Genomic DNA, 56,092 nt, shown 5'->3' with positions numbered 1-56,092 from the left:
CCGAAAGCCCCGTTCCTCGATCTGGCCATCGGCCAGCAGGGCATCGAAGGCGGCGAAGGCCTCGGCCCGGCTGATCGGTGCGGCACTGCGGACCAACCGCAAGACCTGCCGCCGGGTGAACCCGGCGGCGTCCGCCGACCGGCCAACCCATTCGATTGCGGCCAGCACCACCGCCTCTGGTGTCGTGGCGCCGGTTCCGGCCAGAAATGCCGCGAACCCGGTCACGACATCGGCGGGATCGTTCACCCGCCGGGGCCGCACCGGCGCGAGCGGCGGGCCAGAGTGCTGGCCAGAGCGCGGGTCATGACCGCCCCGGTCCGGCGGGGACGCGGTGGATCCGGGCATGGCCTGCCCCGGCCGCGCGGTCCGGCCGGTGCGGACCGATGGGCGGCGGGGTCTCACCAGCTGATCGAGATCGTCGCGATAGGCCGCCTCGGCATCGGGCGCGGCCTGCCCGTCATCGGCGGAGGCGAGCGTTGCGGCGATGCGCTGTTGCAGCAGGTCGCCGGGGGAGGTGACGGTTTCGGCGGTGCTCATCCGGTTGTCCAGCCCGGACATCAGCCGGGCCATGTCAGCCTCGCGGCCCGACCCGGCCCCGACGGGCCCCACGACCAGCACCGGCGATCCGTCATCGTCGCGCAGCGTCACCCTGCGGCCACTGTCCTGGGCCAGAATCCTGACCAGCATCCCGGCCAGCGCGTGGCTGTCGGGAGGGGCCGGCTCCGCTCCGTGCCGCCCGGCGAGATCGCGCAGGTAACCCGCCAGACCGGCCAGGTCGGCCGGCGCGTCCCCGGTCCATTCCAGCCGGCACCCATACCCGCCGCAGGACAGCGAAATCACAACCGGCAGCATCGCCCCTGGCCTGTCGTCGCGCGTCATCCGATCCCCCTTGTCCAACTGCGGACAGATTGAGATCAATGGCTGAACAAGGCATTAAGGCGCCCATGCAACAGCCCATTCTTCAGTCGGAGCAACCCGTCACCCTGCTCGGGGGCGGTGCGCTATATCCGGGTGACCTGGACCTGGCCCTGTCCCATGCGCCGACGCTCGCCGCCGCCGATGGCGGGGCGCGGGCGGCGCTGCGGGCCGGGCATATGCCGGTGGCGGTGTTCGGCGATTTCGATTCGCTGGACGACCGCAGCCGCGCGGCCCTGCCGGCCGACCGACTGCACCGCATCACCGAACAGGACAGCACCGATTTCGACAAGGCGCTGCGGAACATTCAGGCGCCGGTTGTGGTTGCCGCCGGGTTCCTGGGCGCACGGATGGATCACCAGTTGGCCGCGCTCAGCACCTTGCTGCGCCATTGCGACCGGCGTTGCGTGCTGATCGGCGAACGCGAGGTGGTTTTCCACGCGCCGCCGCGCATCGTGGTCCCCGTCGCGTCCGGAGATGTGGTGTCGCTGTTTCCGCTGTGCCCGGCGACCGGGCGCTCGACGGGGCTGCGCTGGCCGATCGACGGGCTGGAGCTGGCGCCGGGTGGCCGGATCGGAACGTCGAACGTGGCGACGGGGCCGGTCGGGCTGGACACCGACGGGCCGGGGCTGCTGGTGATCCTGCCGCGGGTGCGGCTGGGCGACGTTATCCCGGCCCTTGCCGCTGCGCCGGTTCATCCGGCGCGCCAGTGATATGCACCGCGTCCGGCACCCCCGCCGAGCGGGCCAGCGCCCGTTCGCGCATCACCACATAGAGCCCCGCGCCGATGGTCACGCAGATACCCAGTGCGGCCAGACCGTCGGGCAGGTCGCGAAACACGATCCAGCCGATCAGCGTCGCCACCGGTATCTCGAGATACTGCATCGGCGCCAGCGTGGCCGAGGGCGCATAACGCAGCGACCAGGTCATCAGCAGATGCGCCAGGGTGCCGATCACCCCGATGGCCGCCACCAGCAGGGCTTCGGTGACGGTCGGCAGTTTCAGCGCCAGCGGTGCGAAGTCAAAGGCCTGGCCGAGCAGCAGCACCGGCACCAGCATCAGCGTGGCGATCACCCCGCTGACGGCCTGCAGCGCGATCGGGTCGGTTTCCTTGGCGATCCGGCGCGTGACCAGCATGAAGAGAGAAAACACCACCGCCACCCCCAATGGCAGCGTCGCGGGCCACCCGACCTCGGCAAAGCTGGGCTGGATCACCATCAGCGTGCCGGCGAACCCGACCGCGCAGGCGGCCAGCCGGCGCAGCCCGACCTCTTCGCCCAGCACATAATAGCCGAGCAGCAGCATCAGGAACGGCATCACGAAGGCAATCGCCACCGCGTCGGCCAGCGGCAGATAGCGCAGTGCGGTGAACATCGCTCCGATGCCCAGGATATGCAGCACGGTCCGCAGCACGGTCAGGCCCAGCACCCGCCTGCCAAAACGCCAGGTGCGCCCCGTGGCGCGGATGATCGGGATCAGCATCGCCGCCTGCAGCGCGAAACGCGCCAGCAGGAGCTGCCCGAGCGGAACCAGCGGGCCGAGGAGCTTGGCCAGCGCGTCGCCCAGCGGGGCGAGGATGCAGAAACCGAGCATGAGGAGGATGCCCAGAACCGGGCGATCATGAGGCATGGCGCGACGCTATCGCAAACCCTGTGCCGGTGGAAAGATGCAAGGCACCGGGGGCGACGCGACCGGCGCGATCCGGCCCCGCGGGCCGCGCGTGGCGCGGCCTAGCAGTTCGGCACGTTCACGGCGAGCCCGCCCAGCGAGGTTTCCTTGTATTTCGCCGACATGTCGATGCCGGTCTGGCGCATGGTTTCGATACAGGCATCGAGCGGCACCAGGTGCGTGCCATTGCCCCGCAGCGCCAGGCTGGCGGCCGACACGGCCTTGATCGCGCCCAGCCCGTTGCGTTCGATGCACGGCACCTGGACCAGCCCCCGGACCGGGTCGCAGGTCATGCCGAGATGATGCTCCAGCGCGATTTCGGCGGCGTTTTCCACCTGTTCCGGCGTGCCGCCCATCACCGCGCACAACCCGGCCGCCGCCATGGCGCTGGCGCTGCCGACCTCGGCCTGGCAGCCCGCTTCGGCGCCCGAGATCGAGGCGTTGAACTTGACCAGCCCGCCGATTGCGGCGGCGGTCAGCAGGAAATCCTCGACATGGGCCGCGGAGGCACCGGGTACATGGTCGAGATAATACCGGATCACCGCCGGAACCACGCCCGCGGCCCCGTTGGTGGGGGCCGTGACCACCTGTCCGCCGGCGGCGTTTTCCTCGTTCACCGCCATGGCATAGACGCTCATCCAGTCATTGATGGTATGCGGCGCGGTCAGGTTCAGCCCCTGTTCGGCGCGCAGCGCATCATGGATCGCCTTGGCGCGGCGGTGGACCATCAGCCCCCCCGGCAGGGTGCCTTCGGTGGCCAGGCCCCGGTCGATACAGGCGTTCATCACGTCCCAGATCCGCGCGGTGCCGCGTGCCAGGCTGGCCTCGTCGCCGCGGGACACCTCGTTGGCGCGTTTCATCGCGGCGATGGATTTGCCGGATTTGCGCGCCATTTCCAGCATTTCCGCCGCGCTCTTGAACGGGTAGGGGACCGGGGTGCCGTCATCGGTGGCCTTGCCCGCGGCCAGTTCCGCCCCGGTCAGCACGAAACCGCCGCCGATCGAGTAATACACCTCGCGCAGGATCACGTCGCCCTGCGCGTCGGTCGCCATCAGCGCCATGCCGTTGGCGTGGCCGGGCAGCGGTTCGTCATAGTCGAACACGAGATCCGCGGCCGGATTGAACTGCAACGCCCCGAGATCGTCATGGGCGATCCGGTGGCTGGCCTTGATCTCCGCCAGGGTCCTGTCCGCGGCTTCCGCGTCATAGGTGTCGGGGCTGAACCCGGCCAGCCCGAGGATGGTGGCGCGGTCGGTGGCGTGGCCCACCCCGGTAAAGGCGAGCGAGCCGTGCAGTGATGCCCGCAGCCCGGCGAACCGGAACGGCGAGGCGCGCATCAGGTCGAGAAACCGGGCGGCGGCCACCATCGGCCCCATCGTGTGCGACGAGGACGGGCCGACACCCACCTTGAACATGTCGAACACGGACAGGAACATGCGATCTCCTCGGGTCGGGGCCTTGCTGACCCGAGTGATAGGCCAACCGGACCCGGGACAACAGCCGGTTTGCGACCCTTGTCCGGGGAGAAGCGGACGGCCGTCCCCGCACGGGCGGGCGCCGCATGGCTGCCGGTCGCGGCGACCGGGGGCATTTGGCCCCTCGCACCCCCCCGGCAAACCGCCTATAAGGCGCCGAAATCGCTGTTTCGGAGAAGCCTGATGCCTGCTGACCTGTCGCCGTCGGATATCGCCAAACGCGCCACGGCCCGCCGCGCCGCGGACCTGGTCGAAACCGGGATGAAGGTGGGGCTGGGGACCGGATCGACCGCCGCGTTCCTGGTGTCCCGCCTGGGCGAACGCCTGCGTGACGAAGGGCTGCGGTTCACCGCCGTTCCGACCTCGACCCGGACCGCCGAACAGGCCCGCGGCGAGGGCATCGAGGTGGTGACGCTGAACGAGGCGGGCCGGCTCGACCTGACCATCGACGGGGCCGACGAGTTCGACGCCGACCTGACCCTGATCAAGGGCGGCGGCGGGGCACATCTGCAGGAAAAGATCGTCGCGGCGGCCTCGGATCGCATGGTCGTGATCGCCGACGCGGGCAAGGAGGTCGCCACGCTGGGCGCGTTCCCGCTGCCGGTCGAGGTGATCCCGTTCGGGTGGCGAACGACGCAGGCGCTGGTCGCGCGAACCCTTGAAAACATGGATGTGGACGGGGGTGAAACGGTGTTGCGGATGCGCGACGGGGCGGCCTTTGTCACCGACGAGGGCAACCATATCCTGGATCTTCACCTGGGGCGCATCGGCGATGCGCGCGCCTTGTCGGCGGCGCTGAATCATGTGCCTGGCGTAGTTGAAAACGGGTTGTTCATTGATATCTGTGACTCGGTCGTGATCGGCCATGAGGATGGCAGCGTATCGCTGCGCGGGCGACTGGCGGCGGAACAGGGGTAAAGCGAATGGCGTTCGACTACGATCTGTTCGTGATCGGCGGCGGTTCGGGCGGCGTGCGCGCGGCCCGTGTCGCGGCAGGTGAAACCGGGGCCCGTGTCGCGCTGGCCGAAGAAGACCGCTATGGCGGCACCTGCGTGATCCGTGGCTGCGTTCCCAAGAAGCTGATGGTGTTCGCCAGCGAGTTTGCCGACATGCCCGCCGCCGCGCAGAGCTTTGGCTGGGACATCCGCGCCGGCACCTTTGACTGGCTGGCGTTCCGGACCCGGCTGCACGCGGAACTGGACCGGCTGGAAGGGGTCTATCGCAATATCCTGAAATCGAACGGGGTCGAAACCTTCGACCAGCGGGCGCGGGTCACCGGGCCGCACGAGGTCGAACTGGCCGATGGCACCCGCAAGAGCGCCCGGCACATCCTGGTGGCCACCGGCGGCCACCCGGTCAAACCGGATATTCCGGGGGCCGAGCTGGGCCTGACCTCGAACGACATCTTTCACCTCGAGGCGCTGCCGAAGACCGCGCTGATCCTGGGCGGCGGTTACATCGCCTGTGAATTCGCCGGTATTCTCAACGGGCTGGGCGTCGCCGTGACGCAATATTACCGCGGGCCGCAGATCCTGCGCGGCTTCGACGAAGAGGCCCGCGCCGTGATCGCGGACGGGATGCGCGACAAGGGGGTCGAACTCTGCGTCAATATCAATGCCAGCGCGCTGCGCCGTGACGGCGACGCCGTGGTGGTCAGCGATACCGAGGGTGGCGAACGGCGGTTCGATGCCGTGATCTTCGCCACCGGGCGGGTGCCAAACACGGCCGGGCTGGGGCTGATTGACCTGGGGGTCGACCTTGGGCGCAACGGTGCCGTGGCGGTGGATCGCTACAGCCAGACCGGGGTTCCGTCGATCTACGCCATCGGCGACGTGACCGACCGGGTCAACCTGACGCCGGTGGCGATCCGCGAAGGCATGGGGTTCGTCGAAACCGTGTTCCGGGGCAACCCGACGCCGGTCGATCACGACCTGATCCCGACGGCGATCTTTACCCAGCCCGAGTTTGGAACGGTGGGCCTGTCCGAGGAGGACGCGGCGGCGCAGGAGCCGGTCGAAATCTACTCGACGAGCTTCAAGCCGATGCAGCAGAGCTTTGCCGGACAGCCCGACAGGGTGCTGATGAAGCTGGTCGTGTCCCGGACGACGCGCCGGGTGCTGGGGTGCCATATCGTTGCGCCCGGCGCGGGCGAGATGATCCAGCTGGCCGGGATCGCGGTGAAGATGGGCGCCACCAAGGAAGATTTCGACCGGACCGTGGCGGTGCACCCGACCATGTCCGAGGAACTCGTCACCATGCGCACGGCGTCACGCGCGACCTGATTGTGATGCGGCGCCGGGCGGCGTAGATTGGCAAACATGGCCGCGACACGCGGCAGGAGAAGGGAAGCATAGCGGAGATGGCAGGCAACAACGGCGGCCCTTGGGGCGGCGGCGGCAACCGGGGCAACAACGGCGGCGACGATCGCGACGGCAGGCGTGGCGGCGGCGGCCGCGATCAGGGCCCGCAGGGCGGCCAGATCCCCGAGATCGACGAATTGATGAAAAAAGGCCAGGAACAGCTGCGCGTGCTGATGGGCGGGCGCGGCGGTTCGGGCCGGGGCGGCGATGGCGGCCCCGGGCGCGGCGGCGGCAATGGCGGGCCGAGGCTGACCCGTGGCACGGTCGGGCTCGGCGTGGTCGCGGCGCTGGTGCTGTGGGGCGTGGCCAGTTTCTACACAGTCAAACCCGAAGAGCAGTCGGTCGAACTGTTCCTGGGCGAGTTTTCCGCGATCGGCGAACCGGGCCTGAACTTTGCGCCCTGGCCCTTCGTGACCGCCGAGGTGATCCCGGTCACCCGCGAACAGACCGAGGAGATCGGCGCCGGTTCGCGCGGGGGTGATGCGGGACTGATGCTGACCGGCGACGAGAATATCGTCGATATCGATTTCCAGGTGGTCTGGAACATCTCGGACCCGGCGAAATTCCTGTTCAACCTCCGCGATCCGGGGCTGACGATCCAGGCGGTTTCGGAATCTGCCATGCGCGAGATCATCGCGCAGTCGAATCTCGCGCCGATCCTCAACCGCGACCGGGGCATCATCGCCGACCGGTTGCAGGAACTGATCCAGTCGACGCTCGACAGCTATGACAGCGGCATGAACATCATCCGGGTCAACTTTGACGGGGCCGACCCGCCGGAACCGGTCAAGGATGCCTTCCGCGAGGTGCAGTCGGCGGGCCAGGAACGCGACCGGCTGGAGAAACAGGCCGATGCCTATGCCAACCGGGTTCTCGCTGGGGCGCGCGGTGAAGCGGCGCAGACGCTGGAAGAGGCCGAAGGCTATCGTGCCCGCGTGGTCAACGAGGCCCAGGGTGAGGCGAGCCGGTTCTCGGCGGTGCTCGGGGAATATGCCAAGGCGCCCGACGTGACCCGCAAGCGGCTTTATCTCGAAACCATGGAACAGGTGCTGGGCGACGTGGACAAGATCATCCTCGACGACAATGCCACGGGCGGCGGCCAGGGGGTCGTGCCCTACCTGCCACTGAATGAATTGCGGCGCGGCAGCCAGACGGAGAGCAACTGATGAAGATGTCCAGAATCCTGCTGCCGCTGCTGGTGGTCGTGGTTGTCGGCCTGTTGTCGGCGATCTTCATCGTGGACGAGCGCGAGAAGGCGCTGGTGCTGCAATTCGGGCGCGTGGTGACGGTCAAGGAAGACCCCGGCCTGGCGTTCAAGATCCCGCTGATCCAGGAGGTGGTGCGCTATGACGACCGGATCCTCGGCCGCGAGGTCGGGCCGCTCGAAGTGACCCCGCTCGACGACCGGCGCCTGGTTGTCGATGCCTTCGCCCGCTACCGGATCTCGGACGTGCGCCAGTTCCGGCAGGCGGTGGGCGTCGGCGGCGTGCCGGCGGCCGAATCGCGGCTCGATTCGATCCTGCGCGCCCAGACCCGCGAGATACTCGGCTCGGTCAGTTCCGACGACATCCTCAGTTCCGACCGTGCCGCGCTGATGCTGCGCATCCGCAACGGCGCGATCGCCGAGGCGCGCGCGCTGGGGCTCGAGGTGATCGACGTGCGGCTGAAGCGCACCGACCTGCCGCAGGCCAACCTCGAGGCGACCTTTGCCCGGATGCGCGCCGAACGCGAACGCGAGGCGGCCGACGAGGTGGCCCGGGGTGAAGAAGCGGCGCAGCGGGTGCGCGCGCAGGCCGACCGCACGGTGGTCGAACTGGTGTCCGAAGCGCAGCGCGAGGCCGAGATCATTCGCGGTGAAGCGGATGCCGAGCGCAACGCGATCTTTGCCGAAGCCTTTGGCGCGGATGAGGAGTTCTTTGAATTCTACCGGTCTCTGACCGCCTATGGCCGGGCCCTGAAAGGGTCGAATTCGTCGATGGTGCTGTCGCCGGATTCCGAGTTCTTCAACTACATGAGATCTCCGACGGGCGAGCCGTCGGGGGCGGCTGGCGACTGATGACCAATGTGCTTCTGGCACTTGGGCTGGTGTTGATCGTGGAGGGGCTGGCCTGGGTGCTGGCCCCTTCGCTTGTGGAACGGATGCTGGAACTGCTGCGCGAGCTGCCGGTCGAGGCGCGCCGGCAGCTGGGCGCGCTGGCGCTGGTGAGCGGGCTGATCCTGCTCTGGCTGGCGCATTGGCTGGGGGCCTGACCGGGCGGCCGGCAGCCGGGCGGCGGTGACGGGTCGGCGGATAATGGCTCTCACCCGCTCACATGCTCTTGATGGGCTGCAACAAACTTTGCGTGCGTTCCGCAGGCCATTACATTGCGCACATGAGCTGTGCAGGGCAGCATGCCCTTTCGGCAGGACACACGTTTTGACGTGCATATCAAGGAGACTCCAGGGTGCACACACAGGCAATCGCAATTCCCCGTAACAGCCAGGGCACGGCCTACAGGATGCGGGCTTTCGCGCTCGGCCTGATGGCGCTGGTCTTTGTCGTCGCGCAGGCCGCCATCGCGCAGGCGCGACCGGAAAGCCTGGCGCCGCTGGCCGAAAAGGTCAGCCCCTCGGTGGTCAACATCACCACCACCACGATGGTCGAGGGGCGCACTGGCCCGCAGGGCATCGTGCCCGAAGGCTCGCCCTTCGAGGATCTGTTCCGCGAATTCCAGGACCGCAACCGCGACGGCAACCGTCCGCGCAAATCCTCGGCGCTGGGATCGGGTTTCGTGATCTCGGAAGACGGGTTCGTGGTCACCAACAACCACGTCATCGAGGGCGCCGACGAGATCCTGATCGAGTTTCTCGACGGCGAGGAACTGGACGCGAAGGTGATCGGCACGGACCCGAACACCGATATCGCGCTGCTGAAGATCGAAACCGACAAGCCGCTGCCCTTCGTCACCTTCGGCGACAGCGACACCGCCCGCGTGGGCGATTGGGTGATCGCCGTCGGCAACCCGCTGGGCCAGGGGTTCTCGGTCTCGTCGGGCATCGTGTCCGCCCGCAACCGGGCGCTGTCGGGCAGCTATGACGACTACATCCAGACCGACGCCGCGATCAACCGGGGCAATTCCGGCGGCCCGCTGTTCAACATGGATGGCGAGGTGATCGGCGTGAACACCGCGATCCTGTCGCCGAATGGCGGTTCGATCGGCATCGGGTTCTCGATGGCGTCCAACGTGGTGTCCAAGGTGGTGCACCAGCTGCGCGAATACGGTGAAACCCGCCGTGGCTGGCTGGGCGTGCGGATCCAGGACGTGACCGAGGACATGGCCGAGGCGATGGGGCTGGACAAGGCAACCGGCGCGCTGGTCAGCGATGTGCCGGAAGGTCCGGCCAGGGAAGCGGGCCTGCTGGCCGGCGACGTGATCCTGTCCTTTGACGGCAAGGACGTGTCCGATACGCGGTCGCTGGTGCGCCAGGTCGGCAATACCGAGGTCGGCAAGGCGGTGCGCGTGGTGGTGATGCGCGACGGCAGCACCCAGACCGTCCTGGTCACGCTGGGCCGGCGCGAGGAAGCCGAACGCGCGGTGCCGGCGGCCCTGCAGCAGGATGGCGGATCGGCCGGTGAGACCGAGAAAGAGGTGCTGGGCCTCACGCTCGGCCTGCTCACCGACAATGCCCGCGCGGAACTGAGCCTCCCCGATGGCATCGAGGGGCTGGTCGTGATGTCGGTTGACGAAGCTTCGGAAGCCTTCGAGAAGGGCCTGCGCGCGGGGGACGTGATCACCGAGGCGGGACAGCAGAAGGTGGCTTCGCTCGAGGCGCTGGACGACCGCATCGACGAGGCCCGTGATGCCGGGCGCAAGTCGCTGCTGCTGCTGGTGCGTCGCGGTGGCGATCCGCGCTTTGTCGCGCTGGGTCTCGAAGAGTGAACCCGGCCCGCAACCGAACCTGAAAAAAGAGGCCGGCCCTTGTGCCGGCCTCAGTGTTTTGCCCGGATCGCGATCCGGGACAGACGGGACGGAACGACCGAGGGAACAGGCGGTCGCGCCGTGTGCCGGCCGGGAGAAGCCGGCTCAGAAATGGATGCCGGGGGCATCCACCCTGTCCTGGGTTTCGCGGAACCGGGAATAATCGATTACGAACCAGCAACACACCAGTTCCAGCGGGCCGCGTTTGCTGCGTGTGACCCTGGTGATGGCCCGGTTGCGAAGTGAAATCCTTGTCGTCATCTGTAAGCGTCCAACCCCGTGGCGGCGCCGATCCGTTCGGCGGGCCTCTGATGGTGACAACCATGCAGGGAATCGCCGCCTGCGTCTGTAATCCGGGTCACAGTCGGGCGGATCGGCCGGCGGCGGGTCAGATCGTGTCGGGTTCGGCCAGCGATCTGAGCGCGGCGCGGTCCAGCACCTCGAGCCCGCCGCGGGTGGCCCGGATCACCCCGGCCTTGCGCCAGGCGGACAGGGTCTTGGAAACGGCCTCGCGGGTCGCGCCGACGAACTCGGCCAGTTCCGCCTGCGACAGCCCCAGCGCCGCCGGTGCGTCCCCGGTGTCGCGGGTCAGGTACAACACCTTGCGTGCCAGCCGCGCCGGCAGGGGCAGGAACACCTGTTCCTTGAGCTGCCGGTTCATCCAGCGCATCCGTTCGCCGGCGAGCTGGATCAGGTCCACCGCCAGATCCGGGTTGCGCCGCACCTGCGCCATCACATCCGCATAGCGGATGCGCAGCAGGCGGGTCGGTTCGGCCGCGGTGGCGGTGGCGGTGCGCGGGCCGGGATCGAACAGCGCGATCTCGCCGAAGATGGCGCCGGGGCGCATCACGTCCAGCGCCAGCCGCCGCCCGTCCACGGACAGGATGGTGATGTCCACCGCTCCTGCCACGACCGCGAACAGCGCGTCGCCGTCATCGCCATGTTCGAACAAGACCTGGCCGCGATCCAGCGACAGTTCGGTGGCCTGCGATTCGAGCACCTGTTTGAGTTGCGCCGAGGCGCCGGACAGGAACCCGGTTCCTGGAAGCCCATTTGCCATAATGGCCATCTCCTGCCGCAGATACAGGAGCTTAGCAGAGCCGGAAGCGGGCCGAAACCCGGTCCGGGGCCGGTTGCGGGGGAAAAAGGGGCTGGTGCGCCCCACGGGCCTTGGCTAGAGACAGGCCGGATACACCGGAAGGGACCGCAAGGCATGGCGAAGATCACCTATATCGAACATGACGGCACCGAACATGTGGTTGAGGTGGCCAACGGGCTGACCGTGATGGAAGGCGCCCGCGACAACAACATTCCCGGCATCGAGGCCGATTGCGGCGGCGCCTGCGCCTGTTCCACCTGCCATGTCTATGTGCATCCCGACTGGGTCGACAAGCTTCCGGCCCGCGACGACATGGAAGAGGACATGCTCGATTTCGCCTATGAGCCCGACCCGGAACGCTCGCGCCTGACCTGCCAGCTGAAGGTCAGCGATGCGCTGGACGGGCTGGTGGTGCAGATGCCCGAAAAGCAGATCTGATCCCCAGCGGGGCGCGGCGTCTGCCGTCGCGCCCGTGGCCCGCGCCCGCCCGCCGCGCGCGGCTGGCCGTCATCCCCGTGGCTGGCGTTGCCGGCGCATGGGTGGCCGCTGTTGAGCCCCTGAGTTGGCCCCGTTGCTTGCGGATGCCGGTTCCCGGCGCGTAACCTTGGATATGCTGGCAGGCAGCGCGCGGCACGAGGTTGCCCGCGCCGCCGCCTGCCCCTGAAGGTCATGGAGGGTCTGCGATGTATTATGCGATGCTGCTCGAGGATGCGGACGGACGATCCTATTTCGAGGATCGCGAGGCCGATCTGCCGTTGCGCGATTTCGTCCCGCCGGCCGCGCCGCTGAATATCTCGGATCCGGTCGCGGCCACCGGGTTCGTCTTTCTCACCCTGCCGGCCGGCTGGCGCGGCGTGCGCCACCGGTCGCCGCATCGCCAGATCGCGGCGATCCTGTCGGGTCGGTTCCGGGTCGAGGCCGGATCGGGCGAGATCCGGGATTTTGTTGCGGGTGACCTGTTCTGGATGGCGGATGTGACCGGCAGCGGCCACAGGTCCTCGGCCGAGGACGGCGAACCGGTCACGATGGTCATTACCCAGCTCGCCTGAGCCGGTCGTGTCAGCCGCGATCCGGCAGCGCCCGCCAGCCGATATCGTCGCGATGGAACCCGCCGGGCCAGTCCACCGCCGTCGCCAGCGCATAGGCGCGGTCGCGCGCCTGCGCCAGCGTGGCCCCGCGCGCGGTGGCGTTGAGCACCCGCCCGCCCGCGGCCAGCACCTTGCCGCCGCGTTCGGTGGTGCCGGCATGGAACATCATCTCGGAACTGGTTTCGGGCAGATCGGCCAGCCCGCCGATTTCGTCGCCTTTCTCGTAGGCGCCGGGATAGCCCCGCGCCGCGAGGACCACGGTCATCGCGTGATCGTCGGCCCAGTTCACCCGCATGTCGGCCAGCCGCCCCTCGGCGGTCGCGTGCATCAGGTCGAGCGCCTGCGCGCCCAGGCGCATCATCAGCACCTGCGCCTCGGGATCGCCGAACCGGACGTTGTATTCGACCAGCCGGGGCTCGCCGTCGCGGATCATCAACCCGGCATAGAGCACGCCCTGGTAGGGTGTGCCGCGCCGCGCCATCTCCGCCACCGTGGGCCGCACGATCCGGTCCAGCGCCCTTTGCGCGATCTCGTCGGTCAGCACCGGCGCCGGGGAATAGGCGCCCATGCCGCCGGTGTTCGGGCCGGTGTCGCCCTCGCCGACGCGCTTGTGGTCCTGCGCCGTGCCGATGGGCAGCACGGTTTCGCCGTCGCACAGCACGAAGAAGGACGCCTCTTCGCCTGCCATGAATTCCTCGATCACCACCTCGGCCCCGGCCGTGCCGAATTCGCCGCCGAACATGTCGTCGACGGCGGCCAGGGCCTGGTCGACCGTCTCGGCGACGATCACGCCCTTGCCCGCGGCCAGCCCGTCGGCCTTGACCACGATCGGCGCCCCGTTGGCGCGGATATGGGCGCGGGCGGCATCGGCATCGGTGAACCGTGCCCAGGCCGCGGTGGGGGCGCCGGCGGCATCGCAGATCTCCTTGGTGAAGGCCTTGGACGCCTCCAGCCGCGCGGCCGCCTCGGAGGGGCCGAAGACCAGGATGCCGCCGTCGCGCAACCGGTCGGCGACACCCGCCGCCAGCGGCGCCTCGGGGCCGATGATCACGAAATCTATCGCGTTTTCCTCGACAAAGGCCGCCACCGCGCTGCGATCCTCGATGTCCAGCGCCGCGCAATCGGCGATCTGGGCGATCCCGGCATTGCCCGGCGCCACGATCAGCCGGTCGCATTTCGGGTTCTGCATCGCCGCCCAGGCGAGGGCATGTTCGCGCCCGCCGCCGCCGAGAATGAGGATGTTCATTGGGGGACCGTCCTTCCGCTTGGCCTTGCCGCGCCCGTGTTCTAGGCTGGCCGGACCCGCATCACAAGGTATCCCATGTCAGACCTGATCGACGATCCCCAGCCGGGGCAGAACATGCCGGAATATTCCGTGTCCGAGATTTCCGGCGCGGTGAAGCGCACGCTCGAGGACCGGTTCGGCCGGGTCCGTGTGCGCGGCGAGGTGGGGCGGGTGTTCCGGGCCCGGTCCGGGCATCTCTACTATGACATCAAGGACGACCGGAACGTGCTGGCCTGCACCACCTGGAAGGGCCAGGTATCGGCGCTGTCCGTGCTGCCCGAAGAGGGGCTGGAGGTGGTGGTGACCGGGCGCCTGACCGCCTATGGCGCGCAGTCCAAATACAACATGAATGTCGACGAGGTCGCGGTGGCCGGGCAGGGCGCCTTGATGGCGCTGCTGGAGAAACGCAAGGCGCAGCTGGCGGCCGAGGGGCTGTTCGACGCCGCCCGCAAGCAGCGCCTGCCCTACCTGCCGCGGATCATCGGCGTGGTGACCTCGCCATCGGGCGCGGTGATCCGCGACATCCTGCACCGGCTGCGCGAGAGGTTCCCGCGCAAGGTGCTGATCTGGCCGGTGGCGGTGCAGGGCGCGGCCTGCGCCCCCGAGGTGGCCCGCGCCATCGACGGGTTCAACCGGCTGACGCCGGGCGGCGCGCTGCCCCGGCCCGACCTGATCATCGTCGCCCGCGGCGGCGGATCGGTCGAGGACCTGTGGGGGTTCAACGAAGAGATCGTGGCCCGCGCCGCCGCCGCCAGCCGGATACCGCTGATTTCGGCGGTCGGGCATGAAACCGATACCACGCTGATCGATTATGCCGCCGACCAGCGCGCGCCGACGCCCACGGCCGCCGCCGAACTTGCGGTGCCGGTGCGGCTGGACCTGATGGCGGCGCTGGACGGGCAGGGGGCGCGGCTGACCCGTGCCGCCGGCAACGCGGTCAGCCAGCGGCGCCAGCGGCTGGCCGACCTGTCGCGTGCCCTGCCCAGGCCGGGGACGCTGCTCGACGTGCCGCGCCAGCGGCTCGATTTCGCGTCGGACCGGCTGCCGCGCGCGCTGGTCCGCAACGTGCAGGTTCACCGCGTGCAGCTGTCCGAGACGGCGGGCGCGTTGCGGCCGGGCCACCTGCGCCGGCTGCTGGACGAGGCGCGGCGGCGGCTGCGCGACCGCGAGGCGCGGCTGACCCCGGACCGGCTGGCCGACCGGATCACGCGCGGCCGCAGCGCGCTCGACGGGCTGTCGCGCCGGCTGTCGGCGGCGGGTGCCTCGCATACGGGGATGCTGCGGGCGCGGCTCGACGCGGTGGACCGGCTGCGCGAGACCCTGGGCTATCGCGCCACCCTGACGCGGGGCTACGCGGTGGTGCGCGTCGGGGAGGATGTGGTGACCACGCGCACCGCCGCGGCGGGCGCGCCCAGGCTCGATATCGAGTTCGCCGATGGCCGTCTCGCAGTGCGGCCGGATCGCTGAGCCGCCGGACCGGCCCGCAACGGGATCACACGCCCACGTCGGGACCGTGGCAGACCATGTCCTGCCCGATATCCTGCGCTTCGTAGAGTTCGGTCTGTTCGGTGCTGTTCTCGAACCGGGCGATCAGGCCGGATTGGGTCTGCGCGAAACTCCAGCATTGCGGGTCGCGGCGGTCCTCGTAGAGGAAACAGATCAGCCCGGCATCCTCGTACCAGAACCCGTTCCGGCATTTGCCATCGAGAAAGGACCAGACGACGCGGCGGTCATCGAGGTATCTTTCGACCCCATAGGCCTGCCCCGCATGGCCATAATACAATGTCTTGCCACGGGTATAGGCATCGAACGCCTCGGCGCTGAGCGGCGTTTCGGCGGCGACCGGCGCCGCCAGCAGCAAGAGAATCAGGGCACGCGCAATCATGTGGACAAGTCTCGCAGATCGCGCGGGGCCGCGCAAAGTCGCGGGTGAATGTCGCTTTTGGCTCCTCCCGCGACAATGGCTGCGCTATAGATCGACCTGTCGGGACAGGAGGCATACCAATGTCGGCGCAGGATCGCAAAGGGGTGTGGAAATCGGGGCGGGGCAAGGGGCGCCGCACACCCAAGGGCCGCCAGCTGGACGACACCGCGCTGGCCGAACTGCGCGATCTGCTGGGCGACAGGCCGCGCCGGCGCGATCTGCTGATCGAATACCTGCATGTGATCCAGGATGCCCGTGGCCACCTGTCGGCGGCGCATCTGCGCGCGCTGGCCGAGGAGCTGGGGCTGGCCCAGGCCGAGGTCTACGAGGTCGCCAGTTTCTACGCCCATTTCGACGTGGTGCGCGAAGGCGAAACGCCGCCGCCGGCGCTGACGGTGCGGGTTTGCGACAGCCTGTCATGTGAACTGGCCGGGGCGCAGGCGCTCAGGGCGGCGCTGGACGCGGGCACCGATCCGGCGCAGGTCCGTATCCTGCGCGCGCCCTGCATGGGCCGTTGCGACACCGCGCCCACCGTCGAGGTGGGTCACAACCATATCGACCACGCCACCCCCGAGTCCGTCCTGGCCGCGATTGCCGCCGGTGATACGGGCGCGAAGATCCCCGATTACCAGCGGTTCGACGCCTATCGCGCCGGTGGCGGGTATGAAAAGCTCGGTCAGCTGCGCGCCGGAGGCAACTGGGAGGCAACGCTGGAAACCGTGTTTTCCGCCGGACTGCGCGGGCTGGGCGGCGCCGGGTTCCCGGCGGGCAGGAAAACCGGTTTCGTGCGGGCCGAACCGGCGCCGCGCTATCTGGCCGTGAATGGCGACGAAGGCGAACCCGGCACCTTCAAGGATCGCTTTCACCTCGAACGGCAACCCCATGTATTTCTTGAGGGTATGCTGATCGCGGCCTGGGCGGTCGAGGCCACGCGCTGCTATATCTACATGCGCGACGAATACCCCGCGATCCTCAAGATCCTCGCCCGCGAAATCGCCGCGCTGGAACAGGCCGGGATCATATCCCAAGGCTATGTCGAACTGCGCCGGGGCGCGGGCGCCTATATCTGCGGCGAAGAAAGCGCGATGATCGAATCGATCGAGGGCAAGCGCGGGATGCCGCGCCACCGGCCGCCATTCGTGGCGCAGGTCGGGCTGTTCGGGCGGCCCACGCTGGTTCACAACGTGGAAACGCTGCACTGGGTCTGCCGGATCCTGCGCGACGGCCCCGAGATCATGTCCTCGGTCCATCACAACGGCCGCGTCGGGCTGCGCAACTACTCGGTGTCCGGGCGGGTCAGGGCGCCGGGGGTCTATGAATTGCCGGCCGGGTCCACCATCGCGGAAATCATCGACGCGGCGGGCGGAATGGCCGAGGGCCACCGGTTCAAGGCCTACCAGCCAGGCGGGCCGTCATCGGGGCTGTTGCCGGCGTCGCTGTCGGACGTGCCGCTGGATTTCGACATGCTGCAGCCGCACGGGACCTTTATCGGCTCTGCCGCCGTCGTGGTCCTGTCGGATCAGGACAGCGCCCGCGACGCGGCGCTCAACATGCTGCGGTTCTTCGAGGATGAAAGCTGCGGGCAATGCACGCCCTGCCGGGTCGGTTGCGAGAAGGCGGTCAAGCTGATGCAGGCGGATCACTGGGACCAGCCGCTGCTGGAAGACCTGTGCCAGGCCATGGCCGATGCCTCGATCTGCGGGCTGGGGCAGGCCGCGCCGAACCCGATCCGGCTGGCGATGAAACATTTCCCGGACGAGATCTAGCCGCGGGGACGGCTTCGGCATCTGCAAATGATTCCGGCACCTTGCGCCGGTTTCGCCGGATATATGTGCAGTGGGTCGCGGGAGCCCGGCGGGTGCCGTAACGTCGCGTGTAATTCCCTTGAATATGCCGCATCGCAGCATTAGCTCATCCGGGGAGGGCACGACAACAGGGGGCCGGTATGGCCACTATGACGGAGCCCGTAGCAATGGACTGTAGCTCTTTACTCGAACGAACCGAGATTCGCCGCCTCTGGCCGGCGGACCGGCAGGATATCGTCGACCATTTCCTGCTGCTCGACGCCGAATCGCGCCGGTTGCGCTTTGGCGTGCCGCAAAAGGATATCTGCGTGCAACGCTATGCCGAACACCTGCTCGGCATGGATTCGGTCGTCTTCGGCGCCTATGTCGATGGCCGCTTGCGCGGCCTGGCCGAGCTTTGCGGTTTCCTGTCGCAATGGCCGCGGATAGCCGAGGCCGCGCTGTCGATCCAGCGCGACTGGCAGCATGCGGGGATCGGCGATGCCCTGTTCACCCGCCTGATCGCAGCGGCGCAGAACCGCTCGGTGCGCACCCTGCACATGACCTGCCTGCGCGAAAACGAATGCATGCAGCACCTGGCGCGCAAGCACGAAGCCGTGCTGGAATTCATCCCCGGCGAGGTGCAGGCCACGCTCGGCCCGCCGCGCCCGACCCTGTCGTCGATGACCCGGGAACTGCTGGGGCTGGGCGAAACGCGCCGTCCCGGACCCGCCCACCTGCCGATGCCGGCCTGACCGCCGGATCCCGGCACGTCACCTCTTTCCGGGACCCCGGTCATGCTCTAGGCACGGGGGCATGACCGAGTTCCTCGCCCCGGCCGCGGGCATCGCGATGCCCCTGGCCGTCACCTGCGCGCTGATCTACCTGCCGCTGGCCTCCCGCCCGCCGTCGACAGGGCGCACGGTGGCCAAGACCGGCGCGGTGGGCCTGCTGGCATTGGCGGCCTGGGCGGCGCAGGGCCCGGCGCTGCTGGTGCTGGCGCTGCTTTTGTGTTCGCTGGGCGATGCCTGCCTGTCCCGCTCCGGTGACCGCGCGTTCATCACCGGCGCAGGGGCCTTTGCGCTGGGCCACCTGGTGCTGATCGCCCTGTTTCTCGGCGATCCCGCCGCCGATCCCGCGCGGATCCTCGCGCCGCCGCGGATATGGATCGCGCTCGGGCTGGGCGTGCTGGTGCTGGCGGTCCTGCGCTGGATCGGGCCGCGCGCCGGGGCCATGCGCGGGGTCGTCAGCGCCTATATCCCGGTCATCCTCGCCATGGGGCTGGCGGCGCTGTGCCTGCCCGGTGACGGGCGGCTGGCGCTGGTGGTGCCCGCGGCGCTCGCCTTCATGTTGTCGGATACGGTGCTGGCGATCGAGAAATTCGCGTTGCCGCCGGATCATCCGGCGCTGCGCTGGACCCCCGGCATCATATGGCCGTTCTACTGGGGCGCGATGTTCGGCATCTGGTATGCCTTTATCTGACGCTTTGCATCCCGCCCCATTCCGCATTAGGTGAGACGCGGCGTGTTGCGGAGGCCCGGATGGCGTTTTTCACGAAACTCAAGGACCGGCTGTTCAAATCATCCTCGAAGCTCGACCAGGGCCTCGAGGCGATCGTCGAGGATGGCGGCGAGGCCACCCTGCCCGATCCCGACCCGGTGATCCCCGACCCGGACCCCGAACCCCGGCCGGTCCCCGAGATACCCACGCCCGCGCCCGACCCGTCCCCCCGGCCCGAACCCGCCCCGGCGCCGATGCCGGCCGACCCCGAACCGTCACCGCCTCCTCCCGAAATCGGCGGCGGCGATGGCGCCGGCCTGCTGACCCGCCTGTTCCGGCGCGAGGGCGCCGCAGCGGCGCCCGAATTGCGCCGCGCGCTCGACGACGACATGCTCGAGCAGCTCGAGGAATTGCTGATCTCGGCGGATATGGGGGTGGATACGGCGCTGCGGGTGACGGCCAACATGGCCGAGGGCCGGTTCGGCCGCAAACTGTCGAGCCGCGAGATCAAGAAGCTGCTGGCCGACGAGATCGCGCGGATCATGGAACCGGTCGCCCGCCCGCTGCCGCTCTATCCCCGGCGCCCGCAGGTGGTGCTGGTGGTCGGCGTGAACGGCTCGGGCAAGACCACCACCATCGGCAAGCTGGCCAGCCAGTTCAAATCCGCCGGCAAGAAGGTGGTGATCGCCGCGGGCGACACGTTTCGCGCCGCGGCGGTCGAACAGCTGCAGGTCTGGGGGGACCGCGCCGGTGTCCCGGTGCTGACCGCACCCGAAGGCTCCGACCCGGCCAGCCTGGCCTATGACGCGATGACCCGCGCGCAGGAAGACGGCGCCGACCTGCTGATGATCGACACGGCGGGCCGGTTGCAGAACCGCGCCGACCTGATGGAGGAACTGGCCAAGATCGTCCGCGTGATCCGCAAAAAGGATGAAACCGCGCCGCATAACACGCTGCTGGTGCTCGACGCGACGACGGGCCAGAACGCGCTGAGCCAGGTCGAGACCTTCCAGCGCATCTCGGACGTGTCGGGGCTGGTGATGACGAAGCTTGACGGGACTGCGCGCGGCGGCGTCCTGGTCGCGCTGGCGGACCGGTTCGGCCTGCCCATCCACGCCATCGGCGTCGGCGAACAGATCGACGATCTCGCCCCGTTCGATCCCGAGGAGTTTGCCGCCGCGCTGACCGGTCTCGATGCCGCCTGACCCGGCCATGCCCTTCCTCTTGCCGCAAATATCCTCCGGGGGTCCGGGGGTGGAAAACCCCCGGCGGCAGACGGTCCGGTCGAGGGCGCGACGATGAGCGGCTGGCTGGTCTCGCTCGAAAACACCGAGGCGGGGCACAGTCTCGCGCTGTGGCTGGCAATCACGGCGGCGTTCCTGCACGCGGCTTTCGGCGCGCTGCAGAAGGGGCGGCACGATCCATGGCTCTCGCGCGGGGCGATCGATGCCTCCTACGGCCTGATGGCCGCGCCCTTCGCGCTGTTCGTCGTGCCCTGGCCCGAGCCGCATATGTGGCCGATCTTCGCGATCGCCTGGGCGATCCATGTGGGCTACAAGATCCTGCAGGCGCTGGCCTATACCAAGGGCGCCTATACCGTCGTCTACCCGGTGGTGCGCGGCACCGGCCCGCTCTTTGCGGTGATCGGCGCCTATCTGCTGTTCGGCGAAGTGTTTTCACCGGTTCAGTGGATGGGGGTGGCGGTGCTGCTGGCCGGCATATTCGGCCTCGCGCTCTACAACCTCCTGTTCCTGGAGACGCAGCGCGACATCCTGCCGGTGGCGCTGGGGCTGGCGGTGGTGACGGGGCTCTTCGTGGCGCTCTACACCACTTACGACGCCTACGGCATCCGCGCGACCGCGGACCCGTTCACCTTCCTGGCCTGGTTCTTCATGATCGACGGCACGGTGATGCCGGTGATCGCGCTACTGCGGTGGCGGGCCATGGCCGACCGTCCCGCGCCGGGGCCGCTGATGCTGCGCGGCCTGGTGGGCGGGGTGATCGCCTTCGGCAGTTTCGGCTCGATCATGCTGGCGACGCGCCTGGACAAGGTCGGCGAGGCGGCGGTGCTGCGCGAGACATCGACGGTGTTTGCCGCGCTGATCGGCTGGCTGGTGCTGAAGGAACCCGTCGGGCCGCGCCGAGCCGCACTTATGGCCTTGATCGCGGCGGGGGCGGTGATAGTTGAGTTGGGTGGCTGAGCGACAGGAAGGAACCGCAATGGCCGACAGAACGATCAGTCCCGCCCTGAAGCTCGGGCTCGAACTCGGCCCCATCGTGGCCTTCTTCGTCGCCTACCTGAAACTGCGCGGCGAGGTGGTCACCATCGGCGGCACCGGCTACGACGGGTTCATCGTCGTGACCGCCTGCTTCATCCCGCTCATCATCGCCTCCACGCTGCTGCTGTGGCGGCTGACCGGGCACCTGTCGCGGATGCAGGTGGCCACGCTGGTGCTCGTGGTGGTGTTCGGCGGGCTGTCGGTCTGGTTCAACGACGACCGGTTCTTCAAGATGAAACCGACGGCGATCTACCTGCTGTTCGGCGGGCTTCTGGGCCTCGGGCTGCTGCGCGGGCAATCCTGGCTGCAATATGTGATGGAAGAGGCGCTGCCCCTGACGCAGGAAGGATGGATGATCCTGACCCGCCGTCTTTGCGCTTTCTTCTTCGGGCTGGCGGTGGCGAACGAACTGGTCTGGCGAACCCAGACCACCGATACATGGGTCTGGTTCAAGACCTTCGGGCTGACGGCGGCGCTGTTCGCATTCTTTCTGACCCAGGGCCGGCTGTTTCGCGATCACGAGGCCCCCGACGCGTCGGGGAAGAACACCGACTGACCGGAACCGGGGCGCTCCCGCCCGGGGGGCCTGCATGAAACATGCAGGCCCCCCGGTTGGGCCGGGCACCTCGCTGCGCTCGGTGCGGTTGCGCATGTCACAGGGTGCCGCCGCGTGGCCGCAGGCCGCGCGGCCCGGCCCAACGCCGCAAACGGCCCGGCGCAGCCGGGCTGGCGCGGGGGCGGGAGCGCGTCGTCCCCGGTGTTCCCGTCCGCCCCTGGCCCGCCCGCCATCGGTTCCACCCGCAACTGTGCCTTGCGCTGTCAGCACCACCGGCGATCAGGCTTTCCTCGCGACGGGCAAGGCCGGCGCGGCGGGGCGCGGTATCGGCAGCTGCCATGCCGCGGCTGCGGGGGGCGCGGGCAGGCCCGCCCGCAGGCGCACCATCATCGCCGGGTTGCGCAGCAGCGCGCGGTAGAGCCTCATCACGCCGGGGCGGGTATATCCCGACCAGTGGCAAACCCGCCGCAGCGGCGGTGCCACCGGGAAGCCGCATTGCTGCAGATGTGCCAGCACGCGCGGGCAATCCAGCCGCAGCGTCACCGCGTTCGGCGCGGCAAGGCCGTTGCCGATGGCCCGGTCGCCATCGCCCGGTGCGGGCACCAGCCATTCGAACATCCGGTCGAACAGGGCGTTTTCGCGGCTGGTCACGTTGAGGAACGTCGCCATGCGTCCCGCCGGGGTGGTCAGAGCCGCCTCGGCGCGTGACCGATAGCTGGCCCCGGTCAGCGCGATCATGCGGTCCACCGCGCCTGCCGGCAGGTGATGCAGGGCCTCGAGTGCCGGCTCGACCCCCAGCGAATGCGCGATGACGTGGATCGGGCGCGACGGGTCGGCCGCGTGCAGCGGGACCAGCGCCGCCGCCAGGGCCCGCCCGGCCAGAGCCGCCCGGTCATGCGCCTGGTGCAGCCACCCGCGTGCGTTCCAGCCAAAAGCGATGGCGAGCCCCTCGTCGCGGTCGCCCCGACCGAAGCCCAGCGGCCAGGGCCATGCGTCGGATGGTCCGCGCGCGGGCTCGGCCGGCAGGGCGTGGATCTGCCGATGCGGGCAACGCACCGGGTCGCCGGGCTGGTATTTATACCCGTGGATCATGACCACCACCGGCCCGCTGCCCCGAAGATGTTCGGCCAGCAACTCGTCGACGGGCCGGGACCGGTCATGCGCGACCGGCCGGTCGGCGCTGGCATCGATGCGAATCAGCGGCATGGCTGCACCTCACACAAGATGTTGTGGTGTCCCTGTGGCGAAACCGTATGATGCAGGGGTAAAGCTACCGTAACGCCAACGTGACGGTGCATCCGTGCCACAGTTGCGCCCCGGAACCGGCCTTGACGGGAGCCGGTGCCCGGCGTAAACGGCGGCCGTGGCGATTTGTTACCGGATTGCGGGCCACGTTAAACAACACCGCTAAAAGGTCAGGATGAAAGCCCCCTTTCGCTTGGCCGCGTCGGGGGTTTTTTTCGTCGGCCCACCTCGGGCCAGAACGGGCCGGAACGGGCCAGGAGGTCGATATGAAGGATTGGAACAAGCGCACGGCGGCCGTGCATGGCGGCACCCGCCGCAGCCAGTATGCCGAGGTCAGCGAGGCGATCTTTCTCACCCAGGGGTTCGTCTATGACAGCGCCGAACAGGCCGAGGCGCGGTTCATCCAGTCGGGCGATGACGAATTCATCTATGCCCGCTACGGCAATCCGACCGTGCGCATGTTCGAGGAACGCATCGCTGCGCTGGAGGGGGCCGAGGATGCCTTTGCAACCGCGTCGGGCATGGCCGCGGTGTCCGGTGCGCTGACGGCGATGCTGAAGGCGGGCGATCATGTGGTGTCGTCGCGGGCGCTGTTCGGCTCCTGTCTCTATGTGCTCGACGAGGTGCTGACCCGGTTCGGGGTCGAGGTGAGTTTCGTCGACGGCACCGATCTCGACCAGTGGCGCGCGGCGATCCGGCCCGATACCCGCGCGGTATTTTTCGAATCCATGGCCAACCCGACGCTCGAGATCATCGACATCGCAGCGGTATCCGGCCTTGCCCATGCGGTCGGCGCGCTGGTGCTGGTGGACAATGTCTTTGCCACGCCGGTCTTTTCGGACGCGATCGCACAGGGCGCGGATGTGGTGATCTACTCGGCCACCAAGCATATCGACGGGCAGGGGCGGGCGCTGGGCGGCGTGATCCTGGGCACGCGCGAATTCATCCGCGGCACCGTCGAGCCTTACATGAAACACACCGGCGGCGCGATGAGCCCGTTCACCGCCTGGGTGATGCTCAAGGGGCTGGAAACCTTGTCGCTGCGGGTCAACGCGCAGGCCGACAGCGCGCTGGACATGGCCCTCGCGGTGCAGGACCACCCGGCGCTGGCCCGTGCGATCTATCCGGGCCTGCCCACCCATCCGCAACATGCGCTGTGCCAGCGGCAGACCGGCAAGGGCGGCACCGTGCTGTCGCTCGATCTCAGGGGCGGGCAGGCGGCGGCATTCGCCTTTCTGAACGCGCTGCGGATCGCCAAGATCTCGAACAACCTGGGCGACGCGAAAAGCATTGTGACCCATCCCGCGACGACCACCCACCAGCGGCTGAGCGAGGAACACCGGCAGAGGCTGGGGATCACGCCGGGGCTGGTGCGGTTTTCCGTGGGAATCGAGGACAGTTCCGACCTGATCGCGGATGTGACGCGGGCGCTCGACATCGCCGCAGGGGTCTGAAACCGGGCGCGTTCCGGACCGGCCCCGCGCCGGGGCGGCCATGAAATCATTGGCGTTCGGCGTGGTCAGCCCCTAGATGGGACGTACCGACAACGGAGCGAAGCCCATGAATATCCACCGACCCGGCCCGGATGCAACCGACGCTGCCGATGCGCTGACGCTGCTGCGTGACTGGGCCGCCACCGCCACCGGTGAGGAAATCGCAGCACTTGGCCCCGACGCCGAGGCGCTGCTGCGCGGGCCGCGAAACGGCGGGCCGTTGTCGCGCGACTACCCGCGGGATTTCCGCGCCGACGAGGCCTATCGCGCCACGCTGCCCGACCTGCAGAACGGTCCGGCCAGCCTGATCCAGGGCGCGCGGCGGCAGATCCAGCATGTGGGCATCTCCAATTTCCGCCTGCCGATCCGGTTCCACACCCGCGACGATGGCGATCTGGTTCTGGAAACCTCGGTCACCGGCACGGTCAGCCTCGACGCCGACCGCAAGGGCATCAACATGTCGCGGATCATGCGCAGTTTCTACCGCCATGCGGACCGCACCTTCAGCTTCGAGGTGATCGAGGCGGCGCTCGCCGACTACCGTGCCGATCTCGACAGTTTCGATGCCCGTATCCAGATGCGGTTTTCCTTTCCCGCGCGGGTCGAAAGCCTGCGGTCCGGGCTGACCGGGTTCCAGTATTACGACATCGCGCTGGAACTGGTCGACCAGGGCGGGAAGCGGCAGAAGAATCTGCACCTGGACTATGTCTATTCCTCCACCTGCCCCTGTTCGCTGGAACTGGCCGAACATGCCCGCGACAGGCGCGGGCAACTGGCCACGCCGCATTCGCAACGGTCGGTGGCCCGGCTGTCGATGCAGATATTGCCCGGCGACTGCCTGTGGTTCGAGGACGCCATCGACATGGCGCGGCGCGCGGTGCCGACCGAGACCCAGGTGATGGTCAAGCGCGAGGACGAACAGGCATTTGCCGAACTCAACGCCGCCAACCCGATCTTCGTCGAGGATGCCGCGCGTCTGTTCGCGCATGAGTTGGAACAGGATCCGCGCGTCGGCGATTTCCGCGTCGTTGCGAGCCACCAGGAAAGCCTGCACAGCCACGATGCGGTCAGCGTTCTCACCGAAGGCTCCGGTTTTGCCGCGCACAGCCTCGATCCGCGCCTTTTTGCCTCTCTTTTCCACACCGGATAGGCCGAAATCCGCATTTTTGCCGCAATTATGCTGCAATGCGGCGAAAAGATGCTGCAATCGCGAAGTGAATTCCTATATTGACCGGGATGGCGCGTGACCCTGTCCGCGCCGTCCCGAGGTTTGGAGTTCGTTCAGGTGCTGAACACGATCGAGAGCGCCCAGGGTATGGTCTGCCAGGTCTGGCGGGCCGGCCGGATGGTCGCGGATGCCCAGATGGTGGCATCCATGCGTCTGCTGGGGCTGTCTGGTGGCTGGTCGATGCCGCATGACGAACCCGCCCGCATGGCCCTCGAGAAACCTCCTGCCATGTTCGAAGCGGCGATTGCAGCCGCGTTCACGGCGATGTCGGGATACGGCCCGGAACGCGTGTTCGGGGCGATGATCGACCCCTACGCATCGCGCACCAGCGCCAACCGTGCCCGGCTCGAGGCGCGGGGCCCGCGCCTGCCGGTCCCGGTTCCCCTTCTTTCAACACCTGTCTTCGGAGATACCCTGAGATGACCCCGTTTCCCAATCCGGTTGAACTGCAATGCGCCTATCTGCGCCTTGCCAGCACCGCCCTGAGCAATCAGATCGACCTCGCCCGGTACATGACACGCGCCTTCCTGGCGACCCAGCCATTTGGCGGGATGGCTGTCGCGCCGGTCGCACACCCGGCCGAGCCCGCGCCCAAGACACCTGCCAAGGCGCCCGCCAGGACAGTTGCCAAAAGGCCCGCCAAGCGGCCTGCCAAACTGCCCGCCAAGTCGTCCGCGAAACCGGCCGCCAAGCCCGTGGCGCCGCAGCCCGCGGCACCGAAACCCGCCGCGCCGAAGCCTGCCGCCAAGACGGCAACGGCGAAATCCGCGACAAAGGCTGCTGCACCGAAACCCGCCGCCAAGGCCGAGGCACCGAAGCCTGCAACCAAGCCCGCTGCAACGAAAGCCGCCGCGCCGAAGCCCGCCGCCAAGGCCGCCGCACCGAAATCTGCACCCAAAGCTGCACCGAAGCCCGAAGCGGCGGATGCACCGGCAACCGGGGCCGCCAAGCCCGCGCGCAAGACCAGCCGCGCCCCGTCGGCACCGCCGGCGATCCCGGCGCGCAGCTCCGGCACCGAGGACTGACCCCGATCCGTCGCTGAAGCACCCGTGCGCGGCTTGACAGCCCGGGCCGCGCACGCCAACGCTTGCGCCCATGCTGGACTTGCGCCCCGTTGGTTTCGTGATCGGCCTGCTGGTCGCCATCTTGGGCGCCATGATGGCCGTGCCGCTGTTGTTCGACCTCGCCGAAGGGCGCGGACACTGGGGCGTTTTCCTGCAATCGGGCATCATCACCGTGCTCTCCGGCGGCTTGCTGGCGCTGAGCTGTGCCAACGGGCGCAGCGGGAGGCTGACGACCCAGCAGACATTCATCCTGGTCACCGCGATCTGGATCGCGCTGCCGCTCTTTGGCGGTCTGCCCCTGATGCTGGGGGAAACCAGGCTGAACTACACCGATGCGTTTTTCGAGGCGATGTCGGGCCTGACCACCACCGGGGCCACCGTGATCACCGGGCTCGACGACCTGCCGCAGGGGGTGCTGCTGTGGCGCAGCATCCTGCAATGGCTGGGCGGCATCGGCATCATCGTCATGGCGATGGTGTTCCTGCCCGAACTGGGCGTGGGCGGGATGCAGGTGTTCAAGTCCGAGGCCTTTGACACCGGCGGCAAGATCCTGCCGCGCGCCACCGAGATCTCGCGCCAGATCTCGTGGATCTACATCGGTCTCACTGCCGTCTGCGCGCTCTGCTATGCCACGCTCGGGATGAGCGGGTTCGACGCGGTCGTGCATGCGCTCACCACGGTTTCCACCGGCGGGTTTTCATCCTACGATGCCTCGTTCGGCACCTTTTCCGGGCCGATGGAATATGTGGCGTCGGTGTTCATGATCCTGGCCGCGCTGCCATTCGTGCGCTATGTGCAGCTGGTCAATGGCGGGTCGCTGAGGCAGCTGCTGCGCGATTCGCAGGTGCGCGCCTTTCTGGGAACGATCACGGTGCTGGTGGTGATCGCGACCATGGTGCTGACCACCATTTTCCCCCGCCACCCGGAACATTCCTTCCGCGAGGCGCTGTTCAACATCACCTCGATCATTTCCGGCACCGGCTATGCCAGCGCCGACTACATGACCTGGGGTCCGTTCCTGATCATGATGTTCTTTTTCGTCGGGCTGATCGGCGGGTGCGCCGGGTCGACCGCGTGTTCGATCAAGATCTTCCGCTATCAGATCCTGTTCGCGTCGATCCGGGCGCAGGTGCGGCGCATCCGCATGCCGCATGGCGTGTTCATCCCCCGGTTCCAGGGCCAGAAGGTGACCGCCGAGGTGCTCGATTCGGTCACGTCGTTTCTGGTCTTTTTCGTGGTGACGCTCGGGATCGTGTCCTGGGCGCTCGCGCTCACCGGCGAGGATTTCATCACCTCGGTCTCCGGGGCGGCGACGGCGCTGGCCAATATCGGCCCCGGCCTGGGCGACAAGATCGGCCCCACCGGCAACTTTGCCGAGGTGAACCCCACGGCCAAGTGGATCCTGTCGGTTTCGATGCTGATCGGGCGGCTGGAACTGCTGGCCGTCTATGTGATGTTCACGCTGCGGTTCTGGCGGGCGTGAGGGCGCGCCCCACGCCCCCACGCCCGAGACCTCAGTCCCAGCAGCTCACCAGCACGGTCATCGCGCCCGCGACCCGGTCCAGATCGGCCGGCGCGGCGCCGTCATCGGCGCGTTCCGGGGTGATCCCGACCTGTGTCAGCAGCGCGTCGATCCGGTCCGCGTCGGCGGCAAAGCTGACATCCTCGGGCAGCTTGCGGTCGCCGTCCTGCGCGGGCAGGAGCATGCCCAGCACGCCGCCGCCGGCATCGATCACCGGCCCGCCCGCGTCGCCGGGCAGCGCGGCAAGCGACAGCCGGTTCAGCCCGGTCTCGCCGTTCAGCCCGCGCACATCCGCCAGCTGGCCATAGGTCAGGGTCGGCGCGCCCAGGATGCCCTCGTAGGAATAGCCGGCCACGGCCACCTCGGATTGCAGCCGCGGCGATCCGGCGCGCAGCCGGGCCACCGCGATCGGCGCCAGCGGGGCGGCGGGGCGCAGCACCGCGATGCCGCTGTCCGCGTCGCTGGCCGCCACCTCGGCGGCGATGTCATGGTCCAGCGTGATCCGCGAACAGCCCTGGACCGCCTGCGCGGTGGTGACCACGGCGCCGCGGCGGTCGACGAAGAACCCGGACCGGGACAGGCGCGGCCTGCGCACTTCGAGCCCTGATACGAGGTCGATATGCTGGTCGATATCGCTGCCCGTGGCGGGGTCCAGCACCCCGTCGATGCGGCGGAAGCTGGATTTCATCGCGGCCAGCACGCGGGCGCGGCGCGCCTCGTCGCCCTCGGGCCAGACCAGCGTGAACCCCTTGATCTGCCCGTCCTGCAACGCCGCCTCGGTATAGGAGACCATCCCGTTGCCGCGCCCCTCGAGCGTGAAACTGTCCCGGCGTTTCTCGCGGGGGCCGTTCAGCGGCACGATTTCCAGCGTCTGCATGATGTCGAAGAGCCCGTGCAGCGTGGCCCGGGTGCCGGGCTGGCTGATCAGCAACAGGCGCACGGGAACATCGCCGCTGGCCTCGAAATGGGCAAAGGGCGGTTCATAGCGGGAAAAGCGCACCAGCCCGGCGGGGATCTGCATCTCGATCCCGGCGCTGGCATCCAGATGCGGGGCCATGCCGGCGCTGATCAGCGGTGCGTTGTAATCGTCCATCAGCTGCTTGCGCTGCGCGGTGGTCAGCACGCCGGTGGCCTCAAAGCCGTTCGCCGCCTGCCAGTCGGCCATCGACCGCCGCGTCCCGTGGCCAAAGGCGCCGTCGATGGCGGAGCTGTAGAAACCGGCCGCGCGCAGGGCGATCTGCAGCCCCTCGCGTTCGGCGCGGCTCAGCAGGCTTTCGCTGCGCCGGGCGTCGGCAGGGGTCTCGTCTGAGGGCTGCGGCTCTGCCTGCGCCACCTGCTGCGGCGGCTCTGCCACCGCGCCGGGCAGGGCGGGCGCGGCCACGGCCCCCCGGCCCAGGAGATCGGCGCCCACCGGCCAGAACTGCTGCCCCAGCCGGGACGAGAAGGTGATGAAACTGTCGGCCGGGATGGTCCGGCCCGCCTTGTAGGCCTGCAGCACCCGGTCCGCGTCGGTGCGCCGGTAGGGGCCCAGCAGGATGCCATACCAGTTGCCGCCCAGCGAAAAGCCGTTCACGTCCGGCAGTGTGGCAGCGAAATCCTGCGCCCGCAATTGTGCCACCCGCAGGCTGGGATGCGCTTCGATCTGCACCCAGACCACCTCGGGCTGCGATTGTTGTGCCACCGCCGGGCGGACCAGAACGAACACCGCGATCACCAGCGAAACCAATACTGCCTTCATTGTCGGACCTTTCATGCCCAGTTGCTGCCCTGCAGGTAATAATCACCAACTATGAATCATTACCATGCCCGCGCAACGTTCCGCGGCGCAGGTGTTGCGCCGTTGACCCGGCTTTCGCACGGGCATAGGAAAGGCGCGCCCCAGCCCGGGCGAACAGAGGACATATCCCGATGACCAGCACCGCCCCGCGTTCGTTTCAGGAAATCATCCTGCGGTTGCAGACCTACTGGGCCGAACAGGGCTGCGCGATCCTGCAACCCTATGACATGGAGGTCGGCGCCGGCACGTTCCACCCCGCCACCACGCTGCGGGCGCTGGGCGGCAATCCCTGGGCCGCGGCCTATGTGCAGCCGTCGCGCCGGCCCACTGACGGCCGTTATGGCGAAAACCCGAATCGGCTGCAGCATTACTACCAGTACCAGGTGCTGATCAAACCCAGCCCGCCCAACCTGCAGGACCTCTATCTGGGCAGCCTCGAAGCCATCGGCATCGACATGGACCTGCATGACATCCGCTTCGTCGAGGATGACTGGGAAAGCCCCACGCTGGGCGCCTGGGGGCTGGGCTGGGAGGTCTGGTGTGACGGTATGGAAGTGTCGCAGTTCACCTATTTCCAGCAGGTCGGCGGCCATGACTGCGCGCCGGTATCCGGCGAACTCACCTATGGGCTGGAACGGCTGGCGATGTATGTGCTGGGTGTCGATCATGTGATGGACATGCCGTTCAACGATCCCGATGCGCCGATCCCGCTGAGCTATGGCGACGTGTTCCGCCAGACCGAAGAGGAATACGCGCGCTGGAATTTCGATGTCGCCGACACCGAGGTTCTGAAGGATCACTTCAAGGAGGCCGAGGCCGAATGCGCGCTGATCCTCGCGCAGGAACATGACGACCCCAAGACCGGCAAGCGCATCGTCATGGCCCACCCGGCCTATGACCAGTGCATCAAGGCGTCCCATATCTTCAACCTGCTGGATGCGCGCGGGGTGATCTCGGTGACCCAGCGGCAGGAATATATCGGACGGGTGCGGGCGCTGGCCAAGCAATGCGCCGACGCTTTCGTGCAGACCGCGGCCGGCGGCCATAACCCCGCCTGAGCGTCGGCGTCAGGCCAGTCCCGGCAGCAGGGCCTTCAGCCCCTCGACGATCATGCCGACCGCGATCGCGGCAAGGATCATGCCCATCAGGCGGGACATGATGACGCGGGCGGTGCCGGACAGGTGCCTTGCCAGCATCGGCGCGTTCCAGAAGGTCAGCGCCAGCAGCGCCACCACGGCGGCGAAAACCGCGCCATAGGCGATCATCTGCACCGGGCCCTCGATCTTGTGCGCAAACAGGATCAGCGTGGTGATGGTGCCGGGGCCGACGATGATCGGAAAGGTCAGCGGGTAGAAGGCAACCGTGTCAGGGTCGGGATAGGCCGATTTTTCCTCGTCGGTGCCGTGATGCGAACTGCTTTCGTCGCCGCTCAGCATGTTCAGCGCGATCAGCAGCACGACCAGGCCGCCGGCAACCCGGAAATCGTCGACACTGATTCCGAACAGGTTCAGCAGCTGCGTGCCCGCCAGCGCGAACCCGGCGCCGAGACCGAGGCTGTAGATCGCGCATTTCAGCGCGATCCGCCGCTGGGTCTCGGCGGGCGCGCCTTCGGTCACGCTCAGGAATATCGGCAGGTTGGTGACCGGGTTCATGATCGCGAACAAGGCGCCAAAGAACGAAACGGCAAATCCGGCATCCATACGTTCATTCCTCTCTGGCGGTTCAGGGGCAGAATGGGCGATAGAGGCGCGGAACGAAAGCCCGGTCTTGGCATTGGACGGATCAGGAGACGGAAATGAACGGAAAGCTCATCGGTGGGGTTATCGTCGCCAGCGCCGCACTGGCCGGGGCGGTGCTCTATTATCTGCAGGTCTATGCGTTCTACTACGAACCCGACCCCCAACCGGGTCGCGACGTGATGCTGGTCGCGCAGGACGGCGGCGATCCCGAACCCATAGCCTATGGCGATTTCCGCGCCATCACCGCCGACAGTTCGCCGATCCGCTACCGCGCCTGTTTCACCACCTCGGCGGACCCGGCTGCGCTGGGGGCCGCCTACAAGGCGGCACCGGGCCACGATCCGCGCAACGCGCCGGGCTGGTTCGACTGTTTTGACGCCGGCGAGATCGCCGCCGGCATCGCCGATGGATCGGTGCAGGTGTTCCTGGGCACCAAGAACATCGCCTATGGTGTCGACCGGATCGTGGCGGTGGCGCGTGACGGGCGCGGCTGGGCCTGGCACGACCTCAACGATTGCGGGAAAAAGGCCTATGACGGCACCGTGACCGGCGAGGCCTGCCCGCCGCGCCCGGCAGGCGAGTGATCCGACGCCCGCGGCGGCCTAGTATCGGCAGCCGCGGGCGCCGGGATGGCGTCAGTCCTCGATGGCGCCTTCGGCATCATGCGCCATGCGCATCCGGCGGCGCAGCACGCCACCGACGAGGATCGGCAGGACAAAGCCGATGATGGCGATGGACCATAGCAGGATGGTGAGCGGCGAGGAGATCAGCACCGAATAATCGCCATCCGCGATATTCACCGCGCGCCGGAAATTGACCTCCATCTCGTTGCCCAGAAGCGTGCCGAGGATGATCGGCACCAGCGGCACGTCGAGCTTGCGCAGCACCCAGCCCATGACGCCAAAGCCGACCATGACCATCAGGTCGAAGCTCGACCCCGAGATGCCGTAGATCCCGACAAATGAAATCATCGCCACGATCGGCATCAGGATGCGCGGCGGCACCAGCAGGACGCGGGTGAACAGGCCGACCATCGGGATGTTCATCGCCAGCAGCATGACGTTGCCGATGAACAGCGCCGCGATCAGGCCCCAGACCACGTCCGGGTTCTGGGTGAACAGCAGCGGCCCCGGCGTGATGTTGAGCGCCAGCAGAACGGCAAGCAGAACCGCCGTGGTGCCCGAGCCCGGCACGCCCAGCGCGAGCATGGGAACCAGCGCGCCGCCCGCCGCCGCGTTGTTGCCCGCCTCGGGCGCCGCGACACCGCGCGGGTCGCCGGTGCCGAAGGTGTTGTCGCGGTCGACGATACGCTTTTCCATCGAATACGAGATGAACGAGCCGAGCGAGGCACCCGCACCGGGCAGCACGCCCGCGATGAACCCCAGGATCGTGGTGCGGCCCATGGTCGGGATGCAGGACCGGATCAGGCTCCAGGACGGCACGATGCGGCCGATCTGCATCCGGGGCTGGCGGGAAATGTCGCGTTCCGTGCCCCGGTGCTCGAGAAAGACAAACACCTCGGACAGCGCGAACAGGCCGACGATGGCGACGAGAAAATCTATCCCGTCATAGAGATGCACCTCGCCGAAGGTGAAGCGCGGAACGCCGGTCTGGGTGTCGACGCCGATCATCGCCAGCCCCAGCCCGAGCGCCGCGGCAAAGGCCGATTTCGCCTGGTTGGTCGATGAAATGCCGCCGAGCGTGGCGAAGGCCAGCGCGAAGAGCGCGAAATATTCGGCCGGACCGAACAGCAGCGCGACCTTGACCAGCTGCGGCGCCAGCAGAACCAGCCCCCATGTGGCGAAGAAGGCGCCGACGAAAGAGGCGACGCCCGAAAGCGCCAGCGCCTCGCCCGCACGGCCCTGCTGCGCCATCGGATAGCCGTCGAGGCAGGTCATCATCGCCGGTTCGTCGCCGGGGATATTGAGCAGGATCGACGAGATGCGCCCGCCATACATCGCCCCGTAATAGACGCTGGTCAGCAGGATCAGCGACGGCGTCGCGCCGAGGCCGAGGGTAAAGGCCAGCGGGATCAGGATCGCGACGCCGTTTGACGGGCCGAGCCCCGGCAGCGCGCCCATGATCGTGCCGAGAAAGCAGCCCATCAGCGCCAGCGCGAGGTTCTGCCAGGTGAGCGCGACGGCAAACCCGTCGGCGAGTTGGGACATCAGGTCCATGGGGTGCTCCTCAGAAACCGAAAGGGCCGCGGGCGAGGCTCAGCCCGAGCAGCAGCCGGAAAACCACATAGATGCCGACCGACGTGGCGACGCCGATGATCACGCTTTCCAGCGGCCGCGAACCGAGTCGCCAGGTCAGGTAGGTGGCCGCCAATGCGGTTGCGATGACGAACCCCAGCTGCGGCAATGCCAGCGCATAGGCCAGCATCACCAGCGCGGCGAAACCGATCTCGGCCAGGCGGCCGGCGTTTGGCCAGTCCGGTTCGGGATCGGGCTTGAGCAGGAAATAGATCGACGCGATGCCCATGACCGTGGCGATGATGTAGGGAAACATCTTGGGGCCGACGACATCGGACAGGAAACTCTCCTGGATGATGGATGCCTGCCAGCCGAAAAAGAGGGCGAGGACCAGACCGATCCCACCGAAGACGCGGTCGCTCATGCGAACTCCTCCCGGTTGCGGATGATGGAAAGGCATCCCCGATGACGACCGGAGATGCCGTGGCGCCGGGGCGCCGCTACTGCAGGATGCCGATCTCGCGCGAGAGATCCTGGATGCTCTGCACCGACTCGGTGACAAAGGCCTGGAACTCGGCGCCCTGCAGGTCGAGCGGGGCGAGGCCGTTACTGGCCATGATCGTTTTCCATTCGTCGCTGTCATAGAGCGTGTCGATCCGGCTGACCCAGTAGTCATAGGCCGCGTCGCTCATGTTGCCCGGCGCGTAGAACCCGCGCCAGTTCGCGCCGATGGCGTCGATCCCCTGTTCGCGGGCGGTCGGCAGGTCGGCGAAGTCGCCGTCCAGCCGGTCCGGGGCCAGCAGCGCGATCACCTTGATATCGCCCGATTCGACGAATCCCTGCGCCTCGGACAGATCGCCGGTAAAGGCCTGCAGCGACCCGGCCAGAAGCTGGGTCACCGCCTCGCCGCCGCCCGCGAACGCGATGTATTTCACCTTGCGCACATCCTCGACGCCGGCCCGCTGCGCGGCGATCAGCACCTTCAGGTGATCCCAGCCGCCGACGGCCGAACCGCCGCCGATCGAGATTGAGGTCGGGTCCGCCTTGATCTGCTCCATCAGGTCCGGCAGCGTCGCGATCCCGCTGTCCGCGGCCACCGCGATCACGCCGTAATCCGCGCCGATCGCGCCGACCCAGCGAACCTCGTCCATCGTGTTGCCCGGAAACGCGTTCTGCGCCAGCCGCGTTGCCGTGGCCGACGAGGCCGCGACGATCAGGTCGTTGTCGTCGCTGCGCTTGTTGACGACCTCGGCAAAAGCCACGCCGCCACCGCCACCCGACAGGTTGACCACCTGCATGGTCGAGGGGATCAGGCCGAGATCCTGCAGCGTCTTGCCGACCTGGCGGCAGGTGAAATCCCAGCCGCCGCCGGGGTTGGCCGGCGCGATACATTCGGGGGTCTCGGGGGTGAAATCCTGCGCGGCGGCCGCGAAGGGCGCACAGGCCAGAATTGCGGCGGCGGCGAGGCCGCGCCGGATGGTCGTGAATTGCATGGGTCTCCTCCACATCATGTCACGGACCGCGCATGTGGCGATCCGGGGTGGGGCGACCATAGGGCCGGAACCTGTCACCAACCTGTCACCAACCTGTAATGGCGCGGAACCGCGCGCTTTCCGGCTCGTGATCGGCGCGGTAAGCTCGGCAACCGGGGGGATCGCATATGCGCATTCTGATCGTCGAAGACACCGCCGATGTCGGGGAGGCCGTCGTTGCCAGCCTCGAAGCGGCGGGCTTTGCCTGCGATCTCGCGCCGAGGCTGGGGGATGCCGAGGATTGCGTGGCGGTTCAGGCCTATGACGCCATCGTTCTGGACATTAACCTGCCCGATGGTGACGGGCGGCTCCTGCTGAAATGGCTGCGCGCGCGCGGCGACAGCACGCCGGTCCTGATGCTCACGGCCGAGTTCGAGGTCACCGCGCGGGTGGCGGCGCTCGATTCCGGTGCCGACGACTACCTGGTGAAACCGTTCGACCTGCGCGAACTCGAGGCGCGGCTGCGGGTGTTGATCCGCCGCGAAAAGGGGCAGGTCAGCAACCTGATGCGGCTGGCCGATCTGGTCTTCGATCCCGCGGCCCGCACCGTGCATGTCGCCGATGCCCCGGTGCCGATGACGCGGCGCGAAATGACCCTGCTGAACCTGATGATGTCGCATCGCGGACAGATCCTGTCCAAGGACCAGCTGTTCGACGGGATATTCTCGTTCGACCGGGCGGATGTCGGCGCCAACGCGATCGAACTCTATGTCGCACGGCTGCGCAAGAAACTTGCCGGGTCGCGGGCGCGGATCGAAACCCATCGCGGGCTCGGCTACCGACTGGTTGCCGACGATGGCTGACCGCGCCGTGGTTCGCGCGACATTGTCGCTCAAGAGCCGCGTGGCGCTCGCCGTGGGATCGGTGCTGGTGCTGGGCGGCGCGGTGGTGCTGGTCGCGGCGCTGGCCTATGGCAGGCAGGCCGCGCGCGAAGCCTATGACCGGCTGCTGCTGGGGGCCGCGTCCGACATTGCCACCGCGATCTCGATCCGCGACGGGGCCGCGATTGTCGATCTGCCGGTCTCGGCCTTCGAGTTGATGTCGCTCGCCCCCGATGACCGCATCCGCTATCGCGTCGTCGGCCCGGACGGGGCAACCCTGACCGGCGACGGCGCCGCCCCGCTGCCGGAGGGGGCGGCGACGGGCGAAAGCGTATTCTATGACGGCACGTTCGGCGCCGAACCGGCGCGGTATGTGGCCGTGACCCGCCGGTTTGCCGAACGCCGGTTTTCCGGGCCGGTGCAGGTGGTTGTCGGTCACACGCTGCTGGCCCGGCGGGATCTCGCGCGGGACATCGCGCGGAACGCGATGCTGGTGCTCGGCGCGGCAGGGGCGGTGATGGCGCTGTTCGCCTGGCTGGTGGTCAGCCGGGCGCTCGAACCGCTGCCGCGGCTCAGCGATGCGCTGGCCGCGCGTGAGCCGACGGACCTCACGCCGCTGTCGCTGTCGGCGCCGAAAGAGGTGGCGGGCATGCTCGTCGCGCTCAACACGTTCATGGCGCGGCTGGAACGGCAGAGCGTGGCGACCGGCAAGCTGATTGCCGATGCCGCCCACCAGTTGCGCACGCCTGTCGCCGCGATCCGGGCGCAGGCCCAGCTGGCCGCCAGCGAGACCGACCCCGACCGCCGCGCCCGCATCGTGGCCCGGATCGAGGATCGCACCGCGGGGCTGGGCCGGTTGCTGGATCAGCTGCTCAGCCGGGCGATGATCATCCACCGCGCCGATACCGAACCCGCGACACCGCTGGACCTGCGCGATGTGGCGGTCGATATCGTCGAGGCCACCGACGATCTGTTCCTGGACGCGGGCATCGAGGTGGAACTGGCGCTGCCCGACGATCCGGTGCCGGTGCGGGGCGATGGCCTGTCGCTGACCGAGGCGGGCAAGAACCTGCTGACCAACGCCCTCTACCATGGAAAACCGCCGATCCGGCTGGGTGTGACCGACGGCGACATGGCCGCGCTGTGGGTGAGCGATCGCGGCGACGGACCGGCGCCGGGGATCCTGCAGTCGGCGGGCAGGCGGTTCGCGAAATCCGGCAGTTCCGGCGGCACCGGCATCGGTCTGGCCATCGCGCGCGAGGTGGCCGAAGGGCATGGGGGCCGGATCCGGATGACCCGTGATGACGGGCGGCACGCCGTTGCCCTCGAACTGCCGAGGCGCGCGCCATGATCCGTCTGGCGGCCCTGCTGATCTGCCTCTGGCAGCCGCTTGCCGCCCAGACGCCCGAGCTGACCGCCAGACTCGGCCCCGCCGATGCCGCGCATGTCGCGCTGTTGCGCAGCACCACCGATCTGGCGGCGCTGGGCCCCGTGATCGAGGCCTATCTGGTAACCCGCCCCGATACCCGTGTCGTCTATGAGCAGTGGGGGTCGAACGATCTCTACCGACTGACCGCCGGCGACTGCGCCAGCGGGCGGACCGGTGCCGATCTCGTCATCAGCTCGGCCGTTCATCACATGGTCGATCTCGTCAACCAGGGATGCGCCACGACCCATGTGTCGGACGGCACCGGCGCGCTTGCGCCCCAGCTCAGATGGCGCGATCAGCTGTGGGGGATCACCCGCGAACCTGTCGTGATGGTTTACAACCGGGACCTGGTCGGGCCCCACGAGGTGCCGCGATCGCGGTTCGACCTGCTCGACCTGCTGCGGCCGACCGGCAGCCGGTTCGCCGGGCGGGTGGCGACCTATGATATCGAGCAATCCGGCCTGGGGTTTCTGCTGGCCTTCAGCGATTCGCTCGAGGCGACGACCTTTGGCGGCCTGATGGAGGCGTTCGGGCGCAGCGGTTCGGTGGCCACCTGTTGTTCGGCCGAGATCATCGACGCGGTGATCTCGGGCCGGTTCCTGATCGCCTACAACGTTCTCGGGTCCTATGCCCTGCAGCGGGCCGGGCAGGAGGCGCGGCTCGCCGTCGTCGCGCCGGAGGATTACACGCTGATCCTGTCGCGGGCGGCGATGATCCCGGCCGGGGCGGCCGACACCGGGACCGCGCGGGATCTGCTCGACTACCTGCTTTCCGACGATGGCCGGGCGCGGCTGGAGGCGCAGGACCTGATCGTGAGGCTGGATGGCGGGGACGGTGCCCAGATCGAAGTGTCCGGTTCCGTCGAAACGCTGGAACGCCCGGTCGGTCTTGATCCAAGGCTCATCGTGGCGATGGATGCGGACAAGCGCGAACTGTTCATCCGGCGCTGGCGCGACGCGTTTCCGCAACTGCGGTGACGGCACCGGAACTGGCTGCTGCGCGCAATGGGTGCCTCAGTCCGCGGCGTCGGCAGACACCCCCCCAGGGCGCAGGTTGAGCCGGCTGGCGGTGGCCTTGTCCACGGCCTCTTGCGAATAGAGCATCGGCACATAGCGGCCTTCGGCCCAGAGCGGGGCGAGATCGTCGTAATGGGGCGTGCCGGGTATGCCGGACTGGCCCGGCGCGTTGATCCAGACGCTGTTGTCCCAGGCCCCCACATCGACCACCATGCGCACCGAGGCGCCGATCCGGACGCGATAGTCCGAGGCCTCGTAATGGGCCAGCATGACGGTGGTGCCGCTGCCGCCCTTGGCCAGCGGCCCGACATCGCGCGAGCTGCCCAGCGGTGTCAGCGCGTGGTTGAAATAGCTCTTGTGCAGATTGCCCCAGCGCCATGCGGCGGGATCGGTGCCGAACCGCGCAACCAAGTCATCCCAGGCCGCCGCAAGCGTATCGGCGATCAGCCTGTCATGGTCGATGTCGGCGCGGGCCGCAAGGCCGGGAAGGTCGCCGCGCAGCAGGCGGACAACCGTCGGAACATTGCCGGGAGCGAGATAGCCGCGCAGGGTGCTGTCGGGGGCGATGCGGGACAGCAGGGCAGGGCGCAGGTGGCCGGAGAGCCAGGTCTCGAACAGCAGGGCGGCGGCCGAGCCCGCGCGGGCATCCCCGTCCCAGCCTCGCAGCAGGTCGCGGGCGGCCCCGGGCGCGGTGTCCGGGACCAGCGCGCAGAGCTCCAGCGCCCGGGCCGAGACCGTGTCGGTCTGCAAGGCGCAGCTGCCCGCGACATCGCGCGCGCCACCGGCGCCGACCACCTCGGCGATGCGGTCGGCGCGCCCGTCCTCGAACCATTCAAAGCCGATCGGGCTGGCCGCATGGTCCCATCCCTCGGGCAGGTTCATCTCGTTGGCGGAGTGAACGAAGCCCTTGTCGGGGTTCACTATCGCCGGCAGGTCGGCGGCGGTCATGTAGCCCTGCCATTCATGGCGTCCGTCCCCCATCACCGGCGCCAGCCCGCGCCAGCCGGTGCGCCGCGGCACATAGGCGGCGGATTGCCAGCAGATGTCGCCCGCCATGTCGGCATAGACCATGTTGACCGACGGGGCGCCCCATGTGGTCAATGCCGCCCGGAACGCGGGCACGCTGGTCGTCCGCATGGATTTCAGGCTGGCCATGTAGGGGGCGGTGCCCGGATCGGTAAAGACGGTGCGCAGCGCCACGGCAATGCCGTCCCCGGCATGGACCACGGGCCCGTGGCGGGAAAATGTCAGGGTCAGGGTCTGGTCCGCCGCGCCCTTGACCGCAAAGGTCTCGGTCAGCCGGACAAAGGGTTCCGTGCTGTCGCCATACCGATAGGCGTCGCCGTCATCGGTGGTTTCATAGACCATCACGTCTTCCTGATCGGCGCAGAAGATGGTCAGGCTGAAGGCGGCGGTGCCGTTATGGCCGGCCATGATGCCGGGCGATGACGGCTCGCCTGCGCCGATCAGGTCCAGGCCCGGCGCGGTCAGGTGGACCATGTAGCGCAGCGAGGGCGCGGCATGCTGGCGGTGCGGGTCGCTGGCCATGATCGGGCGGCCGGTGTCGGTGAGGCCGGCCGAGATGGCCCAGTTGTTCGAGCCTTCCATCGGGGCGGCGGCGCGCTGCACGGTCATGCTCGCATCGACCGTGGACCATTGCGCGGCCTCCTCCAGCGTCGCGTCGAGCCGTTCGCGCTGGAAGGTGACGGGGGCGGTGGCCAGCGCATAGACATCGAGCGCATCCGGCGGCAGGCGGATGTCGGCCATGGTCTGCCATTCGCTGTCCGGCACCGGCGGTGAGAGCGGCACCCGCAGCAGGTCGGTCTCGGGATCGGCGAGGGCATGAACCTGCATCCGGGCAAACTCCGAGGCCGCGTTGCGCGACAGGCAATGGGTGCGGATGCGCACCACGTCCTCGGGCGCCCAATGGGCGGGCCGGGTGCCAAGCTCGGCAAATTCCGGGGGCAGGGGCCAGCTGCCGTCCAGCACCAGGTCGACGCCCGCGTTGATGCCGGTGGCAAAGGCGGTGCAGATGTCCTCGGCATCCTCGCCATAGGCGGCCCATTCGGCGGCCATGTCGCCGCGATAGAGGAACAGCCGCGCGGCACGGTCCTGCATCAGGTAGCCGGGGCCGAAATCGGCGGCCAGCAGGCCCAGCCCCCGCTTGCGCCAGAGGTCGATCTGCCACAGCCGGTCCCGCGCCGCATTGAACCCCTGCAGAAAGAACAGGTCCCGCGCGGTCCCGGCACGGATATGCGCCATGCCCCATTCATCGACGGATATGCTGGCGGGGGCGGACAGACCGGGCAGGGTGAGCGTGGTCATCGGGGTCTCCTGTGACGGGTCAGTATTTGCTGAGCGCGCGGGCGGTCTGCTGGCCAAGCGGCGCGAACCGGGCGACATAGTCCCCGGGGGTCCATTCAGAGAGCGATCCGGCGATGTGGATCGCCGCCACCGGCCTGCCATGGTTGTCGAGCACCGGAAATCCGAGCGCGATCTCGCCGCTCAGCAACTGGTTGAGCGCGAGCGCATAGCCGTTGCGGCGGGTCTCGCCGACCGCCTGCATGATCTCGTCGGGATCGGTCAGGGTGTGCGGCGTAAACGGGCGGCGGTCGGAACGTTCGATGATGTCGCGGGCGTCGGCTTCGGGCAGGCGTGACAGCATCGCCCAGCCGCCCGAGGTGCAGAAGGCCGGCACGCTGTGACCGAGCAGCGAGGCATTGAAGGTCTGGCGCTTGGTCTGCAGGCGAACGGCATAGATCATGCGGGTATCGTCGACCAGCGACAGGTCGACCCGTTCGCGGACCGAAGTGCGCAGTTCCTGCAGAACCGGCGTGGCCTGCCGGACCAGCGGGTGCAGCCGGAGATAGTCGAGCGTGTGATCGAGGATGCGCACGCCGGGCACGAATCCGTGCCCGCCCGCGTCACGCCGGATGTAGTTGAGCGCCCGCAGGGTATGCACCATCCGCTGCGTCGCGCTGCGGTCGAGCCCGGCATGGGTGGTGATCTCGGTCAGGGTCAGCGGGCCATCGGCGTGGTGAAAGGCCGACAGCACCGCCATGGCCCGTTCGACGGACTGGACAAACAGGGGCTCGGCACGATCCTCGGCGGTCGGGATACGTTTGCCCGGTTCCGACCGGGTCGTGTTCCTGAACATCCGTTTCTCCTGTTCGGTGTTGCATTGACCTATGGTCATGTGATGCCCTACGATTTCTATACGATGCAGCTGTATTGCCTTGCAATACATTGCGGCGACGAGGGGCATGGTGCCGATACCGGTGCCGCATCTGGGGGAAAACAATGCCAAGGCGCGTGGCGCTTGCCGGTTTCCTGCATGAAACCAACACTTTTGCACCGACCAGGGCACGCATGGCCGATTTCGTTCAGGGCGGAGGATACATGCCCATATCCCGCGGGCGCGCGGTGATCGAACGCGGGCGCGACATCAATCTGGGGATCGGCGGCGCGGTGGAGTTTGGCGAATCGGCCGGCTGGGACATGGTCCCGATCCTCTGGGCCGGGGCGATCCCGTCCGCGCATGTGTGCCAGGATGCCTATGAAAGCATCACCGCCGAGATAATTTCGGGCATTGCGGGCGCGGGCCACCTGGACGGGATATTCCTGGACCTGCATGGCGCGATGGTGGCCGAGCACGAGGATGACGGCGAGGGCCGGTTGCTGGCTGACCTGCGCGCGGCGGTGGGGCCGGACGTGCCGATCGCCGCAGCGCTGGACCTGCATGGCAACATCACGCAGCAGATGGTGGATGCGGCCGATGTGGTGGTGGGCTTTCGCACCTATCCGCATGTGGACATGGCCGAGACCGGCCATCGCGCGGCGCGGCAGTTGCAGGCGCTGATGGCGCGCGGCGCCCCGTTTGCCAAGGCGTTCCGGCGGTTGCCGTTCCTGATCCCGATTGCCTGGCAAAGCACGCGGGCCGAGCCGGCACGGGGGCTCTATGATCTCGTGGCCGGCCTGGAAACCGGCCCGGAAACTGGCCCAGAATTCGGCCCAGAATCCGGCCCGGTGGCCAGCACCTCTTTCTTCTTCGGGTTTCCGGCAGCGGATTTTCCGGGCTGCGGGCCGACGGTGATCTGCTATGGCGATACCGCGGCCGCCGCCGATGGAGCGGCGGATGCCATCGAACAGGCCGTGCTGGACGCCGAGCCGGCCTTTGCCGGCACATCCCATGACCCGGATGCGGGTGTGATCGAGGCGATGCGCATCGCCGCGACCGCGACCCGCCCGGTGGTGATCGCGGACACGCAGGACAATCCCGGTGCGGGCGGCGATTCCAACACCACCGGCATGTTGCGTGCGCTGGTGCGCCAGAACGCGCAGCGGGCCGCGCTGGGAAACATGGTCGACCCCGCCGCCGCCGCCGCCGCGCATGACGCCGGTGAAGGGGTCGAGATCGACATCGCGCTGGGCGGGTTTTCGGGCATCTCCGGGGACGCGCCCTTTCAGGGCCGGTTCATGGTCGAAAAACTGTCGGATGGCCGGCTGGTCGCGACCGGGCCGTTCTACGGCGGAGCGCCGCTGGACATGGGGCCGTCCGCCTGTCTGCGGATCGGCGGGGTTCGCGTGGTCGTGACCAGTAACAAGGCGCAGATGGCAGACCGCGAGATGTATCGTTTCGTCGGCATCGAACCCGAGCAACAGGCGATCCTCGTCAACAAGAGCTCGGTGCATTTCCGGGCCGATTTCGACCCGATCGCCGAAACCATCCTGACCTGTATCGCGCCGGGCCCGATGCCGGTGAGCCCGGCCAGCCTGCCATTCACCAATCTCGCGCCCGGTATCCGGCTGGAGCCGCTGGGCCGGGCATTCGAACCGGCGCGGTCCGAAAGGAAAAGGGAGGAGGCCATAACATAGTTTCAGGCGACAAGGGCGGCAAAGCCCGGCGCAACGACTTCAACCAACAGGAGTATCCCATGACTGACATGACCACATTCGATCCCGCGCCCAGGGGGCTGCGCGGCCTGCTGCGCACGACCCTGTTCGGCGCCACGCTGGCCGGGCTGGCAATGGCAACGGGGGCCGTCGACGCGCAGACGCTGCGGGCGGTGAAGCACTCGGACCTGCGTGTTCTCGACCCGATCCTGACCACCGCCTACATGAGCCGCAACCACGGCTACATGATCTTTGACACGCTCTACGCGCTGGATGCCGATTTCGTGCCGCAGCCGCAGATGGTCGAGTCGCACGAGGTGTCGGATGACGGGCTGACCTACACCTTTACCCTGCGCGGCGGGCTGAAGTTCCACGACGGGGCCGATGTCACCGGCGAAGATGTCGCGGCCTCGATCAAACGCTGGGGCGAACGCGACGGCATGGGTCAGGTGCTGATGGATTTCGTCGAGAGCATGGCGCAGGGTGACGCGCCCAACACGTTCGTCATCCAGTTGAAGGAACCCTATGGCCTGGTGATCGACAGCCTGGCCAAGCCGTCGTCGAACGTGCCGTTCATCATGCCCAAACGCCTGGCCGAGACGCCTTCGACCGAGGCGATCCCCGAACAGATCGGATCGGGCCCGTTCAAATGGGTGGCGGATGAATACCAGCCCGGCGTGATCGCGGTCTACGAGAAGAACGAGGATTATGTGCCGCGCGACGAACCGGCGAGCTTTGCCGCCGGCGGCAAGGTGGTCAAGGTCGACCGCGTCGAATGGGTGGTGATGCCCGACGACCAGACCGCGCTGAACGCGTTGCAGGCCGGCGAGATCGATTACTGGGAAAGCCCGCCATCCGACCTGCTGCCGATCCTGGACGCCAACCCGGATGTCACGGTCAGGAACCTGAACGCGCTCGGTTATCAGACGATCATGCGGCCCAACGCGCTGAACGCGCCGATGGACGACGCGCGCATCCGCAAGGCGGCCATCGCCTCGGTCAGGCAACAGGACGTGCTCGACGCGCTGGTGGGCAATCCCGATCTCTACAACCTGTGCGGCGCGATGTTCGTCTGCGGCACCCCGCTGGCCAGCGATGCCGGGTCCGAAACGCTGGTCGAGGGCAACGGCATGGACCAGGCCAAGGCGCTGCTGAAAGAGGCCGGCTATGACGGCACGCCCATCGTCATCATGCACCCGACCGATGTGGGCACCCTGCGCACGCAGCCTGTCGTGGTTGCCCAGGCGATGCGGGACGCGGGCTTTACCGTCGACCTGCAGGCGATGGACTGGCAAACGCTGGTCGGTCGCCGCGCGAGCCAGGCGCCGATCGCCGAAGGCGGCTGGCACATGTTCATGACCAACTGGGTCGGGGCCGACGTGTTCAACCCGCTGGTCAACAACATGGTCAACGGCAAGGGCCCCGAAGGCGGCTGGTTCGGCTGGCCCGATATCCCGAAGATCGAGGAACTGCGGATCGCCTATGCCACCGCGACCTCGCTGGACGAGCAGAAAAAGCTCGCCGAGGAAATCCAGAAACTGGCCTACGAAGAGGGCATCTATGCACCGATCGGCCAGTATTTCGTGCCGTCCGCGTGGTCCAACAGCCTGGACGGCGTGCTGGATGCGCCCGCGCCGCTGTTCTGGAACATTTCCAAGAACTGACATGAAACCCGGTCCCGCGGCCACCTGCGGGGCCGGGTTTTCCGACGCTGAGGTTTCACACCCGGAAAGGTCTGGCCGATGGTCTTCTACATCCTGAAACGCGTGCTGGCAGCGATCCCCGTGATGGGGTTCGTCGCCCTGTTCGTCTTTCTGCTGCTGCGGCTGACACCCGGCGATCCGGCGGCGATCATCGCCGGGGATACGGCGACGCCCGAGCAGCTCGACGCGATCCGGACCTCGCTGGGTCTGAACGAACCGCTGCTGGTGCAGTTCGTCACCTGGATCGGCGACCTGCTGCGCGGCGATTTCGGCACCTCCGTGCTGTCGGGCAAGCCGGTGCTGGACCTGATCGCGGACCGGATGGAACCGACCATCAGCCTCGCGCTGACCACGATCATCCTGTCGGTGGTGATCGCGGTGCCGCTGGGGGTCATCGCTGCGTGGAAACAGGGCACGCTGATCGACCGTTTCGTGATGCTGCTGTCGGTGCTGGGCTTCTCGATCCCGGTCTTCGTGATCGGCTACCTGATGATTTCGCTCTTCGCGATGCAGCTCGGCTGGTTCCCTGTGCAGGGGTTCAAGTCCATCGGCGACGGTCTGGGACCGTTCCTGCACCGGATCGCGCTGCCGACCTTCACGCTGACCCTGCTCTACATCGCGCTGATCGCGCGGATCACCCGCACCTCGATGCTGGAGATCCTGGGCGACGACTATGTGCGGACGGCACGGGCCAAGGGGTTGCCCGAGCACAAGGTCCTGATGCGCCACGCCCTGCGCAACTGCTCGGTGCCGATCATCACCGTGATCGGGATCGGTTTTGCGCTGATCATCTCCGGCGTGGTGGTCACCGAATCGGTGTTCAACCTGCCGGGCCTGGGCCGCCTGACCGTCGATGCGGTTCTGAGCCGGGACTATCCGGTGATCCAGGCGGTGATCCTGCTCGCCTCTCTCATCTATGTCGTGATCAACCTGCTGATCGACATCGCCTATGTGCTGCTTGACCCGAGGATCCGCTACGCATGACCGATCAAACTGTTCCCGCCGCCGCACCGGGCCGCGTGTCGGCGCTGGCCAGAACGCGGGAAATCGTGCTGTCCGGGCCGATCGTGACCGGCGCGACGGTGATCCTCGCGCTGATCGTGCTGTCGGCCATCCTGGCGCCCCTGGTCGCGCCGCATGACCCGGTGCGGCTGGCGCCGGCGGTGCGCCTGAAGCCGCCAAGCGCCGATTACTGGCTGGGCACCGATGCCTATGGGCGCGACCTGTTTTCGCGCATCGTCTACGGCGGGCGCGTCTCGCTCGTGGTAGGCGTTGCCGCGGCGATCTTCGCGGTCCTGGTGGGACTGTTCCTGGGCCTGGTGGCGGGCTACCTGCGCTGGCTCGACGCGATACTGATGCGCATGGTGGACGGGATGATGGCGATCCCCAGCATCCTGCTGGCGATTGCCATCGTGTCGCTGTGGGGGGCCAGCCTGTGGACGGTTCTCGTGGCGATCACCATTCCCGAAGTGCCGCGTGTGGTCCGGCTGGTCCGGTCGCTGGTGCTGTCGGCGCGGGAAGAACCCTATGTCGAGGCGGCGATCGCGGCGGGAACCCCGACCTGGCGGATCATGCAGCGGCACCTGCTGCCCAACACCATCGCCCCGCTGATCATCCAGGGCACCTATATCTGCGCCAGCGCCATCCTGACCGAGGCCATCCTGAGTTTCCTCGGCGCCGGCATCAACCCCGAGACGCCGAGCTGGGGCAACATCATGGCCGAGGGGCGGATCTATTTCCAGATCAACCCCGGCATCGTGCTCTGGCCCGGACTGGTGGTGTCGGTCACCATCCTGACGATCAACCTGGTGGGGGATGCGGTGCGCGACGCGCTCGATCCGCGCATGGCAAAACGGGGGATCGACAGATGAGCCTTCTCGATATTTCCGACCTGCGGATCGCGCTGAACGGCAATGCCGATTTCCAGGTGGTCAAGGGGCTGGACCTGAGCATCGAGCCGGGGCAGACCATGTGCCTCGTGGGCGAGAGCGGCTCGGGCAAGTCGCTCACGGCGCTGGCCACGATGGGGCTGTTGCCGTCGGTGCTGCAACCGGTCGCGGGCTCGATCAGGCTCAAGGGCGAGGAACTGCTGGGCGCGCGCCCGTCGCGGCTGCGCGACCTGCGGGCCACGTCGATGTCGATGATCTTCCAGGAACCGATGACGGCTCTGAACCCGGTCGCGCGGGTGGGCCAGCAGATCGAGGAGGTGCTGGAGTTCCATTCGAACATGTCGCAATCGGCGCGCCGCGCCCGCGCCCGCGAAATGATGGAGGCGGTGCATCTGCCCGACGTGGACAAGATGTATCGCAGTTTCCCGCACCAGCTGTCGGGCGGGCAGCGCCAGCGGATCATGATCGCGATGGCTTTGGTGATGCGCCCGCAGCTGCTGATCGCGGATGAACCGACGACGGCGCTGGATGTGACGACGCAGGCGCAGATCCTCAGCCTGATCCGCGAACTGCGCGAGGAACAGGGCTCGGCGGTCCTGTTCATCACCCATGACATGGGCGTGGTTTCCGAGATCGCCGACGAGGTCACGGTGCTGAAACTGGGCGAGGTGATGGAGGCGCAGGACCTGGACAACCTGCTGCGGCATCCGAAAACCGACTATACCCGCGATCTGCTGCGCTCGGTGCCCAGCCAGGTGCCACGGCCGGAACGGCCGCCCACATCGCAGGACGTGGTGCTGGAGACCAGGGGGCTGTGCAAGGTCTATGGCGGCGGCGGCTGGTTCGCCCGGGGCCGCGAGGTCCGGGCGGCGGACGATGTCGGTTTCAGCCTGCCCAAGGGGCGCACGTTGGGCATCGTCGGCGAAAGCGGTTCGGGCAAGACCACCGTGGCGCGCTGCATCATGCGCCTGATCGACCCGACCTCGGGGCAGATCATGGTCAGCGACACCGACATTGCGTCGCTGTCGCAGAAGGACCTGAAACCGCAGCGCAAGAACATCCAGATCGTGTTCCAGGACCCGATGCGGTCGCTCAACCCGCGCATCGAGATCGGGCAGTCGATCATCGAGGGGCCGCTGAATTTCGGCACGCCGAAATCAGAGGCGATGGCGCGGGCGCGGGAACTGCTGGAACTGGTGGGCCTGCCGGCCAGTGCCGTCGATCGCTTTCCGCACCAGTTCTCGGGCGGTCAGCGCCAGCGCATCGCCATTGCCCGCGCGCTGGCGATGGACCCGGATGTGCTGGTCGCCGACGAGGCCGTGTCGGCGCTTGACGTGAGCGTTCAGGCGCAGGTTCTGAAACTGCTGGACGAGCTGCAGGACCGGCTCGGGCTCGGCATCTTGTTCATCACCCATGACCTGGGCGTGGCCGCGCAGATCTGCGACGACGTGCTGGTGATGCAGAACGGCCGGGTGGTCGAATACGGACCCGCGGGGCAGGTGCTCGGATCTCCGCGCGAGGACTATACCAAGGCCCTGATCACGGCCGCCCCCGGCCGCCACTGGGATTTCGCAAATTTCCGCCCCTTCACCGAAGCGGCCGAGTAAACCCGAGGAGACACCATGAGCGTTTTGCCCATCATCGCCGCAAGCACCGAAGAACTGACCGACATCTTCAAGGACCTGCACGCCCATCCCGAAATCGGCTTTACCGAGCATCGCACCGCCGGCGTGGTCGCCGACAGGCTGAAGGCCTATGGCGTCGACGAGATCCATACGGGCATCGGCGGCACCGGCGTCGTCGGCGTCATCCGGGGCAATCGCGACGGCGCGCGGCGTGTCGGGCTGCGGGCCGACATGGACGCGCTGCCGATCGAGGAGGAAACCAACCTGCCATACCGGTCGACCAATCCCGGCGTGATGCATGCCTGCGGCCATGACGCGCATACCACCATGCTGCTGGGCGCGGCCAAGCACCTGGCCGCAACCCGCGATTTCGCGGGCACGGCGATCGTGATCTTTCAGCCCGCCGAGGAAGGCCTGGGCGGTGCGCGCGGGATGCTGGCCGACGGCCTGTTCGAGCGGTTCCCCTGCGACGAGGTTTTTGGAATGCACAATTCCCCCAGCGGCGAGCCGAACCGGGTCGGCATCTGCAAGGGGCCGGCGATGGCGGGGGCCTCGTTCTTTGACATCAGGGTGCAGGGCAAGGGCAGCCATGCCGCCATGCCGCAGCAGTCGCGCGATCCGCTGGTCATCGCCTCGGCGCTGGTGGGCAGCCTGCAGACGATCCTGTCGCGCAACGTGGCTCCGCTGGACGCCTGTGTGCTGTCGGTGACGCAGCTGCATGCCGGATCGGCCTATAACGTGGTGCCGGACGTGGCGACGCTGGCGGGCACGATCCGCTATTTCAAGGACGGGGTCCGCGACCTGGCCGAAACCCGGATGCGCGAGCTCTGCGCCGGGTTTGCCACCGCCTATGGCGTCGAGATCACCATCGACCTGCGCAACATCTTCGACGTGCTGATGAACGATGCCGACCTGTCCGAGGCCTATCTCGAGGCGGCGGCCGATATCGTTGGCGAGGAAAACGTCAGCAACGCCGACGAACCGGCCACCGGCTCCGAGGATTTCGCCGACATGCTCAAGGTGGTTCCCGGCGCCTATTGCCGGATCGGCCATTCCGGCACCACCGGCCTGCACAATCCGAGCTTCTTTCTCGATCCCGACCTGCTGCCGGTGGGGGCGTCCGTGATGGCACGGATCGTCGAACGCCGGCTGGCCAGCTGAAAGGGTGCCGGATGAACCCGCTCGAACTGCCCTTCGATGCCGACGCGATGCTGGCGGACCTGCGCCCGTGGATCGAATGCGAAAGTCCCACATTCGACGCCGCCGCCGTCGACCGGATGATGGATCTCGCCGCCTGTGACATGGCGGTGATGGGGGCCGTGATCGAACGCATTCCCGGCCGCATGGGCTATGGCGGCTCGGTGCGGGCCCGGTTCCCGCATCCGGACCGGGGCCGCAAGCCCGGCATCCTGATCCTGGGCCACATGGACACGGTGCACCCCGTCGGCACGCTCGATGCGCTGCCGTTCCGGCGTGAGGGCGGGATCTGCTATGGCCCCGGCATCATGGACATGAAAGGCGGCAATTTCGTCAGCCTCGAGGCGATCCGCAAGCTGGCGCAGGCGGGGCTGGAGACACCGCTGCCGGTCACCGTGTTGTTCACCCCCGACGAGGAGGTCGGCACCCCCAGCACGCGCGACCTGATCGAGGCCGAGGCCGCGCGGCACGCCTATGTGCTGGTGCCCGAGCCGGGGCATGACGATGGCGGCGTGACCATCGGCCGCTATGCCATCGCGCGGTTCAACCTGCGCACCGCCGGCCAGCCCAGCCACGCCGGCGCGCGGCTGCAGGACGGCAGATCCGCCATCGCCGCGATGGCGCACAAGATCGAAGAGATCGAGGCCATGACCGGGCCCGACTGCACGTTCAGCGTGGGCGTGATCCATGCGGGCCAATGGGTGAACTGCGTGTCGTCCGTCTGCGATGCCGAGGCGCTGAGCATGGCCAAGAAACAGCAGGATCTCGACGACGGCATTGCCCGCATGATGGCGCTTCAGGGGGATGTGAACGGTGTCGAATTCAGCGTCACGCGCGGCGTCACTCGGCCGGTCTGGCGGCCGGACACGCCCGGAACGGCACGGATTTTCGAGGTGGCGAAAGGCATTGCCGGCGAGTTGGGGTTCGAACTGGAAGGGCGCAGCCAGGGCGGCGGCTCCGATGGGAATTTCACCGGGGCGATGGGTATCCCGACACTGGATTCGCTGGGTGTGCGGGGCGCCGGGCTCCATACGCTGACCGAACATATCCGCGTCGACAGCCTGACCGAACGGGCGCGGCTCATGGCGGGGCTGCTGATGCGGCTCGGCTGAGGCGCGGCATGCGCCGCCGGCATCACCGGGATCGACCCCCGTCGGCGGTGGTCCCGTTTCCCGGCGGGCGTTGCCCGGATCAACGCGGCCTGCAGGTGCCGTGGCGGCGCGGGATCCCGCCTATCCCGGCGGCTCAGCCCGCCCCGCCCAGACCGGCCCCCGTGGCCAGCATGACCCAGACCTTCATGCGCATGATGATCGCCTTTTCCAACGCCCAGGCCTCGATGATCTCGCCCAGCGCGGTATCGGCAAGGGATCCCGAGATGCGTGTGGTATAGGCCTGGACGAGACATCTGCTGCCGTTGACCAGCAGGCTCTGATGTTCGGGATGTTCGAGCTTCAGATGCACGACGACCTCGCCCCGGCCCATGCGCTCGGACGGCTGCAACAGCTTGCCGGTCGGGACGATCTGTCCGGTCGCGATTGACTCCTGGATGCGGACGATCCGCGCCGGCAGGACCGAATCGTGCATCCCGTTGTTGATGTTGCTCGCGCAGGCGACCTCGGCGGGCATGCCGATGCGTATCACCGAGCGATTGACCTGGGTGAACCCGGCCACGATCTCGGCCGGGTCGTCGGCGGTCCGGTGGGGCACGATGACCATCGCGGGGTTGATGGCGACCTCGGCGGCGCGGTCGCCGACATTCAGCGTCAGTTGTTCGATCCGGCCGGCGACCGATGCCTTGATGCGGGTCTTGTCCAGTTCCACCTGCGCCTGCCCGAGCGATGCCTCGGCGGTGGCGAGCGCCGTTGGCGCCAGTTTGTCGGCCTGCAGGCTGGCCGTTTCCAGGTTGGCCTGGGCCTGCGCCACGGCTGCGGTGCGTTCCTTCTGGTCGTCCTGCGCCCGCAGGTAGCGGTCGAGGGCGAAGGCGGGCGATTTCTCCTCGCGCAGCTTTTCCTGGTTCGAAAGTTGGACATTGGCGATATCGAGCGCCGCCTGTGCCGAGTCCACGGCGGCCCGGGCTTCGCGCACCTGCGACCTGGCCACGGTGATCTGTTCGCGGGCCTGCTCGACCTGGCTTTCGGCGACCCCGACGGCGGCGGCCTCGCTCGAATCGTCGACCGTGAACAGCAGATCGCCGGGTTCCACGTCCTGGCCCGCCTTGACGTGCAGGCTGGTCACGGTGCCGCCATTCTCGGCCACGACGGGAACGATCCGAAACGGCACGATGCCGGAATGGGTTTCGGGGTGGTAATACTCGATGGTGAAGACCAGCGCGAGAAACAGCAGGAACCAGACAAAGACGGCGCGGTGGATATTGTAGACGGTGATCGCCTTCTTGCGGAACCGCAGATAGACGATGCGGAACAGCAGCGGGAAACTGGTCAGGATCAGTTCGATCATGTCACCGCCCCCTGTTCTCGTTGACCCATAACACCGCATCCCGTGCGACGGCCGCCGCGATCAGCGACAAGGGCAGCAACACGCTCACCCCTTCCAGCGGCGGCAGCAGGTCATAGGCCAGGCCGACCGTCAGCATCGTCGGAATGGTCGTGCGCAGCGGGCTGCCTTCGCCCTTGCGCTCGGCATAGCGGTCGAACACCGCGTAGAGATAGATGACGAGGAAAACGACCAGCAGGAGGGTGATAAGCCCGTAGATGGCAAAGGTGTCGGTCGCTCCGGGCGCGGTCCATGACAGGGGCGCCGGGTCCAGCGCGGCGGTCTGTGACTCGGTCTTGTCCATGACGGTCCCCATCCCGGCAATGTTGTTCGCGCCCCGGTCGCTCCCGGCCCCGGTCCGGTTTCGGCGCCCGCGCAACCGCGACAGGTCAAACTTGGGCCGGATCGCCACGCGAAATCAAGATGATGTTGCGGCGGACCCGCCGAAACAGCGCTTTTGCCGGCATCGGGCGGCTGTCCGGGCGGTGTTTTGGCAGGCTCGCGCGGTCGCATGAGGTGCCCGTTACGACGCTGGGCAGAACCGTCATTTTCGGGTGGCAGGCGGAAAACCTTGCCGACAGCGGCCTGAAATCGCATCCTACCCGGACAAAGTTGCCGTAGGGGAATGCCGGGAATGAAACGTCGCGCCTTTCTGATGGGACTGCTGGCCGCCCTGCCGGCCTGTGCCCCGACACCCGAAGTGACGGAACCGATCCATCCGAGCGAGTTGCCGATCCCGGAAGAATACGAGCCACGCCTCGTTGACGCGCCCAATCTCGCGCCCGGCGAGATCCATGTCTTCCCGGATACGTTCACGCTGCTCTGGACGCGTCCCGGCGGCCAGGCCACGCGCTATGTGGTCGGGATCGGTGAACCGGGCCGGTATTACAGCGGCCGTTTCCGTGTCGGGGACAAACGCGAATGGCCGTCCTGGACACCGACCAAGGCGATGATCCGGCGCGATCCTGAACTGTATGGGCCGCACGCGGCAGGGATGCCCGGCGGCATCGACAATCCGCTCGGGGCCCGGGCGCTCTATCTCTACCGGTCGAACGGGTCGGACAGCCTGTTGCGCATTCACGGCACGCGCGATGTTCGCGGGTTGGGACGGCAGATATCCAACGGCTGCATCCGCATGGCCAACGATCATGTGATTCAACTCTTCTCCGAGGTTCCGCTCGGCACGCGGGTCGTCCTGCACAACGGCTGATCCGGGGCATGACACCGGCGCCGGGACTGGCAGATATGCCATCAGAAGGCCGCGACCTGTGCCTGCGTCGCGGTCCCCGCGCAGGGGCGTCGATCACCCCGCCGGTGCCTGCGCGGTCCTGGGCGATCCTTGCCGCGACACTTGCCCGGCCTATGCCGGCATGGATAGAACTGGCGCAGGCGATCCGCGCCAGCCGCTCTGCCAGGCCCGGGAGAAAGTGATGCAATTCTACAAGGATGGATTTCGCGGCGGAAATCCCGACATCAGGGATGCCGCGCCGAACCGGCGTGACCGGTCGCCGAACGCGCCGCTGCCGGAAAAGGTGGACGTGCTGATCGTCGGATCCGGCCCGGCAGGGCTGTGCCTGGCCGCCCAGCTTGCGCAGTTTCCGCAGATCGACACCATGATCGTCGAGGCGAGCCCGTCCAACATCGTGAAGGGCAAGGCCGATGGCATCAGCGTCCGCACGATGGAGATGTTCCAGGCCTTCGGATTTGCCGAAAAGGTCAAGCGCGAAACCTATTGGGTCAACCAGACCAGTTTCTGGATGCCCGATCCCGACAACCCGGATGCGATCAGGCGTATCGGCCGGGTGCAGGATGTCGCCGATGACAGCTCGGAAATGCCCCATGTCCTGATCAACCAGGCCCGGATGCACGAGCTTTTCCTCGAGGTGATGCGAAACTCGCCATCCCGGCTTGCGCCCGATTACGGACTGGCGCTGAAAGACCTTTCGATCGACACCGGGGCCGATGATCACCCGGTGACCGTGACGCTGGAAGACACCGGTGTGAACCGGGGCGATCTCGCCACCATCCGCGCCAGGTATGTGGTCGGTTGCGACGGCGCGCGCTCGACCGTGCGCAAGGCGATCGGCGGCGAACTGCATGGTGACGCGGCGCACAAGGCCTGGGGGGTGATGGACATCCTGGCCAATACCGATTTTCCGGATGTCCGCCAGAAATGCCTGATCGCGTCGGCCCGCGACGGCAACATCCTGATCCTGCCGCGCGAAGGCGGCTATCTGTTCCGGATGTATGTGGAGCTCGACACGCTCGGCGAAGACGAGCGTGTGGCCGAGCGAAACTTCACCCGGGATGACCTGATCGCGGCGGCGAACCGGATCATGCGGCCCTATGCCATCGACGTCAAAGAGGTCGTCTGGTGGTCGATCTACGAGATCGGGCACCGCCTGACCGACCGGTTCGATGACGTGCCGGCGGGTGAAGACCGCAATCCCCGCATCTTCACCGCGGGCGATGCCTGCCACACCCACAGCCCCAAGGCCGGCCAGGGCATGAACGTTTCGATGCAGGACACGTTCAACCTGGGCTGGAAACTGGCGCATGTGCTGATGGGGCGTGCCGATGCGACCCTGTTGCGCAGCTATTCCGGCGAACGCCGGGCCGAGGCCCGGCGGCTGATCGACACCGATCACGCATGGGCCCGGATCATGTCGGCCCCGCCGGGAACATCCGAGCTCGACGGTGGCGCAGAGCCGCGTTTCGTTCGCGCGTTCAAGGAGAACCTGGAGTTTACCGGCGGGCTGGCGGTCAAATACGACAGATCCGCGCTGGTCGCGGCCCCGACCCATCAGGCGCTGGCCACCGGCGAGGAAATCGGCCGCCGGTTCCATTCGGCCCCGGTCGTGCGCCTGTCGGATGCCCGGCAGATGCAGCTGGGTCACGCGGCCGGGGCGGACGGGCGCTGGCGCATCTATGCCTTTGCCGGGGCGGGCGACGGTTCACATGCGGGTTCGGCAATCCACCGGCTCGCCGACTGGCTGGAACGCGACCCGGAATCGCCCGTGGTCAAACACACCGGCAGGGCCGAGGATATCGACGCCGTGATCGATGTCCGCGCGATATTTCAGCAGACCTTTGACCGGCTGGACTATGAACACATCCCGTCGCTGCTGAAACCCTGCACCGGCAAGCTGGGGCTCATGGATCACGAAAAGGTCTTCTGCGTCGATCACAAGGGCGCCGGCGACATCTACGACATGCGTGGAATCGACCGCGACCGGGGCTGCATGATCGTCGTCCGCCCCGACCAGTATGTCGCCAACGTCCTGCCGCTCGATGCCTGGCGGGAACTGTCCGAATTCTTCGACGGCGTCCTGCTGTGCG

At 67.7% G+C, this 56,092-nt stretch carries 52 protein-coding genes and 1 riboswitch (2 of these 53 running past the window's edge); of the genes, 35 read left to right on the top strand and 17 right to left on the bottom strand.

Translation table 11 applies throughout. The annotated features are described in order from the left end of the window. On the bottom strand, positions 1–879 hold the 5' portion of the coding sequence (locus C6Y53_RS04160) for a hypothetical protein (protein WP_149615452.1). It extends 48 nt beyond the left edge of the window; only the first 879 of its 927 coding nucleotides appear in the window; it begins with the start codon at positions 877–879; the stop codon falls past the left edge of the window. Positions 880–944: 65 nt separating this feature from the next. Here C6Y53_RS04160 and C6Y53_RS04155 point away from each other — a divergent pair, with 65 nt between their 5' ends. Then, complete coding sequence (locus tag C6Y53_RS04155) at positions 945–1,628, top strand: thiamine diphosphokinase (RefSeq protein WP_106471277.1); 684 nt, start codon at positions 945–947, stop codon at positions 1,626–1,628. Here the strand turns inward: C6Y53_RS04155 and C6Y53_RS04150 are convergent. Together C6Y53_RS04150 and C6Y53_RS04145 are read right to left on the bottom strand one after the other, a co-directional pair. Continuing rightward, positions 1,582–2,544 carry a DMT family transporter gene (locus C6Y53_RS04150; protein ID WP_106471276.1) on the bottom strand — a complete coding sequence of 321 codons (963 nt, stop codon included), beginning with the start codon at positions 2,542–2,544 and terminating at the stop codon, positions 1,582–1,584. The two genes, C6Y53_RS04155 and C6Y53_RS04150, sit on opposite strands and share 47 nt — an antisense overlap. Positions 2,545–2,645: 101 nt before the next feature. After that, positions 2,646–4,019: an L-serine ammonia-lyase gene (locus C6Y53_RS04145; protein ID WP_106471275.1), complete on the bottom strand. Its 1,374-nt coding sequence runs from the start codon at positions 4,017–4,019 to the stop codon at positions 2,646–2,648. A gap of 222 nt (positions 4,020–4,241) precedes the next feature. Between C6Y53_RS04145 and rpiA the strand changes: the two genes are divergently transcribed. The 6 genes from rpiA to C6Y53_RS04115 all read left to right on the top strand — a co-directional run bounded on the left by rpiA (position 4,242) and on the right by C6Y53_RS04115 (position 10,338). Next, positions 4,242–4,976 carry a ribose-5-phosphate isomerase RpiA gene (rpiA, locus tag C6Y53_RS04140; RefSeq protein WP_106471274.1) on the top strand — a complete coding sequence of 245 codons (735 nt, stop codon included), beginning with the start codon at positions 4,242–4,244 and terminating at the stop codon, positions 4,974–4,976. Between the two features lie 5 nt (positions 4,977–4,981). After that, a complete protein-coding gene (gene gorA, locus C6Y53_RS04135) occupies positions 4,982–6,340 on the top strand; it encodes a glutathione-disulfide reductase (protein WP_106471273.1) in 1,359 nt (452 codons plus the stop codon). Positions 6,341–6,417: 77 nt separating this feature from the next. After that, positions 6,418–7,584, top strand: coding sequence for an FtsH protease activity modulator HflK (hflK, locus tag C6Y53_RS04130; protein ID WP_106471272.1), 1,167 nt, complete (start codon positions 6,418–6,420; stop codon positions 7,582–7,584). Further along, positions 7,584–8,474, top strand: coding sequence for a protease modulator HflC (gene hflC / locus C6Y53_RS04125; protein ID WP_106471271.1), 891 nt, complete (start codon positions 7,584–7,586; stop codon positions 8,472–8,474). The genes hflK and hflC overlap by 1 nt, the downstream gene beginning before the upstream one ends. Beyond that, positions 8,474–8,668: a DUF2065 domain-containing protein gene (locus tag C6Y53_RS04120; RefSeq protein ID WP_106471270.1), complete on the top strand. Its 195-nt coding sequence runs from the start codon at positions 8,474–8,476 to the stop codon at positions 8,666–8,668. The genes hflC and C6Y53_RS04120 overlap by 1 nt, the downstream gene beginning before the upstream one ends. A 248-nt stretch (positions 8,669–8,916) precedes the next feature. Continuing rightward, positions 8,917–10,338, top strand: coding sequence for a Do family serine endopeptidase (locus tag C6Y53_RS04115; RefSeq protein ID WP_106471269.1), 1,422 nt, complete (start codon positions 8,917–8,919; stop codon positions 10,336–10,338). Positions 10,339–10,482: 144 nt separating this feature from the next. Here the strand turns inward: C6Y53_RS04115 and C6Y53_RS20930 are convergent, their stop codons facing one another. Next, positions 10,483–10,638, bottom strand: a complete 156-nt coding sequence (locus C6Y53_RS20930; protein WP_211299452.1) for a hypothetical protein — start codon at positions 10,636–10,638, stop codon at positions 10,483–10,485. A 127-nt stretch (positions 10,639–10,765) separates the two neighbouring features. Continuing rightward, a complete protein-coding gene (locus tag C6Y53_RS04110; RefSeq protein WP_425300347.1) occupies positions 10,766–11,437 on the bottom strand; it encodes a Crp/Fnr family transcriptional regulator in 672 nt (223 codons plus the stop codon). A gap of 153 nt (positions 11,438–11,590) precedes the next feature. Here C6Y53_RS04110 and C6Y53_RS04105 point away from each other — a divergent pair, with 153 nt between their 5' ends. Together C6Y53_RS04105 and C6Y53_RS04100 are read left to right on the top strand one after the other, a co-directional pair. Then, positions 11,591–11,914: a 2Fe-2S iron-sulfur cluster-binding protein gene (locus C6Y53_RS04105; protein WP_106471268.1), complete on the top strand. Its 324-nt coding sequence runs from the start codon at positions 11,591–11,593 to the stop codon at positions 11,912–11,914. 245 nt (positions 11,915–12,159) lie between these two features. After that, positions 12,160–12,525, top strand: coding sequence for a cupin domain-containing protein (locus C6Y53_RS04100; RefSeq protein ID WP_106471267.1), 366 nt, complete (start codon positions 12,160–12,162; stop codon positions 12,523–12,525). 10 nt (positions 12,526–12,535) lie between these two features. On the opposite strand, the gene purD is transcribed toward C6Y53_RS04100, so the two are convergent. After that, positions 12,536–13,810 (bottom strand): phosphoribosylamine--glycine ligase, encoded by a 1,275-nt coding sequence (purD, locus tag C6Y53_RS04095; RefSeq protein ID WP_106471266.1) that lies wholly within the window; start codon positions 13,808–13,810, stop codon positions 12,536–12,538. A gap of 75 nt (positions 13,811–13,885) precedes the next feature. On the opposite strand from purD, the gene xseA reads away from it, so the two are divergent. Continuing rightward, positions 13,886–15,316 (top strand): exodeoxyribonuclease VII large subunit, encoded by a 1,431-nt coding sequence (xseA, locus tag C6Y53_RS04090; RefSeq protein WP_106471265.1) that lies wholly within the window; start codon positions 13,886–13,888, stop codon positions 15,314–15,316. 25 nt (positions 15,317–15,341) lie between these two features. Here xseA and C6Y53_RS04085 read toward each other — a convergent pair whose 3' ends face one another. Then, positions 15,342–15,734 carry a hypothetical protein gene (locus C6Y53_RS04085; RefSeq protein WP_106471264.1) on the bottom strand — a complete coding sequence of 131 codons (393 nt, stop codon included), beginning with the start codon at positions 15,732–15,734 and terminating at the stop codon, positions 15,342–15,344. 119 nt (positions 15,735–15,853) lie between these two features. Between C6Y53_RS04085 and C6Y53_RS04080 the strand changes: the two genes are divergently transcribed. From C6Y53_RS04080 to C6Y53_RS04055, 6 genes are all read left to right on the top strand, one after another. Continuing rightward, the gene (locus tag C6Y53_RS04080; protein WP_106471263.1) at positions 15,854–17,539 is read left to right on the top strand and encodes an NAD(P)H-dependent oxidoreductase subunit E; all 1,686 of its coding nucleotides are present in this window, start codon (positions 15,854–15,856) and stop codon (positions 17,537–17,539) included. A gap of 206 nt (positions 17,540–17,745) precedes the next feature. Then, positions 17,746–18,312, top strand: a complete 567-nt coding sequence (locus C6Y53_RS04075; RefSeq protein ID WP_106471262.1) for a GNAT family N-acetyltransferase — start codon at positions 17,746–17,748, stop codon at positions 18,310–18,312. Positions 18,313–18,373: 61 nt separating this feature from the next. Next, positions 18,374–19,039, top strand: coding sequence for a lysoplasmalogenase family protein (locus C6Y53_RS04070; protein WP_106471261.1), 666 nt, complete (start codon positions 18,374–18,376; stop codon positions 19,037–19,039). 59 nt (positions 19,040–19,098) lie between these two features. After that, positions 19,099–20,262 carry a signal recognition particle-docking protein FtsY gene (gene ftsY, locus C6Y53_RS04065; RefSeq protein WP_106471260.1) on the top strand — a complete coding sequence of 388 codons (1,164 nt, stop codon included), beginning with the start codon at positions 19,099–19,101 and terminating at the stop codon, positions 20,260–20,262. Between the two features lie 93 nt (positions 20,263–20,355). Continuing rightward, positions 20,356–21,258, top strand: coding sequence for an EamA family transporter (locus tag C6Y53_RS04060; RefSeq protein WP_106471259.1), 903 nt, complete (start codon positions 20,356–20,358; stop codon positions 21,256–21,258). A gap of 19 nt (positions 21,259–21,277) precedes the next feature. After that, complete coding sequence (locus tag C6Y53_RS04055) at positions 21,278–21,892, top strand: inner membrane-spanning protein YciB (RefSeq protein ID WP_106471258.1); 615 nt, start codon at positions 21,278–21,280, stop codon at positions 21,890–21,892. Between the two features lie 279 nt (positions 21,893–22,171). Here the strand turns inward: C6Y53_RS04055 and C6Y53_RS04050 are convergent, their stop codons facing one another. Further along, a complete protein-coding gene (locus C6Y53_RS04050; RefSeq protein ID WP_106471257.1) occupies positions 22,172–23,098 on the bottom strand; it encodes an alpha/beta hydrolase in 927 nt (308 codons plus the stop codon). Between the two features lie 147 nt (positions 23,099–23,245). Then, a riboswitch (SAM riboswitch) is annotated at positions 23,246–23,323 on the top strand. A gap of 80 nt (positions 23,324–23,403) precedes the next feature. Between C6Y53_RS04050 and metZ the strand changes: the two genes are divergently transcribed. From metZ to C6Y53_RS04025, 5 genes are all read left to right on the top strand, one after another. Continuing rightward, entirely contained in the window at positions 23,404–24,591 is a 1,188-nt protein-coding gene (gene metZ / locus C6Y53_RS04045) for an O-succinylhomoserine sulfhydrylase (RefSeq protein ID WP_106471256.1), read from the top strand. A gap of 106 nt (positions 24,592–24,697) precedes the next feature. Beyond that, a complete protein-coding gene (folE2, locus tag C6Y53_RS04040) occupies positions 24,698–25,780 on the top strand; it encodes a GTP cyclohydrolase FolE2 (protein WP_106471255.1) in 1,083 nt (360 codons plus the stop codon). Positions 25,781–25,873: 93 nt separating this feature from the next. Beyond that, the gene (locus tag C6Y53_RS04035; protein WP_149615451.1) at positions 25,874–26,281 is read left to right on the top strand and encodes a hypothetical protein; all 408 of its coding nucleotides are present in this window, start codon (positions 25,874–25,876) and stop codon (positions 26,279–26,281) included. After that, positions 26,278–26,883 (top strand): hypothetical protein, encoded by a 606-nt coding sequence (locus C6Y53_RS04030; RefSeq protein WP_149615450.1) that lies wholly within the window; start codon positions 26,278–26,280, stop codon positions 26,881–26,883. The genes C6Y53_RS04035 and C6Y53_RS04030 overlap by 4 nt, the downstream gene beginning before the upstream one ends. Before the next feature lie 70 nt (positions 26,884–26,953). Continuing rightward, positions 26,954–28,405, top strand: coding sequence for a TrkH family potassium uptake protein (locus tag C6Y53_RS04025; RefSeq protein ID WP_106471252.1), 1,452 nt, complete (start codon positions 26,954–26,956; stop codon positions 28,403–28,405). A 31-nt stretch (positions 28,406–28,436) separates the two neighbouring features. Here the strand turns inward: C6Y53_RS04025 and C6Y53_RS04020 are convergent, their stop codons facing one another. Continuing rightward, a complete protein-coding gene (locus C6Y53_RS04020; RefSeq protein ID WP_106471251.1) occupies positions 28,437–30,182 on the bottom strand; it encodes a serine protease in 1,746 nt (581 codons plus the stop codon). A 170-nt stretch (positions 30,183–30,352) separates the two neighbouring features. On the opposite strand from C6Y53_RS04020, the gene C6Y53_RS04015 reads away from it, so the two are divergent. Further along, positions 30,353–31,279 (top strand): glycine--tRNA ligase subunit alpha, encoded by a 927-nt coding sequence (locus C6Y53_RS04015; RefSeq protein ID WP_106471250.1) that lies wholly within the window; start codon positions 30,353–30,355, stop codon positions 31,277–31,279. A 9-nt stretch (positions 31,280–31,288) separates the two neighbouring features. On the opposite strand, the gene C6Y53_RS04010 is transcribed toward C6Y53_RS04015, so the two are convergent. Beyond that, on the bottom strand, positions 31,289–31,921 hold the full coding sequence (locus C6Y53_RS04010) for a MarC family protein (protein WP_106471249.1): 633 nt from the start codon (positions 31,919–31,921) through the stop codon (positions 31,289–31,291). A 95-nt stretch (positions 31,922–32,016) separates the two neighbouring features. Between C6Y53_RS04010 and C6Y53_RS04005 the strand changes: the two genes are divergently transcribed. Then, complete coding sequence (locus C6Y53_RS04005) at positions 32,017–32,544, top strand: DUF6446 family protein (protein WP_106471248.1); 528 nt, start codon at positions 32,017–32,019, stop codon at positions 32,542–32,544. Positions 32,545–32,595: 51 nt separating this feature from the next. On the opposite strand, the gene C6Y53_RS04000 is transcribed toward C6Y53_RS04005, so the two are convergent. The 3 genes from C6Y53_RS04000 to C6Y53_RS03990 all read right to left on the bottom strand — a co-directional run bounded on the left by C6Y53_RS04000 (position 32,596) and on the right by C6Y53_RS03990 (position 35,648). Then, the gene (locus C6Y53_RS04000; RefSeq protein ID WP_106471247.1) at positions 32,596–34,137 is read right to left on the bottom strand and encodes a tripartite tricarboxylate transporter permease; all 1,542 of its coding nucleotides are present in this window, start codon (positions 34,135–34,137) and stop codon (positions 32,596–32,598) included. 10 nt (positions 34,138–34,147) lie between these two features. Continuing rightward, positions 34,148–34,579, bottom strand: a complete 432-nt coding sequence (locus tag C6Y53_RS03995; protein ID WP_106471246.1) for a tripartite tricarboxylate transporter TctB family protein — start codon at positions 34,577–34,579, stop codon at positions 34,148–34,150. Between the two features lie 76 nt (positions 34,580–34,655). Further along, a complete protein-coding gene (locus C6Y53_RS03990; protein ID WP_106471245.1) occupies positions 34,656–35,648 on the bottom strand; it encodes a Bug family tripartite tricarboxylate transporter substrate binding protein in 993 nt (330 codons plus the stop codon). Between the two features lie 167 nt (positions 35,649–35,815). Between C6Y53_RS03990 and C6Y53_RS03985 the strand changes: the two genes are divergently transcribed. The 3 genes from C6Y53_RS03985 to C6Y53_RS03975 are packed head-to-tail and all read left to right on the top strand — an operon-like array spanning position 35,816 to position 38,914. Next, on the top strand, positions 35,816–36,490 hold the full coding sequence (locus C6Y53_RS03985; RefSeq protein ID WP_106471244.1) for a response regulator transcription factor: 675 nt from the start codon (positions 35,816–35,818) through the stop codon (positions 36,488–36,490). Beyond that, a complete protein-coding gene (locus C6Y53_RS03980; RefSeq protein WP_106471243.1) occupies positions 36,483–37,859 on the top strand; it encodes a sensor histidine kinase in 1,377 nt (458 codons plus the stop codon). Before C6Y53_RS03985 ends, C6Y53_RS03980 begins: the two co-directional genes overlap by 8 nt. After that, entirely contained in the window at positions 37,856–38,914 is a 1,059-nt protein-coding gene (locus C6Y53_RS03975; protein WP_106471242.1) for an ABC transporter substrate-binding protein, read from the top strand. Before C6Y53_RS03980 ends, C6Y53_RS03975 begins: the two co-directional genes overlap by 4 nt. 36 nt (positions 38,915–38,950) lie before the next feature. On the opposite strand, the gene C6Y53_RS03970 is transcribed toward C6Y53_RS03975, so the two are convergent. Together C6Y53_RS03970 and C6Y53_RS03965 are read right to left on the bottom strand one after the other, a co-directional pair. Further along, complete coding sequence (locus C6Y53_RS03970; RefSeq protein WP_244614936.1) at positions 38,951–41,278, bottom strand: penicillin acylase family protein; 2,328 nt, start codon at positions 41,276–41,278, stop codon at positions 38,951–38,953. Positions 41,279–41,297: 19 nt separating this feature from the next. Next, positions 41,298–42,110 (bottom strand): IclR family transcriptional regulator, encoded by an 813-nt coding sequence (locus C6Y53_RS03965; RefSeq protein ID WP_106473952.1) that lies wholly within the window; start codon positions 42,108–42,110, stop codon positions 41,298–41,300. Between the two features lie 143 nt (positions 42,111–42,253). On the opposite strand from C6Y53_RS03965, the gene C6Y53_RS03960 reads away from it, so the two are divergent. The 7 genes from C6Y53_RS03960 to C6Y53_RS03930 all read left to right on the top strand — a co-directional run bounded on the left by C6Y53_RS03960 (position 42,254) and on the right by C6Y53_RS03930 (position 51,372). After that, positions 42,254–43,828: a M81 family metallopeptidase gene (locus tag C6Y53_RS03960; RefSeq protein WP_106471240.1), complete on the top strand. Its 1,575-nt coding sequence runs from the start codon at positions 42,254–42,256 to the stop codon at positions 43,826–43,828. Positions 43,829–43,887: 59 nt separating this feature from the next. Beyond that, positions 43,888–45,510: an ABC transporter substrate-binding protein gene (locus C6Y53_RS03955; RefSeq protein ID WP_244614935.1), complete on the top strand. Its 1,623-nt coding sequence runs from the start codon at positions 43,888–43,890 to the stop codon at positions 45,508–45,510. Between the two features lie 78 nt (positions 45,511–45,588). After that, on the top strand, positions 45,589–46,533 hold the full coding sequence (locus tag C6Y53_RS03950; protein ID WP_106471238.1) for an ABC transporter permease: 945 nt from the start codon (positions 45,589–45,591) through the stop codon (positions 46,531–46,533). Beyond that, complete coding sequence (locus C6Y53_RS03945) at positions 46,530–47,420, top strand: ABC transporter permease (RefSeq protein WP_106471237.1); 891 nt, start codon at positions 46,530–46,532, stop codon at positions 47,418–47,420. Before C6Y53_RS03950 ends, C6Y53_RS03945 begins: the two co-directional genes overlap by 4 nt. After that, complete coding sequence (locus tag C6Y53_RS03940) at positions 47,417–49,045, top strand: ABC transporter ATP-binding protein (RefSeq protein ID WP_106471236.1); 1,629 nt, start codon at positions 47,417–47,419, stop codon at positions 49,043–49,045. The genes C6Y53_RS03945 and C6Y53_RS03940 overlap by 4 nt, the downstream gene beginning before the upstream one ends. Before the next feature lie 15 nt (positions 49,046–49,060). Then, positions 49,061–50,224, top strand: coding sequence for a M20 aminoacylase family protein (locus C6Y53_RS03935; protein WP_106471235.1), 1,164 nt, complete (start codon positions 49,061–49,063; stop codon positions 50,222–50,224). Between the two features lie 11 nt (positions 50,225–50,235). Continuing rightward, the gene (locus C6Y53_RS03930) at positions 50,236–51,372 is read left to right on the top strand and encodes a M20/M25/M40 family metallo-hydrolase (protein ID WP_106471234.1); all 1,137 of its coding nucleotides are present in this window, start codon (positions 50,236–50,238) and stop codon (positions 51,370–51,372) included. 133 nt (positions 51,373–51,505) lie between these two features. On the opposite strand, the gene C6Y53_RS03925 is transcribed toward C6Y53_RS03930, so the two are convergent. Then, entirely contained in the window at positions 51,506–52,717 is a 1,212-nt protein-coding gene (locus C6Y53_RS03925) for an HlyD family secretion protein (RefSeq protein WP_106471233.1), read from the bottom strand. 1 nt (position 52,718) lies between these two features. Further along, a complete protein-coding gene (locus tag C6Y53_RS03920) occupies positions 52,719–53,057 on the bottom strand; it encodes a hypothetical protein (RefSeq protein ID WP_149615449.1) in 339 nt (112 codons plus the stop codon). A gap of 330 nt (positions 53,058–53,387) precedes the next feature. Between C6Y53_RS03920 and C6Y53_RS03915 the strand changes: the two genes are divergently transcribed. Together C6Y53_RS03915 and C6Y53_RS03910 are read left to right on the top strand one after the other, a co-directional pair. Further along, complete coding sequence (locus C6Y53_RS03915) at positions 53,388–53,963, top strand: L,D-transpeptidase (RefSeq protein WP_106471230.1); 576 nt, start codon at positions 53,388–53,390, stop codon at positions 53,961–53,963. A gap of 220 nt (positions 53,964–54,183) precedes the next feature. Continuing rightward, on the top strand, positions 54,184–56,092 hold the 5' portion of the coding sequence (locus C6Y53_RS03910; RefSeq protein WP_106471229.1) for an FAD-dependent monooxygenase. It continues 20 nt past the right edge of the window; the window shows 1,909 of its 1,929 coding nt (coding positions 1–1,909); the start codon lies at positions 54,184–54,186; the stop codon falls past the right edge of the window.

The organism is Pukyongiella litopenaei (genome assembly GCF_003008555.2).
Lineage (GTDB): Bacteria > Pseudomonadota > Alphaproteobacteria > Rhodobacterales > Rhodobacteraceae > Pukyongiella > Pukyongiella litopenaei.
The sequence above is the reverse complement of the archived record's forward strand: the minus strand, read 5'-3'. Positions and strand labels throughout refer to the sequence as shown.

Coding starts and splice junctions, on each gene's coding strand:
- C6Y53_RS04155 (WP_106471277.1), top strand. CDS start 945: ATGCAACAGCCCATTCTTCAGTCGGAGCAACCCGTCACCCTGCTCGGG.
- C6Y53_RS04150 (WP_106471276.1), bottom strand. CDS start 2,544: ATGCCTCATGATCGCCCGGTTCTGGGCATCCTCCTCATGCTCGGTTTC.
- C6Y53_RS04145 (WP_106471275.1), bottom strand. CDS start 4,019: ATGTTCCTGTCCGTGTTCGACATGTTCAAGGTGGGTGTCGGCCCGTCC.
- rpiA (WP_106471274.1), top strand. CDS start 4,242: ATGCCTGCTGACCTGTCGCCGTCGGATATCGCCAAACGCGCCACGGCC.
- gorA (WP_106471273.1), top strand. CDS start 4,982: ATGGCGTTCGACTACGATCTGTTCGTGATCGGCGGCGGTTCGGGCGGC.
- hflK (WP_106471272.1), top strand. CDS start 6,418: ATGGCAGGCAACAACGGCGGCCCTTGGGGCGGCGGCGGCAACCGGGGC.
- hflC (WP_106471271.1), top strand. CDS start 7,584: ATGAAGATGTCCAGAATCCTGCTGCCGCTGCTGGTGGTCGTGGTTGTC.
- C6Y53_RS04120 (WP_106471270.1), top strand. CDS start 8,474: ATGACCAATGTGCTTCTGGCACTTGGGCTGGTGTTGATCGTGGAGGGG.
- C6Y53_RS04115 (WP_106471269.1), top strand. CDS start 8,917: ATGCGGGCTTTCGCGCTCGGCCTGATGGCGCTGGTCTTTGTCGTCGCG.
- C6Y53_RS20930 (WP_211299452.1), bottom strand. CDS start 10,638: ATGACGACAAGGATTTCACTTCGCAACCGGGCCATCACCAGGGTCACA.
- C6Y53_RS04110 (WP_425300347.1), bottom strand. CDS start 11,437: ATGGCAAATGGGCTTCCAGGAACCGGGTTCCTGTCCGGCGCCTCGGCG.
- C6Y53_RS04105 (WP_106471268.1), top strand. CDS start 11,591: ATGGCGAAGATCACCTATATCGAACATGACGGCACCGAACATGTGGTT.
- C6Y53_RS04100 (WP_106471267.1), top strand. CDS start 12,160: ATGTATTATGCGATGCTGCTCGAGGATGCGGACGGACGATCCTATTTC.
- purD (WP_106471266.1), bottom strand. CDS start 13,810: ATGAACATCCTCATTCTCGGCGGCGGCGGGCGCGAACATGCCCTCGCC.
- xseA (WP_106471265.1), top strand. CDS start 13,886: ATGTCAGACCTGATCGACGATCCCCAGCCGGGGCAGAACATGCCGGAA.
- C6Y53_RS04085 (WP_106471264.1), bottom strand. CDS start 15,734: ATGATTGCGCGTGCCCTGATTCTCTTGCTGCTGGCGGCGCCGGTCGCC.
- C6Y53_RS04080 (WP_106471263.1), top strand. CDS start 15,854: ATGTCGGCGCAGGATCGCAAAGGGGTGTGGAAATCGGGGCGGGGCAAG.
- C6Y53_RS04075 (WP_106471262.1), top strand. CDS start 17,746: ATGGACTGTAGCTCTTTACTCGAACGAACCGAGATTCGCCGCCTCTGG.
- C6Y53_RS04070 (WP_106471261.1), top strand. CDS start 18,374: ATGACCGAGTTCCTCGCCCCGGCCGCGGGCATCGCGATGCCCCTGGCC.
- ftsY (WP_106471260.1), top strand. CDS start 19,099: ATGGCGTTTTTCACGAAACTCAAGGACCGGCTGTTCAAATCATCCTCG.
- C6Y53_RS04060 (WP_106471259.1), top strand. CDS start 20,356: ATGAGCGGCTGGCTGGTCTCGCTCGAAAACACCGAGGCGGGGCACAGT.
- C6Y53_RS04055 (WP_106471258.1), top strand. CDS start 21,278: ATGGCCGACAGAACGATCAGTCCCGCCCTGAAGCTCGGGCTCGAACTC.
- C6Y53_RS04050 (WP_106471257.1), bottom strand. CDS start 23,098: ATGCCGCTGATTCGCATCGATGCCAGCGCCGACCGGCCGGTCGCGCAT.
- metZ (WP_106471256.1), top strand. CDS start 23,404: ATGAAGGATTGGAACAAGCGCACGGCGGCCGTGCATGGCGGCACCCGC.
- folE2 (WP_106471255.1), top strand. CDS start 24,698: ATGAATATCCACCGACCCGGCCCGGATGCAACCGACGCTGCCGATGCG.
- C6Y53_RS04030 (WP_149615450.1), top strand. CDS start 26,278: ATGACCCCGTTTCCCAATCCGGTTGAACTGCAATGCGCCTATCTGCGC.
- C6Y53_RS04025 (WP_106471252.1), top strand. CDS start 26,954: ATGCTGGACTTGCGCCCCGTTGGTTTCGTGATCGGCCTGCTGGTCGCC.
- C6Y53_RS04020 (WP_106471251.1), bottom strand. CDS start 30,182: ATGAAGGCAGTATTGGTTTCGCTGGTGATCGCGGTGTTCGTTCTGGTC.
- C6Y53_RS04015 (WP_106471250.1), top strand. CDS start 30,353: ATGACCAGCACCGCCCCGCGTTCGTTTCAGGAAATCATCCTGCGGTTG.
- C6Y53_RS04010 (WP_106471249.1), bottom strand. CDS start 31,921: ATGGATGCCGGATTTGCCGTTTCGTTCTTTGGCGCCTTGTTCGCGATC.
- C6Y53_RS04005 (WP_106471248.1), top strand. CDS start 32,017: ATGAACGGAAAGCTCATCGGTGGGGTTATCGTCGCCAGCGCCGCACTG.
- C6Y53_RS04000 (WP_106471247.1), bottom strand. CDS start 34,137: ATGGACCTGATGTCCCAACTCGCCGACGGGTTTGCCGTCGCGCTCACC.
- C6Y53_RS03995 (WP_106471246.1), bottom strand. CDS start 34,579: ATGAGCGACCGCGTCTTCGGTGGGATCGGTCTGGTCCTCGCCCTCTTT.
- C6Y53_RS03990 (WP_106471245.1), bottom strand. CDS start 35,648: ATGCAATTCACGACCATCCGGCGCGGCCTCGCCGCCGCCGCAATTCTG.
- C6Y53_RS03985 (WP_106471244.1), top strand. CDS start 35,816: ATGCGCATTCTGATCGTCGAAGACACCGCCGATGTCGGGGAGGCCGTC.
- C6Y53_RS03980 (WP_106471243.1), top strand. CDS start 36,483: ATGGCTGACCGCGCCGTGGTTCGCGCGACATTGTCGCTCAAGAGCCGC.
- C6Y53_RS03975 (WP_106471242.1), top strand. CDS start 37,856: ATGATCCGTCTGGCGGCCCTGCTGATCTGCCTCTGGCAGCCGCTTGCC.
- C6Y53_RS03970 (WP_244614936.1), bottom strand. CDS start 41,278: ATGACCACGCTCACCCTGCCCGGTCTGTCCGCCCCCGCCAGCATATCC.
- C6Y53_RS03965 (WP_106473952.1), bottom strand. CDS start 42,110: ATGTTCAGGAACACGACCCGGTCGGAACCGGGCAAACGTATCCCGACC.
- C6Y53_RS03960 (WP_106471240.1), top strand. CDS start 42,254: ATGCCAAGGCGCGTGGCGCTTGCCGGTTTCCTGCATGAAACCAACACT.
- C6Y53_RS03955 (WP_244614935.1), top strand. CDS start 43,888: ATGACTGACATGACCACATTCGATCCCGCGCCCAGGGGGCTGCGCGGC.
- C6Y53_RS03950 (WP_106471238.1), top strand. CDS start 45,589: ATGGTCTTCTACATCCTGAAACGCGTGCTGGCAGCGATCCCCGTGATG.
- C6Y53_RS03945 (WP_106471237.1), top strand. CDS start 46,530: ATGACCGATCAAACTGTTCCCGCCGCCGCACCGGGCCGCGTGTCGGCG.
- C6Y53_RS03940 (WP_106471236.1), top strand. CDS start 47,417: ATGAGCCTTCTCGATATTTCCGACCTGCGGATCGCGCTGAACGGCAAT.
- C6Y53_RS03935 (WP_106471235.1), top strand. CDS start 49,061: ATGAGCGTTTTGCCCATCATCGCCGCAAGCACCGAAGAACTGACCGAC.
- C6Y53_RS03930 (WP_106471234.1), top strand. CDS start 50,236: ATGAACCCGCTCGAACTGCCCTTCGATGCCGACGCGATGCTGGCGGAC.
- C6Y53_RS03925 (WP_106471233.1), bottom strand. CDS start 52,717: ATGATCGAACTGATCCTGACCAGTTTCCCGCTGCTGTTCCGCATCGTC.
- C6Y53_RS03920 (WP_149615449.1), bottom strand. CDS start 53,057: ATGGACAAGACCGAGTCACAGACCGCCGCGCTGGACCCGGCGCCCCTG.
- C6Y53_RS03915 (WP_106471230.1), top strand. CDS start 53,388: ATGAAACGTCGCGCCTTTCTGATGGGACTGCTGGCCGCCCTGCCGGCC.